This window comes from Streptomyces ficellus (assembly GCF_030406405.1).
GTDB lineage: Bacteria > Actinomycetota > Actinomycetes > Streptomycetales > Streptomycetaceae > Streptomyces > Streptomyces ficellus_B.
This window is the reverse complement of record NZ_JAUEPL010000054.1, coordinates 1-44,066: the sequence shown is the minus strand read 5'-3', so window position 1 is coordinate 44,066 and position 44,066 is coordinate 1. Positions and strand designations below refer to the sequence as shown.

The window sequence follows — 44,066 nt, the reverse complement described above, 5'->3', positions numbered from 1 at the left end:
ACATGATCATCGCGAGGATGCGGAAGACCAGCCGCTGGATGTGCCCGATGCCGCGCAGCACCGGCTCGCCGGCCTTGCCCATCGCCTGGAGCGCGAAGCCGGCCAGGAGCGCGATCAGCAGCGTCTGTCCCCGGACCGTGTCGCCTCCGCCCGTACGACGGTGGTCCTGTCCCGCACCACCTCCCGCTCGTGGCGCACCCGCTCCACGGGACCGGCAGCGGGCCCCGGCGCGGACGGCACCAGAGAGGCGGGCTCGTCCGGCTCGGGCGGCACCGTCCGCAGCGCCTCGACCCGCTCGAACGGGCCCGGCAGCCGCGGCCGTACCCGTGCCAGGCCACCGGCGCCACCGGCCGCGGAGGCCGCCGAGGACGCGGAGGACCCGGAGGCCGCCGCGGCCGGCGAGCACCGGGTGAGCAGCCGGTCGAAGTAGTCAGGCATCCGCGCACAGCTCCAGGTAGTAGCGGCGCCGCAGCGGGCTGAGCGCCAGGATCTCCGGCTCGCTCCACCCGTAGGCGGAGGCGAGCAGATGGACGTCGAGCAGCATGTCCCGCGCCCAGTTGTCCAGTTCCGTCCAGAGGTAGGAGGTGATGTCCAGCTCGGCCGGGGTGGTGGCACCGCACTCGGGGCACACCACGTCCAGCGTCACGGCGGCTGCCGGGTCGGCTTCCTCGGCCACCTCGGCGAGCCGCCGCTCCACCCGCTCGGGCAGCAGGCCGGGCAGCTGTTCGGGAGGAACGGCCACCCCGCCCCGTACCGCCGACACCGTGCAGCGCGCCAGCAGCCGCCGGCGCCCCTCGGCCGGATCCGGCACGGCGCCGGCCGCCGCGAGGTCGGCGACGGTGGGCAGCCGGAACTCGACGGCCCACTCGCCCTCCTCCACCCGCAGCGGCCTGTCCGGTGGCGTCCGGGGCCGGGCGCCCAGCGCCGTCGCGTCGAGCTCGAACTCCATCGGCTCACCGCACGAGGCACACTCGACGCGCACCTGCATGCGCTCGCCGAACAGCGCCCGGCGCAGCGCGAACAGGTCCGCCTCCCGCTCACCGACCGGCATCGCCAGCAGTTCGTCGGTGCCGGCCCCCGGGCGGGCGGCCCGGTGCAGCAGCAGTGACCGCTCCCCGTCGTGCCGCGTCAGCCCGGCCTCCCAGGTGGCGAGCAGCTCACCCGGTCCCGTCGGCGTCATCGCTCAACCCTCCGGTGTACGGGCGCCGTTCAGGCCGGATGGGTGAACGAGGGCTCGACCGGCTCCTCGACCTCGTAGTCGCGCTCCCAGCCCTCGCATTCGAGCTTGACGCTCTGGATGGCGACCGCGTTGGCGTTGGCGTCCAGCTCGCCGAGCACCTGGTACTCGCTTACCCAGGCCCGGTACAGCTTGTGCGAGACGGCCACCTGCCCGGCCTCGTTGAGGACCTGGATGATGATGTCCTTGCGGAAGTCCCGCAGCGAGACCTCCGCACCGAGACCGGCGCCGACCTGCCACACCTTGTTGGCCCAGCGGTCGAACTCCGGATCGTGGGTGACGCCCCGTTCGAGCGTGACGCCCTCGAATTCGGAACGGCCCGGCGATTTGCGCGGCGAGCTGGGGTCACCGCCGTGGCGGTGTTTGACCACCTCGGTGGTCCGCTTGAGAGGACTGATCTTGCTGATGCCCGCGACCGTTCGACCGTCCCACAGGACCAGGAACTTGAAATTCTTGTAGGGGTCGAAGCGATGGGCGTTTACCCGGAACTCAGCCATCGGTTTCCTTCGTGTTCCTTTTCCTCGGACGGGTGTCAGGACAGGTCGAACTGCCCGGCCACCTGCTGGATCCTGACGATGACGAACTCCGCCGGCCGCACCGGAGCGAAGCCGATCACGACGTTCACCACTCCGCGTTCGATATCGGCGTCGGTGGTCGTGTCCTTGTCGCACTTGACGAAGTACGCCTCGCGCGGCGTGCCGCCCTTGAAAGCGCCCTGGCGGAACAGGTCGTTGAGGTACGCCGAGGCGTTCAGCCGGATCTGCTGCCACAGCTGTTCGTCGTTGGGCTCGAAGACCACCCACTGCAGCCCGCGGTGCAGGCTCTCCTCGACGTGGAGCGCGAGCCGGCGCACCGATACGTACTTCCACTCGCTGTTCTGCGCGTCCGCGCCCTTCAGCGTGCGCGCGCCCCACACGAGCGGGCCGACCACGGGGAAGGTGCGCAGGCAGTTGACGCCCAGCGGGCCCAGCAGCCCGTTCTCCCGGTCGGTGAGCGTGACCGTCAGCGAGCGCACCCCGGCCAGCCGCGCCTCGGTCCCGGCCGGCGCCTTCCACACGCCGCGCTCGCCGTCCGTACGGGCGATGACGCCGGCGATGGCGCCGCAGGGCGGGAAGGCCCGGAGCCGGCCCGTCAGCGGGTCGGTGAGCCGCAACTGCGGGAAGTACAGGGCGGCGTGATCGCTGCGTACGGGGTCGAAGGCGCCGATCCCGGCCCGTGCGGCGTCCACGCCGCCCCATGTCGAGGGGGCGTCCACCAGGAGGAAGATCCGCCGCTCCCGGCAGAGCTGTTCGGCCGCGGACAGCACGGTGACCATGTCCTCGGTGGAGTCGTACGCCGCCAGCTCCGGCAGGCAGAGCAGGTTGACGTCGTCGATGTCACGCAGCGCCTGTACGCCGGTCTTGCGGGCCTCGCTGCCGATGAGGTCGCGCGGCCCGGGCGGGTCGCCGTCCTTGCCCCCGGCCAGCGGGAAGACGGGCGGGTTGACCGAGGCCTCCAGGCCCAGGTCATTGGCGCATTCGCCGATGAAGCGCACCACGTCGTCGGGGTCCAGGGATCCGGCGACGACCTGGAGCCGCCGCCCGAAGGCGGTGACCTCGGCGCCGGCGAAGGAGTGCCTGCCCGGTGCGTCGGGCAGCGCGCGCAGCTTGCGCTCCAGCAGCAGGGCGAGTTCGGTGACGTCGGCCGGCGGCTCGCCGTCGTGGTCGGGCTCGTAGAGCGTGAACTCCCGCTCCACGTCGCCGATCTTGACCTTCAACTCGACGCCGAGGTCGGGGAGTCGCGCGGCGAAGGGCTTGGACACCGTGCCGGAGGGGTCGGGCCGGTCCTCCTCCAGCGCTTTGACGCGGATCAGGGCGGACCCGGCGTTCACGACCGTCTCGACGAAGCGGCCGTGACCGGCGTTCATCGACAGCCCGGTGAAGGACTCGCGGGCCCCGCCGCGCGCGTCGAGGACGTGGAGGTTGAACGTCTTGTCCGGGGTGGGGGTGTCGTGGTCGACGGCGACCCGCAGCCCCGAGCCCCAGACGCCGGGCTCCTTGGCGTGCACCTGAAGCACCGGGCAATCGCTGTGCCCCTCGGTGGAGTTGAGCGTGACGCAGGCTTCGTCGCCGGTGCCGGCCTTGGCCACGCGCACGATCACCGCGACCCTGCCGCCGTTGCCGAAGAACTGGTGCACGGCGTAACTGACGGCGCTGCGGGAGGTGAGCCCGCCGAAGCGGCGCTCGAAGTCGGCGAAGCTGGTGACCCGCACCGGCCGGTTGAGCGGACCGCGCCGGGTGTGCCCCACGAACGCGGCCACCGAGGTGGTGACCGAGGCGATGGTACGGACGCTGCTGGGGAGTTCTTCGATGTATACGCCGGGATAGCCCATGTGCGTCGGCATTCCCCCTCCATTCCCTTCGCGCACCAAGAGATGAGGAGGGGAGGCGGAGCGGGCGCGCACACGTACGGAATACGCATGCGCACCCTTCGGTGTTTCCCCCCGTCACACACCCCGTGCGATATCGGTCTCGCAGGGCCATCGGCATGCGTGTGTGCTTGTGGCTCTTGGTACATGAGTGCCTATGGGGAGTGTCGTTCGCGGCTCGACCCAGGGTCAAGAGGCCCTTTCGGTCACGCCGCGTTGAGCATTTCCGGGGAGTGGTGAAGATCAATCAGCGCAGCCAAGAGGCATTACGGCCGAAGATGGAGAGTGATTCACGAGCGCTTCACAAGAGGAGTCGGCCGTCCGGGGAAAACAAGCCGAAAGCATATTTTCCCCGGCGCGCCGCCTTGAGTCCGATTGGTAGGAAAATGCGGCATTCAACGGCGCGGCTCAGGTCTGCCCGCAGCCGCCGGCCCGACGAGGAGGGCGACCAGTCGCTCCACCCGCTCCCGAGGCACCGGCGTGCCGGTCCAGTTGGTCATCAGCAGATGGTGGACGGTTCCGACGAGGGCCAGCGCCACCGTCGCGGTGTCGGTGCCGCTCGCCAGGCGCCCCAGCCGCTGCTCCTCGGTCAGGTACGCCGTGATCGCGGCCTCGATCGAGGCGAACCCCGGCGCTCCGGCCGCCAGGGCCTGCCGGACGCGCGCCGAGGACTCCGCGCGGGTCATGGCCAGGCCGACGACCGTCGGGTGCAGCGAGTTGACGAGGGTGAGTGCGACCGTGACCAGGTTCTCGGCCACGGTGGCGTGCCCCGCCCGCGAACCGAGCTCCTCCGCCTGCCGCGCGGTACGGGCGAACCGGTCGAGGACCAGCTCGGCGACGAACGCGTCCAGGCCGTCGAAATGAGCGTGCAGCAGGCCCTTGGCGCAGCCCGCCTCGGTGGTGATCGCCCGGCTGGTCAGGGCCGCCGGGCCCTCGCGCGCCAGGACCCGCTGCGCGGCGTCGAAGAGCCGCTCGCGGAGGTCGGGAATGGCTACTCCACGCGGTGACATAGGGCCTCTCCTGGTACGGGCGTGCGGCGTACCACCGTACAAGAGGGGGATTGCCAGTATGGGCACACGCCCATACTGTTTGGGCGAGCGCCCATTCTCCACCCGGGGGCGTCTCACCACCGGCCAAGGAGGGGGCATTTTCATGCGACAGGTCGTCAACACCGGGCAGGCGCAGGCCTGGAACGGCTACGAGGGCACGCACTGGGCGCGGCACCAGGACCGCTGGGACGCCGTCAACGAGGGGTTCAACGAGCAGCTGCTCGGCGCGGCCGCCATCGGCCCGTACGACCGCGTCCTGGACATCGGCTGCGGGGCCGGGCGCACCACGCGACTGGCCGCCCGCCGTGCCGTGAACGGGCACGCCCTGGGCGTGGACCTGTCGGCGCCGATGCTGGAGCGCGCACGCGAGAGCGCCCGGCGCGAGCGGGTCGGCAATGTCTCCTACGAGCAGGGGGACGCCCAGGTCCACGCCTTCGAGCCGGGCGCGTTCGACGTCGCCGTGAGCCGCTTCGGGGTGATGTTCTTCGCCGACCCGACCGCCGCGTTCGCCCACATCGGCCGGGCCTTGCGCCCCGGCGGCCGCCTGGCCTTCGTCTGCGCGGCGCAGGCCGAGGGCAACCAGTGGCTGGCCGCGATCGCGGCATTGCGGGACATTCTGCCCATGGGCGGCTTCGGTGCGACCGGAGGCCCCGGGATGTTCTCCCTGGCCGACCCGGACACCGTCCGGGGGGTGCTGCGGGCCGCCGGATTCCAGGACATCGGTACGGAGTACGTGGAGGCGCCGGGCACGTGGGGCCGCGACGCCGAGGATGCGGCCGCCTTCCTGCTGGACTCAGGCCCCGGCCGCCACCTGATGGGCCAGGTCGGGCCGGAAGCACGCGACCGGGCCCGCCGGCGGCTCGTCGCCACCCTGCGGGCGTACGACAGGGGCGACGGCGCGCTGCGACTGCGCGGCAACGCCTGGCTGGTGACCGCCACCCGCCCGCAGTGACACGACCGGGGGCCGGCCGCGCGGTGCGGCCGGCCCCCGGGGTGTGCGTGGGTCAGTACGGTCCGTTCACATTGTCGATGGAGCCGTACCGGTCCGCGGCGTAGTTGCAGGCCGCGGTGATGTTGGCGACCGGGTCATAGGCGTCCATCGGCGTACCGGGCACGTGGTAGGCCAGGAAGGTCGGCTCGATGACCTGGAGAAGGCCCTTGGACGGGGTTCCGGCCGCGGCGTTGGAGTCCCAGTTGTTGATGGCCAGCGGGTTGCCCGAGGACTCGCGCATGATGTTGCGGTAAATGCCGTCGTAACTGCCGGGAATACCGTGCTGGGCCATGATGTCCAGCGACTCCCGGATCCAGCCGTCGAGGTCATTGGTGTACGTGGCGGATTTCACCGGCGCCGCGCTCGTGCGCTCCGAGCGGTCGGCCCGGTCGGAAGCAGTGGACGCACGGGTGGCCGTGGACTTCTCCGGTGTCGCCTTCGCGCCGATTGTCAGCTTCAGGCCGGGGCGAATCAGCGACGGATTGTCACCGACCGCCTTCCGGTTGTCCTCATAGAGCTTCTTCCAGCCACCGCTCAGCCCATGATCTCTTGCGATCTTGGAAAGGGAATCCCCGGCGACCACGGAATAGGTGGCGGGGCCGGCCTTCTTCGCCGCGGCAGGCGAGGCGGCGGCGGTGGTGGCGGCGGAATGTGCCGCGGCCGGCGCCGAGTTCGGCGCGGCCTCGGCTGCCGTCGCGCCGATCAGGGGAAGGGCGAGCGCGGCGCCACCCGTACCCGCGGCGACGAAACGGCGGTTGAGCGGACTGTTCTTGGGACGGCGGTGCTTACCCTTTCCGGGCATGACGCATTCCTCTCCGTCGCCTGCGAGGTGAGCTGTCGGGTTCGGACTGGAGATGCCCGGCCGCAGTGGGACTGCGACTTCACCCCAAGCCGATCCGGCTTTCGGATCGGCGGCTTACCTGGGTCCCCCGCTCCTGCCGTACGAACGTGAGTGGGTGGGTGCGGATTCCGGGCGGCGGCAGGATTCGGCGGTCCGCCCGGATTGACCGTGACCGTAAGCGAGATGGGCCCGGCCTAACAAGGCCCCATTCCCCCCATGTGGCTTCCGTCCGCTACCCGGCCCGGGATTCCCGCGCCGCCCCTGCGGGTGGCGAGGCGTCAACTTTGCTGCTGAAAAGCAGAAATGGGTGAGGTGACAGCACCACCCTCAACTCCGGGACGGTGATGGATATCACGGCCGATGTGCCGTGCGACAAGTCGTCCGAGTTCCCCCGAAAACGCGCGACAGAGGCTATACGGTCCAAACCCATAAACGGGGGAAATCCGGGCGCAAACGCCATGGCGGCGAGCTGGGTGCGCCGGTTACTCGCGAGGAACGCAGGCCGTGAACTATGGTGAGCGACTCGATCGGCGCTCCCCTGCGGATCCCATGGACAAAACGGGCTTCGCCATGCCGATCGAAGGACGCCCCGCCAACCGGGGCGCATATTTCCTCGCAGGGCGACGTGGTGTCGGCAACTCCGCCAGACGTCGGCTCCGTACGTACGGGCCGGCGAGCCCTCGTCCTGTCACCCGGGACGTGAGGCGGCGGCCCCCTCTCTCATTCACCTACCTCGCGAAGGCAAGGCAGAGATGGCACGAGTCCCCCGACAGCGCTCCGGGAAGCAGACGCATCCCGTCGACGAAATGCTGCCCCTCCCCAAGCTCACGCTCTACGGCTTCCAGCACATCCTCGCGTTCTACGCGGCGGCGGTCATCGTCCCCGTCCTCCTCGGGAACGCCCTGGGGCTCTCCGACGAACAGCTGGTCTACCTGATCAACGCCGACCTCCTGACCTGCGGTATCGCCTCGATCATCCAGGCGCTCGGCGTCTGGAAGATCGGCGCCAGACTGCCCCTGGTCCAGGGCGTCACCTTCACCGCCGTGTCGCCCATGGTCGCGATCGGCATCGGCGCGGGCGGCGGCACAGCCGGTCTGCTGGTCGTCTACGGCGCGGTGATAACCGCCGGTATCGCCACATTCCTTTTCGCGCCGTTCTTCGGGAAGCTGGTGAAATACTTCCCGCCCGTGGTCATCGGGACGATCCTCACCATCATCGGCATGACCCTGATCCCGGTCGCCCTCCAGGACGCGGCGGGCGGGGCCCACCTGATCGGCGAGCCCGAGTACGGCTCCGGGAAGAACCTCGCGTACGCCCTCGGCACGCTGCTGCTGATCCTGGCCGTGGCGCGCGTCGGCAAGCCGTTCCTGAGCAGCCTCGCCGTGCTGCTCGGGCTGGTGGCCGGCACCGCCGTCGCCTGGCTCCTCGGTGACGCGCACTTCGGCGCGGTGGGGGAGGCCGACTGGTTCGGCGTCAGCACGCCCTTCCACTACGGCATGCCGAAGTTCGAACTGCTTCCCATCGTCGCCATGGTCGTCGTCATGCTGATCACGATGGTGGAGACGACCGGCGATGTGTACGCGATCGGCGAGATCACCCGCAAGAAGGTCGACAGCGACACCGTCACCCGGGCGCTGCGGGCGGACGGCGTGGCGACCGTACTCGGCGGAGTGCTGAACTCCTTCCCCTACGTGGCGTTCGCCGAGAACATCGGACTTGTCCGGATGTCACGGGTCATGAGCAGGTTCGTGGTGGTCGCGGCCGGGGTCTTCATGATCGTCCTGGGGCTGCTGCCGAAGGCGGGCAGTCTGGTCGCCGCGATCCCGCACCCGGTGCTCGGCGGCGCGGCGATCGCCATGTTCGGCTTGGTGGCGGCGGTCGGCATCCAGATCCTGGGCAAGGTCGATCTGCGCGAGGAGCGCAACGCCCTCATCCTGGCGGTCAGTCTCGGAGCGGCACTGCTGCGGACGACGGTCGCGCCCTTCTTCGACCGCATGCCGGACGACGTCCGGGCGGTCCTCGACAGCGGCATCACGCTCGGCGGCCTCACCGCCATCGCGCTGAACCTCTTCTTCAACGCCTTCACGCGCCGCAAGGCCATGGAGATCGACTGGGAGGACTACGAGGAGGACGCCACCGCGCCGGCCCCGCACATCGCCGCCGCCCCGCGCTGACCGCCCGCACGGCCCGGCCGGGAGGAGGCGCACCCTCCCGGCCGACGCCGCACCCGGCGCGCCGCGCGCCGTGTACCGTACCCGGCGTGCCGGACCTTCGCCGTACCCTGCGCGCCGAGCGCCGTGCCCCGGCGCGCCGTGTGCCATGTGCCGTGAGCTCGTGAGCCCGTAAGCCCGGGTGCGCGAGCCTGCCGCCCGCTGTCTGCCGCCCGCCCTCTGCCGTGTGCCGGATCAGCGGCCGATCGCGTCGTACGGGGGCTCCTCGCCCACCTCGCCGATCAGCTCCCAGAAGTGGTCGACCAGCCGGTGCAGATAGGCGGACCGCTCGGCCGCCACCTCCTTGAGCCGGGCGTCGTCGTTACGGGCCACCAGATGCCCCATGTACCGCTCGGAGAACTCCGCGAACTCGGCGTGCATCGTGCGCAGCGCATCGCCCACCGACGTCTCGTCGACCACCACGATCTCCGCGACCGGAGCCACATGCGCCTTCCAGCGGCCGTCCACGGCCGACCGCAGGTGCCCGGCCAGCTCCTCGCCCCGCCCCATGATCCCGACCAGCTTCCGCAGGGACAGGCCCAGGGCGTCCACCAGGGCCCTGGTCTGCCGGGAGTCACCGTCCCAGCGCCGCGCCGCCTCCGCCGCCCGGTAGGCGGCGGGGTCCATGCCGATCCGGTACGCCAGCCGCTCCGCGCTCAGCTGCCGAGCCAGCCGGTGCTCGGCCAGCGTGCGCGGTTCGACGCCCATCAGTGTCGTCGCGGAGCACCACAGCACATCGGCGAGCGCGAACAGCTGTGGCTCCGTGGGGACATGGGAGCCCTGTTCCCACGCGGTGACCAGGTCGGGGTGGACAGGGACACCGCACGCCGCCATGGAGTGGGCGACCTGGCTGGTGGTCAGGCCCATCCGGGCCCGCGCCGCTCTGGCCTCTGCGGGGGAAAACGGAGCGCTGTACACGAATGAGACACCTCGCTGCACCCGGCGAGCGCAGGGCGCTTGGGGGAGAGGGACCGGTGGACGAACATCCAGGAGCGGGCAGGTTAACAGATCACCAAGTGGTATGAACGGCCACTTTTCCCTTCGATCGAAAGGTGTAGTGGCTCTTGGGCGGTTCAACGGTCGGATGAGTCGGCCTATCCGCTGGCCTATCGAAGGAATCTGTCCGTTAGGCGGATGCTTCCGGCCGGTAGTCGGACGTGGGGCCGCCGGGCCGGCCGGCCGCCTGGGGATCCCTGGACACGCCCTTGCCGCCGCGCCGCTCGCCCTGGACAGTACGTGCATGGCGATCGTCGTACTGGTGGGGACCCTGGACACCAAAGGGCTGGAGTACGGATGGCTGCGCGAGCGGCTGCTGAGGCGAGGAGTCGACGTCCTGGTCGTGGACGCCGGCGTGGCCGGTGAACCGCGGATACCCGCGGACGTCCCGCGCGCCGACGTGGCCAGGGCGGCGGGCGCCGACCTGGAGCGGCTGCGGGCCGAGGGGGACCGTGGCGCTGCCGTCACGGTGATGGCCCGTGGAGCGGCCGAGACGGTGCTGCGGCTGCACCAGGAGGGCCGGCTGCACGCCGTGCTGGCCATCGGCGGCAGCGGCGGTACGTCCATCGCGACACGAGCGATGCGCGCGCTGCCGCTCGGCGTGCCGAAGCTGATGGTCTCCTCGATGGCCTCGGGCGATGTCGCGGCGTACGTGGGCTCCACGGACATCACCATGATGTACAGCGTGGTCGACATCGCCGGGATCAACAGCGTCTCGGCGCCCGTCCTGGCCAACGCCGCCGACGCCGCCGCCGGGATGGCGAAGGGCTTCGCGGCCGCGTCCCGGGCCCTGCTCCCCGCCGACCTCGGCGCGGGCGGCAAGCCGCTGATCGCGGCGAGCATGGCCGGCGTCACCACCCCGGGTGTCGACGCGGCCCGCGAGCGGCTGACCGGGCTCGGCTACGAGGTGCTGGTCTTCCACACCAGTGGCGCCGGCGGGCGGACCCTTGAATCGCTGGCCGGACAGCGGCTGTTCGCCGGCGTCCTGGACCTGACGCTCAGTGAACTCGCCGACGACCACTGCGGTGGCATCCTGACGGCGGGCCCCGACCGGCTCGTCGCCGCCGGACGCCAGGGCATTCCGCAGGTGGTGAGCCTGGGCGCGCTGGACATGGTGAAGTTCGGCCCGCCCGACACCGTTCCCGCCCGGATGCGGGAGCGCCACGTACATGTGCACAACCCCTCCATCACCGTCGTGCGTACGACGGCGCGGGAGTGCGCCGAGCTGGGCCGCCGGGTCGCGGCGAAGCTGCGCGCCGCCACGGGCCCCGCCGCGGTGTGCCTGCCGCTGCGGGGGGTGTCCACGCTGGGGGCGCCGGGTGGGCCGTACCACGATCCGGACGCGGACGGGGCGCTGTTCGACGCGGTGCGGGACGGGCTGCGGGGCAGCGCCGTCGACGTGGTGGAGGTCGACACGCACATCAACGACCCGGCGTTCGGCCGGGCCGCGTCCGACCTGCTGCACGGCATGATCAGCACGGTTCGGACGGCGGCGGACTGCGCGTAGCGTCAGGCCGTGGCGGACCCGGTCACCAGGCCGCGTCGTCCAGCAGCAGCTCCGCCGGCGGCCGGCGCCCGCCGGTGGGGGCCTGCTCGGTCCACATCACCTTGCCGGTCGGGGTGTAGCGGGTGCCCCACCGTTCGGCGAACTGGGAGACGAGGAACAGCCCGCGGCCGCCCTCGTCCGTGGTGGCCGCCCGCCGCAGGTGCGGGGAGGTGCTGCTGCCGTCGGACACCTCGCAGATCAGGCAGCGCTCGTACAGCAGCCGCACATGGATCGGCTCGGAGCCGTAGCGGATGGCGTTGGTGATCAGCTCACTGAGCATCAGCTCGGTGGTGAACCCGACCTCCTCCAGCCCCCACTGCTCCAGCTGCCGGCCGCACGCGGCGCGCACCCGGGCGACGGCCGCCGGATCGGCGGGCACGTCCCAGTCGGCCACGCGGTCGCGGTCCAGCAGGTGGGTGCGGGCCACCAGCAGCGCGATGTCGTCCCGGCGGTGCGGCGGCAGCATGGCGCTGAAGACGGCCTGGCAGGTCTCCTCCGGCGTACGCTCCGGATGGCCGGCCAGTGTGTCGCGCAGCAGGCGCAGGCCGGTCTCCATGTCGCGCTCGCGGTGTTCGACGAGCCCGTCGGTGTAGAGGACCAGCCGGCTGCCCTCGGGCAGGTGCAGTTCGGCCGTCTCGATGGGCAGCCCGCCGAGCCCGAGTGGCGGGTAGACGGGCACCTCGGGGCATTCCACGGTGCCGTCGGGCAGTACGACCGTGGGGGCGAAGTGCCCGGCGGTCGCCACGCTGCACCGGCCGGACACCGGATCGTAGATGGCGTACAGGCAGGTGGCGCCCGTGATCAGGTCCTCGCTGCCGTCGCCGCCCTCCTCCTGGTCGATGCGGGTCACCAGCTCGTCCAGGTGCCCCAGGATCTCGTCCGGCGGCAGGTCCAGGGCGGAGAAGTTGTGCACGGCGGTACGCAGCCGGCCCATGGTCGCGGCGGCGTGCAGCCCGTGGCCCACGACATCGCCCACCACCAGCGCGACCCGGGCGCCGGGCAGCGGGATGACGTCGAACCAGTCACCGCCCACCCCCGCCTGCGCGGGCAGATAGCGGTACGCGATCTCCAGGGCGCCCTGTTCGGGCAGGGTGCGGGGCAGCAGGCTGCGCTGGAGGGTCACGGCCATCGTGTGCTCGCGGGTGAAGCGGCGGGCGTTGTCGATGGCGACGGCCGCGCGCGCGGCCAGCTCCTCCGCGAAGGCGAGATCCTCCTCCTCGAACCGCTCGGGGCGCTCCGAGCGCCAGAAATTCGCCATGCCCAGAACGACACCGCGCGCCTGCAACGGCACCGTGACCAGTGAGTGGATGCCGTACGCCAGGGCCCGGCCCGCCCCCTCGGGGTCCTGCGCCCGCCAGCCGTCAGCCACGTTCAGATCGGGCTCCAGGACCGCGTGACCGCTCTCCAGAGCCGCCGCCATCGGCGTCATCGACACGCCGAACCTGATGAGGTCCCCCACCGGCTGGAGGGGATGGTCCTCGCGGATGCCGCTGACCGCCGTACGGCGCATCTCGGTGTGCAGACCGGTCGGCTCCTCGCCCCGCAGCACGGGGTCCAGCAGCTCCACCGTGACGAAGTCCGCGAACCCCGGAACGGCCACCTCCGACAACTCCTCGGCCGTGCGCACCACGTCCAGCGTCGTCCCGATCCGCACCCCCGCCTCGTACAGCAGCTTCAGCCGCTCCCGGGCCACCTCCGCCACACCCGACAGCGCGCGCAGCTCGGTGGTGTCCCGGAGCGTCACGACGGTGCCGGACGCCCCGCCGTAGGGCGCCGTGGGCCGGGTGTTGAGGGCCAGCAGACGGTCCCCCGCGAGGACCACCTCGTCGGTGACGGCGCGGCCCGAGGCCAGCAGCTCGGCGGCGTTACGGTCCAGGCCCAGGCCGGTGACGGGGCGCCCCTCCGCGTCCGGGGGCAGGTCCAGCAGCCTGCGGGCCTCGTCGTTGGCGAGCGTCAGCCGGCCGTCGTCCCCGATGATGAGCACGCCCTCCCGCGCCGCGTGCAGGACCGCGTCATGGTGTTCGTACATCCGGGTCATCTCGGTGGGGCCGAGGCCGTGCGTCTGCCGGCGCAGCCGCCGGCTCACCAGCGCGGAGCTGCCGACCGCCAGGGCGAGGGCGGCCCCCGCCGAGCCGAGGATGACCGGCAGGTGACGGTTCACCGCCGCCCCGACGTTCTCGATCCCGACCCCGGCGGCCACCATGCCGACCACCGAACCCCGGGCGTCGGTGACGGGGACGACGGCCCGGGCGGCGTCGTTGGGGTGGCCCTCGAAGATCTCCGTGATCGTCGTTCCCCTGGCGGCCGGTTCCACGTCCACGGCGCGCCGGCCGATCAGCGTCGGGTCGTTGTCGGCGACGCGGACGCCGTTCGGCGTCATCACCGAGATGAAGTCCACTCCGGAACCCCGCTGGGCCTTCACCACCGATGGCTGGAGCGCGGCGGTCGGATCGGGCGACGTCAGCGCCGCCACGGTGCCCGGCGCGTCCGCGAAGGACTCCGCGGCGGCCAGCGACCGGTGCTGGGCGTCCTGCTCACCGTCGTACCGCGCCTGGATCGCCAGCCCGATCACGGCGGCGGCGATCAGCAGCACCGCCACGACGATCTGCAGCAGGAGCACCTGGCCGGCGACGGTGCGCACGCCCAGCAGGGAACGCACCGCTTGCCGCGACGGGCGCCGTGGCCCCCCGGGTTCCTTCCCCCCGTGCGGAGTGCTCCCCTCGCGCCCCGGGGACGGGCGGCTCGACGCACGCCTGGTTCGACCGAGACGTCCGCTCATGCCCCATTTCTAGCATTGGTTCCTGTGACCGAGCGACCCGCGGTCGGCCTTGGGCACCGGCACCCGCCGGATCGGCCGAAAGCATGGCGGCGGCGCCACCGCGGCGCTTCTCGGCGCCCTCCTGCTGGTGTTCCGGGGCGAGCCGCGCGTCTCCGTCGCCGCTCCCGGCGAGGGGCTCGCCGAGGGGTTCGGCTCCCTGATCGCCGGGCTCGCCACGGGCGCCCGGGTGGGGGAGCACGACGGGGACACGCTCGCGGAGCTCGCCCTCCACCGGGACGCCGCCGTCACGCGCGGCCGCGCGGTCCTCGGCGAGGCCGATTCCCGGTCCGGGTGAACACAACCGCCGCACCGTCCGTACCAAGCGGTGGACGCGTCCCCCGGTTGCCGTCGGCAGCCGGAGTCCGAACCACCAGCAGGAGCAGTGGAGTTGAGTCACAGGCGCATACCCAAGCGAAAGGCCGTCCTCGCAGGAGCGGGGGCGGTGGGCATTGCCGCGGCGGCGATCCTGCTGCCCAACGCCAATGCTTCGCGGTCCGGACCGCAGCCGGGGCCGGTCACCGCCAGGACCATGAGTGCCGCGTCCGCCGCCCAGGTGGCGGGCCGGCTCGGCGAGTTTCTCGGTGACTCCTACGGCGGGGCGTACTACGACGCGGCCGAGCGGCGGCTCGTGGTCAATGTGGCGGGCGGCGACGAGGCCATGAAGGAGCGGGTGGAGAAGGCGGGCGCGGTCGCCCGCGGCGTACGCAACGGCACCGGTGTGCTGACGTCGGCCGCGCGGACGCTGGCGCGCAAGGCCGGGATTCCCGGCACGGCGTGGGCCGTCGATCCCAGAACGAACCAGGTCCTGGTCACCGCGGATCGTACGGTCACCGGCGAGCGGTGGGACACGCTGGAATCGGCGGTCGAGTCACTGGGCCCGGGCGTGGCCCGCATCCAGAAGTCGAAGGGGGAGTTCACGCCGTTCGTCGACGGCGGAGACGCCATCTTCGGCGGCGGCTCGCGCTGCTCGCTCGGCTTCAACGTGACGACCCGGGACGGGCGGAGCGGGTTCCTCACCGCCGGGCACTGTGCCGCCTCCGCCCGGCAGTGGTCGGACGAGAACGGTACGCCGCTCGGGTCGGTGCGGCAGGCCGTCTTCCCCGGCGCCGGTGACTTCGCCCTCGTCACGTACGACGATCCGGGCGCCGAGGCGCCGAGTGTGGTCGACGTGGGGGGCGGACAGAGGCTGGGGATCCGGCAGGCGGCCGAAGCGGCGGTCGGCCAGCAGGTGTTCCGCATGGGCAGCACCACCGGGCTGCGGGACGGTCAGGTCACCGGCCTGAACGCCACCGTCAACTACCCGGAGGGCACGGTCACCGGGCTCATCCAGACCAACGTCTGCGCCGAGCCCGGTGACAGCGGCGGCTCCCTGTTCACGCGTGAAGGAGACGCGATCGGCCTCACCTCGGGCGGCAGCGGAAACTGCGACGTGGGCGGCGAGACGTTCTTCCAGCCCGTCACCACCGCACTGGCCGAGGTCGGCGCCCGGATCGGCGCCGCCGACCAGGAGGGCGACGCCCAGCCCGCCAACCCCTGACCCGCCCGCCGCCCCCGCCCGGCCCCCCGGCGCCCGGCCCCCACGAACACGGGCGCCGGGAGCCCGGGCGGGGGGGGAGAGACCGGGCAGTGTGAGCCCAGGAGGGGCAAGATCGGCGCCGTGGAACTCGCGCGGGGGACAGAGACCGGGCCGGTGTGAGCCCGGGCGGGGGGAGACCGGCGCCGTGGAGCGAGCTCCGGTTCGGGGAGCCCGGCCCCCCGGCCGGGCTCCCCTAACCGGGCTCCCCGAGCGGGCCCCACCACGCCGGCGCCGGGCCGTCAGACCCGGACCGTGGCCGGTGTCCGCCGGGCCGGCAGCCACCAGTTGGCGCGGCCGAGCAGGGCCATCAGGGCGGGGGCGAGGAGCAGACGGATCACCGTGGCGTCGACGAACACCGCCACGGCCAGGCTCACCCCCACGACCTTCAGCAGCAGCAGACCCGACGCCGCCAGCGCCGCCATGACGACGATGACGACCAGCGCCGACGCCGTGAACAGGCCCGCCGTCTGCTGCACGGCACGTGCCACGGCCTGCCGCGTCGACGCGCCCGCCTCGTGCTCCTCCACGGTCCGCGACAGCAGCAGGACCTCGTAGTCCATCGACAGCCCGAAGGCCACGCACAGCACCAGCACGGGGACGAACGAGTCCGTCACCCCGGTCACCGTGAACCCGCCCAGCCACTCACGCAGGTGGCCCTGCTGGAACACCAGCACCATCACGCCGAACGTGGCGCTCAGGCTCAGCACGTTGAGGGCCAGCGCCTTGATCGGCAGCACGAGGCTGCGCGTGCACCAGCCCAGGACCAGCAGCGTGACCACGGCGATCAGCGACATCGCCGGGACGACCCGCGCACGGATGCTGTCCCGCAGGTCCGCCAGCCACGCCTGGGTGCCGCCGACCAGGGCCGGCACGGGCGAGGACACGGCGCGCACCGCCCGTACCACCTCCACGCCCTCCGAGGTCTCCGGACCGACGTCGGTGATGACGGCCGCCCACACCCCCGCCGCCGAGGCGTACCCGTGGCCCGGCTCCGCCGCCCGCAGGCGCCGGCCGTCCCGGTAGGTGCCCGTCGCCGTCTCCACGCGCGCCACATGCTCCAGCCGGGCGAGGTGCCGGGCGTACCCGTCCAGCGCGCGGGCGCCGCCACGGGCGTCCAGGCCGGGCAGCACCACCTGCACCGGGCTCATCGCGTGGTGGTCGAAGTCCCGGCGCAGCGTGTCCGTGGCGTGGCGCGTCGGCGAGTCGCGCGGCAGCGCCCGGTCGTCGAACGTACCGAACCGGGCACCGCTGAACGGCAGGACCAGCGCGGTCAGCACGACGCCCAGGACCAGCACCACCGGCACCGGGCGCCGCATCACCGCGTACGCGAGCCGGTACCAGCGCCCGCTGTCCGGCGAGGCCCGCAACCCGCGGCGGCGCACCGACAGCGCGTCGATCCGCGGCCCCAGCAGGAGCAGCGCCGCGGGCAGCGCGGTGATCGCGAGCAGCGCGCTGAGCGCCACCACGGCGATGCCGCCGTACGCGATGGACCGCAGCATGCCCAGTGGGAACAGCAGCAGCGCCACCAGGCTGCCGATCACCGTCAGGGCCGAGCACACCACCGTACGGCCCGTGGTGCACACCGTGGCCACCAGCGCCTGGTGAGCGGCCTCGTGCGGGTCCCGCTCCTCGCGGTAGCGCCGCCTCTCCTCCCGGTAGCGGGCCAGTATGAACAGGCTGAAGTCGACGGCCAGCGCGAAACCGAGCGCCGTGGTGAGGTTCAGGGCGATCACCGAGACCGTGGTCAGTCCGGACACGCCGCTGAGCACCGCGGTCGCCCCCACCACGGCAGCCAGCCCCACCAGCAGCGCCAGCCCCGCGGCGACCACGCCGCCGAAGACGACCACGAGGACGCACGCGGTCAGCGGCGCGGCCAGCAGTTCCGTACGCCGCAGATCCAGCCGGCTCTGCCGCTCGATCGCCAGGCCCACCGGCGTGGTGCCGGTCGCGCCCACCCGCAACGGCCCATGACGGCCCGTCAGCTCAGCGAGCAGCGGCTCCACGTCCTTGTGCGCCGTGGCCTGCGTCGTGGCCACCCGCAGTTCCACCAGCGCGGTATGGCCACCACGCCCGCGCAGTGCGGGCGCGCGCCGCGGCCAGTACGAGCGGACGTCCACCACCTTCGGCAGCCGCCGCGCCCGCTCCGCGAGCCGCGTCCCGGCCCGCACCACCGCCGGGTCGTCCACCGAGCCGTCCGTCGTGGCCACCAGCGTGACCGTCGGACTCCCGCCGCCGAACGCCGTGGCCAGCGTGCGTTCGGCGCGCGCCGACTCGGCGCCCGGCGCGGTGGTGCCGCCGTGGTAGAGCTTGTCGCTCACCCCCACGGCCGCGACCCCCGCCGCCAGCAGCACGCACGCGGTCAGCACGAGCGTACGGACGGGGAAGCGCAGCACCAGCCGGGCCAGCGAGTCCAGCGGTTCGGCGGGCAGGAGGCGGCGCCTCATCGCGGCTCCCCGCCCCGGCGGCTGCCCGCACGGGCCACGGTCCGGCCCCCACCGCGCCGGTCGAGCCACTTGTACATGGGTCTCCTCCACGGTCGGCGTCGCCCGGCCCGGGAACGGGTCAACAACCTCGCACACGGCCGCGCGGTGCCGGGCGCGCGGCCCGGCGGGTACGGGCGCGGTGTACTCGTAGGGCGGAAGGAGGGACCGGCGGCGGTTTTCGTTCTCACACTCCGTCGGGCTCCGGGTCGGCCTGGGGGCGGGAGTGGGACAGCGCCCTCGTGTGGATGAACAGGTCCTGCCGCCCGGGTGGCGTGGCGCTGTGCTTGGGCAGCGGCAGCTCGTACTCCACATGGCGGCGGTGGTCCGCCATCTGGCGCTCCACGTTGTAGACGCTGCCGAACTTCCACAGCATGCGGGCGAAGTTCGTCTGCCCGCGCGCGAGGTTGCGGCCCAGCACGCTCATGGCGCCGATGGCGTTGCGCAGACCCAGGTGCTTGCGGTTGAGGACGGCCTGGGTGCGGACCAGCTCCCGGTAGAAGTGCTCCAGGGGAAGCTTGGTGGGCACGACCGCGTGCTGGATGTCGAAGAGCCGGTAGTCACGGGTGGTCAGCTGCCGGGCCTCGGTGTGCCAGATCTCCGTGCCGGGGTACGGCGTCATCACGGTGAGGTGCACGATCTCGGGGACGGACAGGGCGAATTCCCGTACCAGGCGGAACCGGTCCTCGTCCCAGGCCGGGTCGACGATCAGGTTGATCGCCACCATGATGCCCATCCGGCGCGCCCTCTCCAGCGCCTTGAAGTTGTCGTCCGGGCTCACGCGCTTGCGGTAGAGGTCCAGCCCCTCGGCGTCGAGCGCCTCCATCCCCAGGAACATGTAGCGCAGTCCCAGGCGCGCCCAGCGCTCGAAGACCTCCTCGTTGCGCAGCAGGACGTCACTGCGGGTCTCCAGGTAGTACTGCTTGCGAATGCGGCGGCGCTCCAGCTCGGCGGCGATGCCATGGCCGTGCTCGGGCCGGATGAAGGCCACGTCGTCGACGATGAAGACGTTCGGCTCCCGGATCGAGGCCATTTCCTCGGCCGCCGCCTCGGGCGACGCCTTGCGGTAGCTGCGTCCGTAGAACGTCCACGCGGAGCAGAAGGAGCAGTCCCAGGGACAGCCCCGGGTGAACTCGATCGAGGCGCACGGGTCCAGTTCCCCGATGAAGTACCGGTTGCGCTTGCGCATGAGGTCGCGGGCGGGGCGGGGGTGATCGAGGCTGTCCAGCAGCTTGGGGGCCGGTCCCCGGCCGTCCGCGCAGACGACGCCCGGGACGGACGCCAGCCCTCCGTCACGCGCCGCCTCCAGCAGGGGTGCGACGGCCGGTTCGCCTTCCCCTCGGACGATCGCGTCGACCGCGCCGTCGGCCTGTTCCAGTACGTGTTCGGCGATGAACGACACGCTGTGGCCGCCCAGGAAGACGAAGCAGCCCGGGGAGGCGGCCTTGGCCCGCTGGGCGATCTCGATCGCCTCGGGGATGTTGGCCAGGTAGTTCAGCGAGATACCCAGCGCCTCGGGCGCGTACGAGGCCAGCTCCCGGTCGAGCAGGGAGCGCGAGAGGACCTGGAGGTCCACCACGCGTACGTCATGACCGGCGTCCCGCGCCGCGGCGGCCACCCGTTCCAGACCCAGTGGCTCCAGCCGTAGGAAGATCTCCGAGTACATCAGGGCACTCGGGTGAACCAGCATCACGCGCATCTCAGTCTCCAGCCGACGGCGCCACAGGGATCTCTGGGCATCTAGGGGCATCTCAGGGCACTTATGTGAGACATTTCTGCCCCTTTGCCCAGATTTCTTGCTGGAGGCACGCCGCCATGACCCGAAGTAGTGCCCATGGCCGGCTGCCGCGGAGACGGCTTAGGAGGTCACTGCCCCGGTGCGGGGCGTGAGGAGACCAGTACGCCGATCTTGTCGATGCGGTGCTCGGGGTTGCCCCGGTCGTCACGCCAGAAGTTCCCCACCGCGTTGTCCTCGGGCGTGGCGCACGTGGAGAGGGTGATCATCGCCTTGGTGGGCCGCTCACCCGGCTTGCCGGGGACCGCGGCGCGCTGCTCGGCGAGCGAGCGCGCGGAGCGGAAGGAGGTCTTGCGGGTGTCGGTGATCCGGTACTCGTGGACCGTGCCGCCCGCCGTGACGAAGACCGACTCTCCCTCCTTGAGGGAGGGCAGGTCGCGCAGTGGGCCGCCGGAGGAGAGGCGGTGGGCGGTGACGAGGTAATTGCCGGTCGCGCCGGGGCCCACGCCGCCGCGCTCGCCGTAGGGGCTGGCGGCCACGCCCCGGTTCTGGATCCTCGTGCCGGGCCAGTCGTCGGTGGTGCCTTCGTACGGGACGACGCGCAGGTTCGTGACGCCGATGGACGGTATGGCCAGCACGGCGGTCCGCGTGCGGGGCGTTTCGCCGGGGGGCGGCTCGGGGGAGGGGGCGGCGGGCGTGGCCGGCGCGGGCGTGGCGGGAGCCGGCTGGGCGATGACGGCGCCGGTGGCCGTGCCCGACGCGGGCGTGCCCGCGGTGAGTGTGCCCGCGCTGTGTGTGGGCCGCTCGGCCGCGCCGGTGCCGCCGGAGGCGCAGCCGACGAGCACGACGGCGATCACGCCGGCAAGCGCCGCGGAAGCTGCTCGGGTACGGGGCATGGAGGTCCGGATGGGGATGCGGGTGGCCGTTTTCGGTCACAACAGCGTAAACCGGTCAGGTGTTCCCTGGGTACTCTGTTCGACACTCCGTCAACGGCTCAGTACGCCATGTCACATCCCACTCGGGTCGGCGGGACGGGACGGACGCCCGGTGTCCCGCCCCAACGCCGCTCCGGCGACCGCGCGTTGCACGGTACGGCCCTCAACAGCCCGTGCTCCTACCGCCGGGAGGCCGCGCGCCGTGCCGTGCGGCGCTTCAGAGCACGCCGCTCGTCCTCGCTCATCCCGCCCCAGACACCCGCCTCCTGGCCCGACTCCAGCGCCCACTCCAGGCACGCTTCCCGCACGGGGCAGCGGCGGCACACACTTTTGGCTTCCTCCACCTGCAGAAGCGCCGGTCCCGTGCTGCCGATCGGGAAGAAAAGGTCGGGATCCTCGTCCCGGCACAATGCGCGCAGACGCCAGTCACTCATGGAATTCTCCCGGTTCGTCGAATGGTTCGCCCTTCCCGGGTCGCCGCAAGGAGACGGGCTGAAACCGGTTCTCACAAGGCGATCACATCTCCCTGCCCCCGCCCGGCCGCCCCGCCACCCGCAGTCGTACGGGCGCGACGGCCGCCGGTTCCGGCAGGCGCAACCCCTCCCGGCCGGGCGTGAGCGAGCCGAGGACGCTCGCGTGCCGGGCGCCGGTGCAGGCCGCGACCGTGCCGGCGATCCCATGGACGGTCAGGAACCCGAGCACCGCGAACGCGTACGCCTCCTTGGCGGCCGGCGGCAGTCCCAGGTCGTCGGAGCCGTACAGCGGGATGCCGCCGAGTTCCCCCCGGAGCATGGCCATCAGCGCCGGGTTGCGGGTGCCGCCGCCCGAGGCGATGACCTCGGTGGCCCGCACCGAGCGGGCGGCGTCCGCCACGGTGACGGCGGTGAGCCGGGTGACGGTGGCGACCACGTCCTCGGCGGGAAGCGTCTCGTGCCCGGCCAGAGCGGCCAGCAGGTACGGCAGGTGGAACAGCTCCTTGCCCGTCGTCCTGGGCGGCGGCTGGGCGTAGTACGGGTCGTCGAGGAGCCGGCGCAGCAGGGCCTCGTCGACCCGCCCCCGGGCGGCGAGGGCACCGTCCTCGTCGTACGCGAGCCGGCCGCCGGTGAAGTGGCGCACGGCCGCGTCGATCAGGGCGTTCCCGGGCCCGGTGTCGAACGCGGCCGGTGGCCCCGCCCGCCCGGCCGCCGTGATGTTGGCGATGCCGCCGAGGTTCAGCGCGACGGGTCTGCCCGGGCGCCCGCGCAGCCACAGGACGTCCACGAGCGCGACCAGCGGTGCGCCCTGGCCGCCCGCGGCGACATCACGGCCGCGCAAGCCGGACACGACCGCCCGCCCGGTCGCCTCGGCGATCCAGGCCGGGTCGCCGAGCTGGAGGGTTCCGTGCACGCTGCCGTTCTCGGACCAGTGGTAGACGGTCTGCCCGTGGGAGGTGATCAGGTCGGCGCGGCCCTCGCACAGCTCCTCATCGGCCCGGACGGCCAGGGACGCGAACGCCTGGCCGATACGGGTGTCGAGGCGGCACACCTCCCTCATGGTGGTCCGCGCCGGCGGCAGCGCGGCGGCCAGCGCGGCCCGCAGTTCGCCGGGGTAGGGAGCGCTGACCATGCCCAGCGGCGTCAGCACCAGGGTGTCCCCGTCGAGCGTCAGATCGGCCGCGGCGGCGTCGACCGCGTCGTACGACGTGCCCGACATCATCCCGATCACCCGCACCCGCGCCCCACCTCCCGCCTCCTCAGTCCCGCAGGGCGCGGCGGTGGTCGTCGCCGCGCAGTGTGGCCAGGGCCAGCGCGCTGATCACGCAGGTGGCCGCCACGTAGAACGCGGGGATGTCGATACTGCCGGTCCGCCTGGTCATCTCGGTGATGATGAGGCCCGCGCAGCCCGAGAACACCGCGTTCGACAGCGCGTACGCCAGGCCCAGGCCCGTGTAGCGGACCCGGGTGGGGAACATCTCGGCGAGCATCGCGGGGCCCGGGCCCGCCATCAGACCGACGACCGCGCCCGCGCCGCACACCGCGAGGCCCTTGGCGGCCGTCGGGGCGGAGGCGTCCTGCAACAGGTTCAGCAGCGGGAACGCCGACACCGCCGCCACCACCGCACCGGACACCATCACCGCGCGCCGCCCCACCCGGTCGCTCAGCGCGCCCGCGGGCAGGATCGCCGCCGCGAACCCCAGGTTGGCCAGGACGGTCGCGATCAGTGCCTGCTGGAACGTCGCGTCGAGAACGCTCTGGAGGTACGACGGCAGGACGACCAGGAAGGTGTAACCGGCCGCCGACCAGCCCATGAGCCGGCCGGCACCGAGCGCGATCGCCCTGACCACCTCGGGTACGGGAGCGGCGACCGGTTCCCGCCGCCGGCGGCGGAAGGACGGCGTCTCCTCCAGCCGCAGCCGCAGCCACAGGGCGCCGAGCCCCATGGGCAGGGTCAGCAGGAACGGCAGCCGCCAGCCCCACGACCCGAGTTGCGCCTCGGTCAGTACGGTGGCGAGCGCGGCCGCCATCCCGGCGCCGGCCAGCAGGCCGAGCGCCACGGTGAACGACTGCCACGCCCCGTACAGCCCGCGCCTGCCCGGCGGCGCGAACTCGGTCATGAGGGAGACCGCGCCGCCGAACTCCCCTCCCGCCGACAGCCCCTGGACGATCCGCAGCAGCGTCAGCAGCCAGGGCGCGGCGGCGCCCAGCGTGGCGTACGTCGGCAGCAGCCCGATCAGTGTGGTGGCGGCCGTCATGAGCAGGACCACCGCGATCAGCGTGGGGCGCCGCCCGACACGGTCGCCGACCCGGCCGAAGAGCGCCGCGCCGACCGGCCGGAAGAAGAACGCCAGGGCGAACGACGCGTACGTCTTGATGAGCGCCTCGGCGGCGCTTCCGCCCTGCGGGGTGAAGAAGTTGGCGGCGATGACCGTGGCGAAGTATCCGTAGACGCCGAACTCGTACCACTCGATGAAGTTGCCCACCGACCCCGCCACCAGCGCTCTGCGCGAGCGGAGCGGCGCGGGACGCCCGGCCGGTCCGGATGGTCCCGCTGGTCCGGCCGCTTCGTCGGCGGGGCCGTGCACGGAGGTCGTCATGCGGTGCCCTTTCCGATGGCCGCGGGTATCCCTGCGCTTCCCTTCCCCCTTCCCCCTTCCCCCTTCCCTTCGGTGATTCTCACCGCCGTGAGCGGGGGAGCGGCAACGCCAACGGGAGCCGCTCGGGGGAGCGGCTCCCGTTGTGAAGGCGGCCCGCCAGGGCTGGGCCCGTCATGTGCCGTTGGTCGCGTCGGGCTCTCTCTGGCGGCGCAGCAGGGCCGAACCGGCCAGGCCCGCCGCGAGCGCGGCACACGTCACCGCCACGGCGCTCGCCCAGGCGAACGACTCACCGAGGCTGCTCTTCAGCAGGTCGAGGGTGCTGTCACCCACCACCGCGTGCAGCGCGACCACACCGATCGCCGTCGCGCCCGCGGCCGCCCACACCCGTACCGTGTCCCGCGCCCCCAGCCACAGACCCAGCACCAGGCAGAGCAGGGTGACGGCGAGGGCCATGCTGTCCGCGTTCCCGCCGGCCCGCAGGCCCGCGAAGTCCGTGGGCAGGTGGATGAGACCGCAGACGAACAGCGCGACCGCCGCGGGCCACCGCAGAGCCGACCGCAGAGCCGAGGAGGCCGTCTCGGGGGCCGGCTCGTCCACGACGGGCGTCGCGTCGAGTGACGGAGTGACCGAAGCGGACCTCGGCGGGCGGACGTTGGGGTTCTCGGGTACGGCCAGGCCGCTCGTGCCCGGCTTCTTCGCCGGACCGGACGCCGGACCGGGCGCCGGGCCAGCCGCCGGATTGGCCGCCGAGCCGGCCGCCCGGTTGGCCGCCGGGTTGGCCGTCGCCGCTCCCGCCGTCGCCGCCGGGCTGGTTTCGCCGCCGGTACCGAGGATGCTCACCAGCTCGGCGACATCCTCGATCGGCCGGCCGACGGCCGCCGCACGCAGCGCCGTATCGGCCTCGTCGAGCGGATGACCCGCGTCGTTGAGCATGGCGACCAGCTGCCGGACCTCCTCCAGGGGGCGTACGACCGCGGCCGCGCGCAGCGCCTCGTCGGCGGGGCTGGAGACGGCTCCGGTGCGCTTGAGCAGGCTCACCAGCGCGGCGACCTCCTCCAGCGGCCGGTAGGTGGCCGCCGTCCACAGCAGTGTCCGTATGGGCTCGTCGCTCCCGTCGGGATCGCCGGAACCCGCCTTCGCCGACTCGGCCAGGGCGGCTTCGACGGCCGCGAGATCCGCCTGCATGGCGTCGGTGACTTTCGCGGCGCCCTCGGCTCGGGTGGTCTCTGCCGGCTTCGCCGCGTCCGGCGCCTCGGCCGCTTCGGTCGCCTCCGCTGTCTGCGGGGAGGCCTGCGTGGACACCTGCGGGGCCGTCTGCGGGGCGGCGTCGGCGGGGGCTGCGGCGCCGGTGGGCCGGTCGTCCGCGTGCGCGGGCGCGGCGGGTTGGGCCGCACCGAATGGCGTCGCCTCGGCGTGTGCCGCCTCCGCGCGCGCGGCGTCGAAGGGCGTGCCGTTGGCCGGTGTGGCCACCGTGCGCGGGTCCTCGGCGCGCGGCTCGTCCGCGCGCGGGTGACCGGACGCGGGGTGATCCGGGCGCGGTTCGTACACATGTGCGCCGGACGTCCGTGCGTACACCGGATCGGCGGGCGCGGTGGGCGCGGCGGGCGCGGTAGAGGCACTGGTGGCGCCCGCGCGCGGGTCGTCCGCCCGTGCGTACGCGTGGCGCGTGGCGTCGGTGGGCGCGGGCGCCGCTTCGGGGCGCGCCGATTCAGGACGCCCGGCATCCGTGTACGCGCCGCCGGGCGCGGTACTCGCGGAAGCGGTCAGATAAGGCGCCGTCCCGAAGGCCGGGGCCTCGGTGTGCCCGGCATCGACGGGCGGCGTGTCGACGGGCGCCGCGCCGCGACGCGCCGCGTCACGGTAGGCGGCGTCCCGGTACGCGGTAACGCCGTTCTCGGCGTCATCGTAGGGGGTGTCGGGCGGCTTCGACCGTTCAGCGTCCGCCACCGCGGGGGGAGTTGTGGGGTCGTCGGTTGTCATGGCGTGGCTCCGTTCGCCGGACTCCGGTGAGGCACACACCGTGTCGGTCGTCGTGCGCCACTGGGGCGCGCGGTTTGCACCATCTAAGGGGCAAGCCGGGCAATTGCGCCATCCGGGAAGGGCGTACGGGGGACCCGGCGAGCCCACCGGGGTCAGGAAGGCGAGAAAAGGTCAGGAACGGCCAGGAGATTGAAGTTTGTACCGCAATGTTTCATTTTCGCCATTTGCGAGCTGTGTCGGTCTGCGGTCAACTGGAAGAGCAAGAAGGAGTTCCTTCCGCACAAAAGGGGATGGTGGCATGACCTCAACCGAGCCTGTGGTCCAGGACCGGACGAAGGTTCTGGACACCGACATCGAATCAGTCCTCAACCCTGGCGAGGCCGAAGGGTTCTACCGGGACAGCCGCGAGTGCGCGGTCCTGGCTCTGGAGGCGGGTGCCGGCAAGTTGCTGCTGTCGCCTCCGACGCCCCGGCCGAAGAAGGGCTGAGGGAGAACCGAATGGAGCAGCCCGACACCTCAACCCGTTTGACGGGCGCGGTGCGGGACCTCGCTTCCCACGTGGTCTCCGCTCTCACGAGCGGGGACCACGCCGGGGTGTCCGCCCTCACGGCGGGCACCCCGGCGGACGACGACCTCGGCCTCGCCGCGGTACGCGTCCTGGGAGCCGACGTCCTGCTGCCGAGCGTCCTTCTGCGCCGCCCTCCCGCCCCCCAGGAGCTGGCGGTCTTCGAGAAGGCGGTCATCGCCTTCCCACCCGCCCCCGACGCCTCGGTCACCTCGCGCTGGACGCACTGGGCGATGGTCCGCACCCTGCGCGACCTGGGCACGTCCGCCATCACGCCGTCCCCGGACGACGCCGAACCGGACGCGGCCTGGCTGGACGAGGTCCCCTGGCAGGTCCTGACCCACCAACTGGCCCTGCTGGCCGCGCTCGCCGTGCCCAGAGCCGACCACGCGGCCGGCGCCACGGCCGACCACGCCGCCGGCAACACGGCCGACCGCACGGCCGGCAACGCGCCCAGCAGCGTGGCCGACAGCGCCGTCGCCCGGGCCGCGGAACGCCGCACCGTCGACGTCGCCCGCGGTTTCGTACGGGCGGTACGGCGCCGGGGCTGGCTCCAGGCCGCCGGAGCCGGACGCTGGCTCGCCGCGCTCGACGACGTACCCGAGACGCTCGGCCTCGACGCGGGGCTGGAGTTCGTGGCACACATGGGCGGCGACGACCCGCGCGTGGCGCTGCACCTGCACGCGGCACGGCTGTTGCGGACCGGAGCCCCGGCGTGACGGCGACCGACGTCCAGCGGGTGGCCGAGGCGGCGCTGCGCTGGGTGTCCGAGCACCGCGACGGCTTCCGGCTCGGCGACGACGCCCTCGCGCCCGACACGGACGTCAACATGTCCTGGAAGCCCCTGGGCGAACTGGCCCAGACATGCGTCTGCGTCCGCCGCCACACCCGCCCCGGGTCGTTCCTCCACGACACGGCCACCGACCTGCTGGGCCACGCGTGGCACGAGACCCGTGACGGGGCACTCTTCCTCGACCTCCAGCGCCTGGAACCGTCCGCGACGTACCCCTTGGAGGTGTACGCCGCGTTCGCCTCGGACGGTTTGCGGTACGCCCCGTACGAGAAGTTCGTCGCCACCGTCGTACGCACCCGTGGCTGGCGCACCACGGAACAGCAGCCCAACCGGCGGCTCGGCATCCTCAACACCGAGCGGCGTTCCGGCTTCACACCCCACGACGCGACGCCCGTGGCGCTGCGCCGCACGTGGCTGGGGAACCTGCCCGAGCCGTGGACGTTCGAGAAGACGGCCGGGTACACGCTCACCCACGTGGTGTTCCACCTCACCGACTGGGGCCACGACGTGCGCGCCGTACCGGAGGACATCGCGACCTACCTGGACACATGGCTCCCGCCCTGGATCGACAGCTGCGTGGAGGCCCAGCAGTGGGACCTGTGCTGCGAGTTGCTGGCCGTCGCGGCCAGCCTCCCGCAGCCCCCGCCCCCGGTGACCATCGACGACGCCTGGACCGCGCTGGCGCTGGCGCAGGACGCCTCCGGCGCCCTGACGGAGATCGGCCGGGGCCCGCGCGGAGAGGACGTTCCCCTGGTCTTCGTCAACTGCTACCACTCCACGCTGGTCGCGGCCTTCGCCGCCACCCTGACCGCCGCCCGCCGTGGCGACGAGACGCGCCAAGGAGCGCCGGCATGACGAGCACCCGCCTCATCCACACCGTCGGCGTGGGCGCCATCGAGTGGCTGTACGCGCACCGCGACGGGTTCCGGCTGGAGCCGGACGTCGACCCGGAGATCGGGTTCCTGGAGCGCTTCAAGCCGGTCGGCGAACTGGCGGTCATCTGCAAGGTCCTCTTCCGCGAAGGGGTGGCCGGATCCCGCCAGGCCGACCTCGCCCGCAAGCTGCTCGACCACGCGTGGCGCGAGGTGCTGGACGGCGGCCGGATGCTGGTACGCGGCCAGCGCACCGAGCCGACCTCGCCCATCCCCTTCGAGGTGTACGTCCCCTTCAAGGAACTGGGCTACCAGCAGCCCGAGCTGGAGGGGCTGGTCCGGCTCAACCACCGGCTCACCAGCTGGGCGGCCGGAGAGGTGCTGCCCGTCAGGCGGCTGGGCCTCAGCGCGTTCGAGCGCCGCTTCGGGCTGCCGCCCAGCCTGCCCGAGGACGAGGCGGCACGCCGCACCTGGCTAGCCCGGACACCCGAGCCATGGACGGTGGGCACCCACACCGCGTACGACATCACCCACACCGTCTTCCACCTCACCGACTGGGGCGAGAACCCCGGCGGCCTGCCGCCCGCCATCGCCGACCACCTCGCCCTGTGGCTGCCGGCCTGGCTGGACGACTGGCTCGACCTGGAGCGCTGGGACCTGCTCGGTGAACTGCTCGTGGTCGACGCCTGCCTGCCCCGCCCCACGCTCGACGAACGCGCCTGGGTAGGGTTCGCCGCCGCCCAGCAGCCGGACGGCGCGATGCCCGCGCTGGGGCCCATGCCGGAAGGCGACCCCGAGGACGTCTTCGACATCGTGTACCACCCCACCCTGGTGGCCGCCTTCGCCTCCGTACTGGCCACGTCCCGCGCCCTGTCGCAACTGTCCGCCGGGGCGCCCGCGTGACCGCGCGGAGTCAGGAGGCGTCCGCATGACCGCTCAGGACGCGGAGACAACGCGGCTCGACCAGGCCGTACGGGCGGTCGACGCCCCCGACGTCGTCTTCGCCGTCTCGACGCACGGCCGCCGCACCGTCCGCTGCGGCGGTACCGCGCCGCCCCCGCCCGTGCCGCGCGACCGCCTGCGGTACGAGATCGGCTCGGCCACCAAGACCTTCACCGGCCTGCTGCTCGCCGACCTGATCCACCGCGGCACAGTGCGCGGCACCGACCCCGCCGCCTCTCTCCTCGACCCGGCCCGCCCGCCCGGCCGCCGCCCCGCCACGCTCACGCACCTGATCACCCACACCTCCGGATTGCCCCCGCTGCCCGCCGACTTCTACCCCCAGGCGCTGCCCCGCTGGTACACCAACCCCTACGCCCACTACCCGCCCGAGCGGGTCGTGCGCGCCTTCCTCCGCGCCCGTCCGCGCCACCGGCCCGGCACCCGCTGGCGCTACTCCAACTTCGGGGTCGCCGTCCTCGGGCACACCCTGGCGGCGGCCACCGCCACCCCCTGGGAGCGGCTCCTCACCCACCGCGTACTGCACCCCCTCGGGCTGCACGGCACCGCACTGCGCCCCGCCGGGCCCGACCGCGACGCCACCGGTCACCGGGCGGACGGCACCACCCCCACCCCACCGCTGCGCATCGGCGGCTTCCAGGCGGCCGGCGCGGTCCGGGCAACCGTGCACGACCTGCTCACCTTCCTGGAGGCGCATCTGGCCCCGGAGGGCTCACCGCTGGCCGCCGCGCTGCGGGAGGTGCGCCGCCCGGTCCTGCGCCGCGGCCTCGGCCACCGGCACACGCACACCCTGACGTGGTTCCGGCACCCGGCGCAGGACGGAACGATGTACTTCCACACCGGCGCCACCAGCGGCCAGTTGGCCTTCCTCGGGTTCCGCCCCGACACGGGCACCGCCCTCGTGGCCCTCGCCACCCGCCGCTACCGCCGCGACGACGCGCTCATCCCCACCGCTTACGCGCTGCTCAGCTCATCGGAGGACCACCCATGCTGACGACCGATTACGTCCCCGGCACCCCGAACTGGATCGACCTCGGCGCCCCCGACATCGACGCCGCCGTCGCCTTCTACTCCGGCGTCTTCGGCTGGACGTTCCAGTCGGCCGGTCCCGACGCCGGCGGCTACGGCTTCTTCCAGCGTGACGGCGGCACCGTGGCCGCCATCGGCCCGCTGACCGAGGAGGGCGCGAGCCCCGCCTGGACGCCGTACTTCCACACCCGCGACGCCGACGCGACCACCAAGGCGGTGGAACAGGCCGGAGGTTCGGTACGCGTCCCGCCGATGGACGTCTTCACCGCCGGGCGGATGGCCGCCTTCACCGATCCGGCCGGCGCCGACTTCGCCGTGTGGCAGCCCGGCACCACCAAGGGCCTGGACACCGTCATGGAACCGGCCACACTGTGCTGGACGGAGCTGTACACCACCGACGCGGCGGCCGCCAAGGAGTTCTACCGCACCGTCTTCTCCTGGACGTTCGAGGACATGGACATGGGCGGCGGCATGATCTACTCCGTCGTCTCCTCGCCCGGCGGCGGCAAGGGCGACGACACCGGGCAGGGCGGCATCATGGAACTGCCCCAGGAGAACCGCGCGGCCGGCTCCGACTCCGAGTGGCACCCGTACTTCGGCACGAACGACTGCGACGCCACCTTCAACGCCGCCGTCGAAGGCGGCGCCACGACCCTGGTCCCGCCGACCGACGCACCGGGCGTCGGCCGGCTCGCGATGCTGAAGGACCCGGCGGGCGCCACCTTCGCCCTCATCGAGGGCGACCCGTCCCTCACGTGACGACGCGTGGCCCAGCTCCTGCGGAAGACTGGCCCTGGCCGCCCCGCTGCGCCCTCACCAGCACCTGGCCGGCGTCCGAGCGGTAGTAGAGCACCGACCGCCCGGCACGCCGGCGCCGCACCAGCCCGGCGTCCAGCAGCACCCGCAGATGGCGGCCCACCGACCCCAGGCCCTGCCCGGTCAGCGCCACCAGCTGCGTCGTGCTCTTCGGCGTGGCCAGCAGAACCAGCACACCTGCCCGCGCCGGACCCAGCAGGGCGGCCAGCGCCTCGGGCGTGGCCGTCCGGCCGCCGTCCGCCAGCGCGCCCGCGCACGGGTACACCACGGCGTACCGGTGTGGGGCGTCCCAGGAGACCCAGGACTGACGGGGCGTGACGGGCACGAACATCAGCCGTGCCCCGGAGATCTCACGCGGCGGGTAGTCGTACGTGTTGATCTGGAGGCGGTTGCCGCCCAGCCACCGCATACCGGGACGCATGTCGTCCAGGGCGCCCGCCCAGCCGTCCTGGCCCAGCCGCGCCGTCCGCGCCACGACATCGGCCTCGATGATCCGGCGCCGTCGCGGCCAGTGCGGCAGGACCGTGCGTGTCCACACCCACTCCAGCAGCTCCGCCGTCCGCTGCGGCAGGTCGTCGCGGTGCAGCCGGGCCGGCAGCGGCCCGCCCAGCGACACGGTCAGATCCTCGCGGGCGGCGCCGGGTGGCCACGTACGGACGCGCTCCACCTCCTCCTCGAAGACGTCCTCGCCCTCGCCGCCGGGCGTGGGCGTCAGGAAGTCCGCGTTCCAGGTGCGCCCGAGAGCCGCCCGTACGAGCAGCGCGGTGACCGGGTCGCCCGCCAGCCGCTCCCGGTAGGCGGGCACGTGGGCGTCGAGCCAGGCGCGCTCACCGGGGTGGGCGGCCATGCCCCGCTCCAGGACCTTCAGACAGGCGATGGTCTCCGCCAGCGGTGAGACCACGAACCGGCTCCCGGCGAGCGTGTCCGCGTTGACCTGCCACCAGCCCATGCCGTACCCCCCGCCGCGTCACGACGTTTCGCGTCCGCGCGAAACAGTAACGCCCCTGCCCTGCGCCCTTTGAGACTCCGGTCATGCGCACCTACAGCGACCTGTTCCGTACACCGGAGTTCACCCCGCTCTTCCTGCTGTCCACCGGGCAGGTGGCCGCCCAGACCGTGAGCGGGCTCGCCCTGAGCACCCTGGTCCACCGGGCGACCGGCTCCGCCCTGCTGTCCGCCCTCGCCATGTTCGGCCCCGCGCTCGCCCAGGTCGTCGGCGCGACGACGCTGCTGTCGGCGGCCGACCGGCTCCCGCCGCGCGCCGCGACGGCCGCACTGGCGCTCCTCTTCGGGGCGGGCACCGCCTTACAGGCGGTCCCCGGCCTGCCCGTGTGGGCCGTCTTCGCCGTGCTGCTGTTCCTCGGCGTGCCGGCGGCGGTGGGCGGCGGGGTGCGCTACGGGCTGCTCAACGAGATCGTCGCCAAGGACGGGTACCTGCTCGGGCGGTCGCTGCTCAACATGTCCGTGGGCGTCACGCAGATCTGCGGATTCGCCCTGGGCGGTGTGCTGATCAGCCTGCTCTCGCCGCGCGGCGCGCTGCTCGCCGGGGCCGCGCTGTACGCAGCCGCCGCGGCCACCGCCCGGTTCGGGCTGACCCGCCGTCCGCCCCGCGCCAGCGGGCGGGCCTCCGTCGCCACGACCTGGCGCGGCAACGCCCGCCTCTGGTCCGCCGGGCCCCGCCGGTACGTCTACCTCGCCCTGTGGGTGCCCAACGGGCTGATCGTCGGCTGCGAGTCCCTCTTCGTCCCGTACGCCCCCGAGGCCGCAGGACCGCTCTTCGCCTTCGCGGCGCTCGGCATGCTCGGCGGCGACATCCTGGCCGGGCGGTTCCTGCCACGGCGGTGGCGGCCGCGCCTCGCCGTCCCGCTGCTGTGGCTGCTCGCCGCGCCGTACCTGCTCTTCGCGCTGCGGCCCGCGCTGCCGGCGGCGCTGGCGGCCGTCACGCTCGCCTCGCTCGGCTACTCGGCGAGCCTGCTGCTCCAGGAGCGCCTCATGGCCCTGACACCGGACGAGCTGAGCGGGCACGCCCTGGGGCTGCACAGCTCCGGCATGCTCACCATGCAGGGCGTGGGGGCCGCCCTCGCCGGGGCCGTCGCGGAGTTCACCTCGCCGTCGACGGCGATCGCCGTCATGGCCGCCGTCTCCCTGCTCGTCACCTCGGTCCTGGCGCCCGGCCTGCGGCCCGGCGGCCGGCACGCCCCCTGCCCGGAAGTCCGCCGCCCCCAGGCCCGCCGCCCGTGAGCCGGCCGTCCGTCAACCGGCCGTCCGCGAGGCCGCCGGTGGGTGCGCCGGTGGGTGCGCCGGTAGGCGCGTGGACGGATCGCGCGGGGGCCAATGCCGCGCCCGCGCACCTCAGTTGATTGTATGAGTAGTTTTTGTCGTGCTTTCGGACGGCGGCGGCCAGGACATCCACAGGGAGGAAGTGAGGACACCGCTGGAGGAGGCCGCATGGTGGAGGTCGAGCGACTGCTCGCCGATTGCCTTCAGGACGCGCGAGCCGGCTCCCTGGGCGCCCTGCCCATGGTCGCGGAGGGCTCCGCGTACGAGGCCGCCCGCCACACCTTTCTCGCCGCGGGACTGCGTGCGCTGCGGGACGACCTGCCGGAGACCGGCTGGGTACAGCTCAACCTGGCGCCGTGGCAGGGGGCCTGGCCCGCCCTCTACCGCCGGCTCACCGAGGCCGCCCACGAACTCACCGGCTCCGGACTGGCGCGTGACTTCTTCTTCATGCACAAACCGCCCGGCCTGCGCGTCCGGTTCCACGCGGCCCGGCCGGCCGACGCCGGCACCCTGCGCGACGAACTCGTCCGCCGGTTCGACCAGGGGGACGGCGCGTGGACCCGCCCCACGGTGGGCGTGTACGAGCCGGAGACCTACCTCTTCGGCGGACCGCGCTCCATGCCCCTGGTGCACGCCCTGTTCACCGCCGACTCGCTGGCGTGGCTGGACCACCACACCGCCCAGGACCGGGGCACCCTCCCCGCGGACTGGCGGGTCTCCCTCACCCTGCTGCGCGCGCTCCTGGACGGGCTGGGCATCGTGGGCTGGGAGCACCGGGGCGTCTGGCAGGTCGTACGGGAGGACACCGGGCGCCGTCTCGTCGAGGGGCTGCGGGGCCCGTCCAGGCAGCGGGCGGCCACCGGTATCCGCGCGTACTGGGACCTGTCGTGCGAGGAGCAGCTCGACGCCTTGCCGGAGGCGTGGCGCGGCCGGCTGCGGGCGCACCAGGACGCCGTTCACCGGGCCGCGACGCGCTGGCGCACCGGCTACTTCGAGGCGGGCGACGCCGTGGTCGGCCCGCGCCGGGCCGCCGCCCACTACGCGATCTTCCACTGGAACCGCGCCCGGTTCTCCCTGGCCCGGCAGAGCCTGCTGACCGAGGCGCTGGCGGAGGCGCCGGGGGAGGCGCCGGGGGAGGCCCGGGGGGAGGCGTCGGGGGAGAGCCGGGGCGAGGCGGCGGGCCTCGCCCGGGCGGAGGACCGGGCGGAGGACCGGGGCGAGGCGGCGGGCCCGGCCCGGGCGGAGGACCGGGCGGGGGACCGGGCCGGGGCTCGGGCCGACGAGGGGGCGTGCTGACGTGGCGGACGACGTGACCCCCTGCGTGACCGTGCTGCTGCGCGTCGCCGGTATGCCGTGCGACGCCTGGACCGGCGCGGCCGACCCCGCCCTGTTCGACCGGATCGCGGGCCATGCCGGGACGGCGGACGGGCACGCCGCCCGCGCGCGGGCGCTGGCCGAGCGGCTCGGCGAGCGCGTCGTGCCCCACCCCCTGCTGGCCGACACCGACCGCGGAGCCGTACTGGCGCTGCGCAGGCGCCTGCACGCCGGAACGGCGCCGGGGACGGCGGACCTCGCGCTCCTGGACCGGCTGCCCGCCGTCCCCGCGGACCTGGCGGACGACGCCCGGGCACTGTGCCGCGCGGCCGACCGCGCCGCCACCGAAGAGGCCGCGCTGCGGCGCGCGGTCGCGGCCGGACACGAGCGGGCGGCCGCACGCGGCTGGGCGCTGGCCCGCACCAGCCCGGTCCTGCGCGACCTCCTCGACGGTGCCGCCCCCGGGCTCGTCGCGGACGTCGAACAGCGCCTGGCCGGCGGCGAGTCCTGGAGCGGCAGGCGGCTGCGCAAGCGGGCGGCGTACATCTGGCGCGTCGTGGGCCGGGCGGCGGCGAAGACCACGCCCAGGGGATGGGCCGGTCAGCTGGCCCTCGCTCCGCTCCGTACGGACGCGCCCGGCGCGCTGCTGATCACCCCCGGCACCGCGCTCGGCGCCCTCGCGGCCGCCGGCACGGAGAACGTCCACCTCATCCGCACCCGGCCCCCCGGACCTCCCGACCTGCGCACCGCCGACGCCGCCACCCTGCTGGCGACCGCGCCCCTGCACGTCACCGAGCCGGTGCGGGAAGAGCCCGGGGACGCGGCCGGGAAGATCCGCTGCTACGTGGTCGACCCGCGCGCACCCGGCAGGCTCCGCCAGATCGTCCTGCGCCGCACCCGCCCCCTGGAGACCGTCCTCGGCCTGCTCGCCGACGGGCCGTGCCCGCTGGGGCGCCTGGAGAAGACGCTGCTCGGGATGGCGGCGGGCACGGGCGGGACGAAGGCGCCCGACCCCGCCGTCCTGCGCGGCTTCCTCCAGCACCTGCTCACCCTGGGCGTCCTCCAGGTGTGCACGGCACCCAGGCTGCGCCGCAGCACCTGGACGCCGCCCGAGGGCGTCACGGCGCACGGCACCCTGCCGAGCCCGCTGAGCCCGGCGGACGGCGACCCCGGCGGCTGGTTCCTCGACACGTACCGCACCCTGACCGGCGCGGTGTCCACGGCGGCGGCCGATCGCGTACAGCGGGGCCTGCGCGTCGCGGCCAGGATCGCCGCCCTGCGCGACGCCGACGCCGACGACCGCCCCCTGATCCCCGCACAGCTCCCGCCCGAACTCGCCGCCATCACGGCAGAGCCGCGCCCCGTCAGCGAGATCCTCGCCGACCTGCTCCCCGCCGCGGACGGCCGGCCGCGCGCCACCGCCACGCCCCGGCGGTACGGGGGCTGGCCCGAGCCCTCCACTCCCGGTTCCGGCTACGCGCGGCTGCTGGAATGGCTCGCCGCCCGCGCCCGCTCCGGGGACGAACAGGTCGACGTCAACGACGCCCTGCTGGACGCCCTCGGCGCCCCACCGGCTGATGAGGCCCTGCCCGCCTGGCCGTTGGACTGCCTGCTGCGCCCGCTTCCCGGCCCGGGCGGGCCGGTGGCCGTGCTGGAGACCGCGTCGGCCGCGGGCGTGCTCGACGCCCGGTTCGCCGACGGCCTGCGGGCGCTCTACGGGGCCGGCGGCCACGGCAGCGGCCCTGGTTACGGCTACGGTTACGGCTATGGCTATGGCAACGCCGACGCCCACCGCGCCTTCCTGGCGGCCGTCGAGCGGCGTACCGGCGTCCGGTTCGTCGAACTGCTGGTGCCGCCGCTCGCCGAGCGGGCCGCCAACGCCGTACGCCGCCCGGTGACCACCGGCTGGTGGACCGGGGACCCGGACCCCACGCCGTACTACGGGCCGTCGGGCGCGCAGGCGCGCTACCTCCCGCTGGACCGGATCACCGTGCGCCGCAGCGGTGGACGTATCGTCGCCGAGGCCGACGGCCGCCGCGTCATCCCCGTCCACCACGCCACGCGCGCCCCCGCCCCGCCCTACGACCTGCTCGTACGGGTCCTGCTCGCCGCCGGTCACCCCGCCGCCTCCTGCCTCGTACGCCTGGACGGCCTGGACGGCGCGCTGCCCGGCCACACCCGGCTGCCCCGGCTGACCGCCGGAGGGGAACTGGTCATCGCCCCCGCCACCTGGCGGCTCGACCGGGCGCGGCTCTGGCGGTCCGGCGACGACGCCCTGACCAAGGCCCGCACCCTCGCACTGCTGCGGCGCTCGGCAGGACTTCCCCGCCACGCCTTCATGCGCACCGCCGCCGGGGCGAAGCCGGTCCCCGCGGACCTCGACGCGCTGACGGCCGTCCAGGTCGTCGAACGGCTCTGCGCCCAGCAGCCCGGCACCGACCTGCTCGTCGAGGAGATGCTGCCCGCCCCCGGTGACCTCGTGCTGCGCGACCCTCTCCACCACGGCGCGGCCGTCGCCACCCAGTTGCTGCTGAGGCTTCCGTACGACACCGGCGCCTCCGGCGCCGGAGAACTCGCCGCGGCCGCCGCCGCCCTGCTGCGCGCCGCCCCCGCAGACGTCCCCGGCGATCCGCCCGCACCCGGCGGACGGACCACCGGGGCGACCATCGCCCACTAGCGCGAGAAAGGACACGGTTATGCCCGGAACCATGGAGCTCACCGACCTCGACACCCTCATCGACGATCTCGACGAGCGCATCACCGACAGCGAACTGCCCACGGCGGAGGTGCAAACCGGCCACTGCAGCGGTCTGTGCACCATCGTCGTCTGCGCGACCGTCGTCATCTGCGCCTAGCGGGGCCCTCCCCGCCCGGCCGCGCGCCCGCGGCCGGGCGGGCGCCCTCGGCGGGGCGGCGCCTGACCCGGGCGCACCCGCGCGGCGTCGCGCGTGCGCCCGTGGGCCGGCCCGCACCGCACAGGAGCCGTCCGGTACGTCCGGGCGGCTCCGCCCAACGGCACCGTCACCCGCACACGACCCGGACCAGGAGCCCGATGGACACCCGCCACGCCCCGACCGTCGACCTCGCCCTCCGGTTCCTGGACGAGTGGGCCGGCGCTCCCCGTCCCGGGCCGCACGCCTCCGACCCGGGCATCCCCGTCCTCGCCCACCTGGTGGCGGGAATCGCCGGCCCCGCCGCCCCCGCCACGGCGGCCCGCGCGGTCGCCCAGTGGGCCAGGACGGCCGGGCGCGGCCCCTCCCACCCGGGGCTGTACGACGGCGGCCTGGCCGGCACGCTCGCCGGGCTGCGGCTCGGCGCCCGGCTCCACCCGGGGCTGCACCGGGCGGCCGACCGGCTGCGCGACCACCTGGCCGGCGAGGCCACCGCCAAGACCTGGCGCACGGCGGACGTGGCGTTCCCCGACTACGACCTGATCGTCGGCCCAGCGGGCACGCTGCTCGCCCTCTGCGTCGACGCCACCCCCACCGACCGCCACCTCGCCCATCCGGTCCACCACTTGGCGGCTCTCTGCGACGGTGACGAACTGCCCCGCCTGCGTACCGGGCAGTACGCCCGCCACCCGCACCTGTCGTGGGTGCACGGCCGCGTCAACACCGGCATGGGGCACGGCGTGGCCGGCGTCGTCACCGCGCTCACCGCCGCGATCCGCCGCACCGGCCCCGCCCCCGGACCGGTGGCGTCCCTGCGCCGCGCCACGCGCTGGCTGGTCCGGCAGTCCTACGACGACGCCCGCTCCATCCGCACCTGGGCCGGCGCCGGGCTCGACGGCCCCGCGCCGGACGGTGCCCACCCGAACCCGCGCCAGGCGTGGTGTTACGGGACGCCGGGCGTCGCCTGGGCGCTGTGGGACGCCGCCGACGCCCTGGGGGACCGGGACGCCGCCGACTGGGCCGCGGCGGCGTTCACCACGCTCGCCGAGCGGTACGACGAGGAGTTCCACCTGTTCGGCGACGGACCGGGCGACCTCCTCGGGCTGTGCCACGGGGCGGCGGGCGTCCTCGCCGTGGCCGACGCCTTCGACCGCCACGCCCGCCTGCCGGCCGCCGCCGCCCTGAGCGCCCGCCTCACCGTCCACCTGCGGGAGCGGCTCCCCGCCGCCCTTGGTGCGGACTGGCCGCCCGGGCTGCTGACCGGAGCACCGGGCGCGCTGAGCGCCCTGCTCACCGCCCAGGGCGCGTCCCGGGCCTGGCTGCCCTGCCTCGGCCTGCGCTGACCATGCTCGTCAGCCCCCGCGTTCCGCGAGCTCGGCGACCAGGCGGGCCGCGTCGTGCCTGAACAGCGCCGAGCCGGCCGCGACCTGCCGCTCGCGGGCGTGGCCGGGGCGCGCCAGGGCGCCCGCTGCCGACAACAGTTCGCCGAGATCCTCCGCGTACCTGGTGAGACCCTCCGCCGCCATCTCGCGCACCCCCACGGCGCCGTGGCCGGGGATGGGCCGGTAGCCGACGACCGGCAGGGCGGCGGCGAGGGCCTGCACCGCGGTCTGGCCCGCCGCGTTGTCGATCAGGACCCGCGCCGACGCCATCAGCTCCGGCAGGTCGTCGACCCAGCCCAGAGCCAGGACACCGGGCAGCCGGGCGGCACGCCGGCGCAGCCCAACGTCCCGCCCGCACAGCAGCACCGGCAGGAAGCCGTGCCGGGCGAGCGCCCCGGCGGTCCGGAGCAACCCCGCCCCCACGCCCCACGCCCCACCGGACAGCACCACCACCGGACGCCCCCCCGCCCCCGCCCCCGCCCCCGCCACCGCCCCCCGCCAGGCCGACCCCGCGGCCCGGCCCGCGTCACCCGCCCGCGCGTGGTCCGCCTCCGCGTCCCCGGCCCGGCCCTGGTCCGGCCCCGCCTGACCCCAGCCCGCGTCATCTGGCCCCGCCTGGCCCCGAGCCGCGTGGTCCGGCCCCGCGCGATCCGGTCTGCCGAACTCCGGTGGGACCACGGGCCCCGTGGCCACCGCCGTGCGGCCCGTGCCTTCCCGGGCCGTGCGGGCGGCGGTCTGTGTGACGCAGAGGTACAGGTCGTTGCCCGGGTCGAGCCACGCGCGGTGCACGGCGAAGTCCGTGACGAAGACCGCGCAGGGCACCCGCAGCGCGCCCCGGGCGCGCATCCGGCCGGTGATCTGTGCCGCGAGGTGGAAGGTGGACACGATGACGTCCGGGCGCCACCGCTCCACCAGCGCGCCCAGCCGCCGTTCCGCCATCGCCGCCATCGGCGACACGTCCAGCCCGCGGCGGGGCCGGGGCCGGGGTGCCAGGAACAGGGCGTAGATCGCCTCGTACACGGCGGGCAGGCGTCGCACCACGAACCGGTAGAAGCCGCGCGTCGCCCGCCCGATGCTGGGAGGCAGCAGGGTCAGCACGTCCTGGACGAGCACCTCGTGGCCCGCGGCGCGCAGCCGCCGCGCCAGTTCGCGGGCCACCGCGTCATGGCCCGCGCCCATGCTCGCGCTGAGGACCAGGCATCGCCGCCCCATGTGGCGCCTCCGTTCCGTGCCGTTCCATCGTGGTCCGTCCTGCCCCGCCGCGCGGCCCGGAGGGCGGCCGAATCGGACTGTTCGGGTGGATTCGGGGGGTTCGGTGGGCGCGGTGGCGGCTGACGAGAGGCGAACCGGCGGGAAACCGGGACGCTGGAAGGGCACGGTCGACGACAGTCCGGAGGATGCGTCATGCCCCCTACGCCCCCTCGCGAGGCCGGCCCGGGAAAGGCACGGCGGCCGGACGCACGGCCGGACCCTCGCGCGGACACACGGCCGGACGCACGGCCGATTCACCGGCCGGTCGTCCTCATCACGGGCGCGTCGTCCGGGATCGGCGAGGCGCTCGCCGACCGGTTCGCCGCGGACGGCCGCTCCCGGCTGCTGCTGAGCGGGCGGGACGAGCGGCGGCTCGCCTCGGTGGCGCGGCGGACCGGCGGCGGCGCGCTGATGGCGGACCTGGGCGAGCGCGCGGGGGTGGAGCGGCTGGCCGCCGAGGCCCTGGAGCGAGAGGGCCGGGTCGACGCGCTCGTCGCGGCGGCGGGCATCGGCTGGGCGGGGCCGTTCACGGACATGCCGGCCGACGCCGTCGACCGGCTGATCTCGGTGAACCTCTCCGCCGTCGTGCACCTGGTGCGCCACGTACTGCCCGGGATGGTGCAGCGGGGAGTGGGGCACGTGGTGATGATCGGTTCCATGGCCGGGCGGGTCGGGGTCGCCAACGAGGCCGTCTACGCCGCCACCAAGGGCGGGCTGCTCGCCTTCGCCGACAGCCTGCGGTACGAACTCGCCGGTACGCGCGTGAGGGTGACGGTTGTCCTGCCCGGCGCGGTGGACACCCCGTTCTTCGGCCGGCGAGGCGTCCCGTACCACCGCGAACGCCCCAGGCCCGTGCCCGCCGATCGGGTGGCCGAGACCGTGTGGCGGGCCGTCGTACGGGGCCGCGACGAGGTGTTCGTACCGGCCTGGCTCGCCATGCCCGCCCGGCTGCACGGGGCTGTGCCGGGGTTCTTCCGTGCCATGGCCAAGCGGTTCGGCTGAGCCCCGTGCTGGCCCTGTCGATCTGTCTGGCGCTGCTCGCCGCCCTCGGCAACGCCACGGCGTCCGTACTGCAACGGCAGGGGGCGGCCGGCGCGGGCCCCGGCCGGTCCGCCGCGCGGGGGTCGTGGATGGCGGGCCTGGTGCACCGGCGGGTGTGGGTGTGGGGGGCCGCGCTGCTGGCGGTGTCGGGCATCCTCCAGGCGCTGGCGCTGGCCACGGGCCCGCTCGCCGTGGTGCAGCCGGTGATGAGTACGGAACTGATGTTCACCCTGGTGGTCGGCGGCATCGTGTTCCGGCGGCGGCCCGACACGCGCACCCGGTGGGCCTTCGCCGCCATGGCCGTGGGACTGGCCGCGTTCCTGGCGCTGGCCGACCCTTCGGGCGGCCGGGCCACGGTGCCCGTGGCCGACTGGGTGTGGACGGCCATCGGCGCGGGCGCGTTCGTGGCCGTGCTGGGCGTGGTGTCGCTGCGGCTGGCGCCGGCCCCGCGCGCCGCGGTGCTCGGCACGGCGACCGCGACCGGCTTCTCCTGCACCGCCGCGCTGATGAAGGACGCGCTGGGGCGGCTGCCGGACGGCATCGGCGCGGTGTTCACGACGTGGCAGCCGTACGCGGCGGTGAGCGTGGGGCTGGGAAGCTTCGTGCTGCTCCAGGTGACGCTGCGGGCGGGCACCCTGGTCGCCTCGCAGCCGGCGCTGACCCTCGGCGACGCGCTGCTCAGCGTGGTGCTGGGGGTGACGCTGTTCGCGGAACGGGTGCACCTGGGCTGGCGGATAGTGCCCGAGGCGCTGGCGCTGGCGGTGCTGGTCGCCGGATGCGTACAACTGGCCAAGTCCCCACTGGTCACCGACGAGTCGGAGAACCCGGAGGAGAGATGGTGACCCCCCGCCCCACCCCCCGCCCCACCCCCCGCCCCGGCCCCCGCCGCATCCCCCACCTCGGCCCCCACCCGGCCCTGCCCCTGTCCCTGGCCCTCGGCGCGGTCGCCGGCTGGCACATCGGCCCGGGCGTCACCTGGCTGCCGGGCGTACGCGGCGCCCTGTGGCCGGGTCTCGACGGACGCGGCGACCCCTCCCGCGTGGCGCTGACGTTCGACGACGGCCCGGACCCCGCCAGCACGCCGCACTTCCTGCGCGCCCTGGACGCGCTGTCCGTACGGGCGACCTTCTTCGTGCTCGGGTCCCGTCTGGAGCGGCACCGCGCCCTCGGGCGGCTGATCGCGGCGGAGGGCCATGAACTCGCCGTCCACGGCTGGCGCCACGACCGGCCCTGGTGCCCCCGGCCGCTGCGCGATGTGCGGGACCTGGCGCGCGCGGCGGACCTGGTGGCCGACGTGGCCGGGCGGCGGCCGCTGTGGTACCGGCCCGCGTACGGCATCCTCACCGGCGGGCGCTGGGCCGCCGCGCGCGCCGCCGGTCTGCGGACGGTGCTGTGGTCCGCGTGGGGGCGGGACTGGACGGCCACGGCGACGCCGGAAGGCGTACGGGAGGAGGTGACGCGGTCGCTGCGCGGCGGGGCGACCGTGCTGCTGCACGACTCGGACGTGGCGAGCGCGCCGGGGGCGTGGCGAGCGGCGCTGGGCGCACTGCCCGGGCTCGTGGCGGAGTGCCGGGCGCGCGGCCTTCAGGCGGGACCGCTCGCTGACCACGGAGTTCTCCGCCGCCATTGATCGAATAGCTCATACATTCGATTCGCTCGTACGCTGGAGGCATGGCAGCGCATCTGCAGGGCTCGCTCTTCGACCAGACGGACGAGATCCGCCTCGGACCACTGACCGGCGTCCGGCGGACCGTGCTCGGCGACGGGGCCTGGATCGATCTGCTCCCCGGCTGGCTGAGCGGGGCCGGCGCCCTCTTCGAGGAGCTGGTCGTTGGAGTGCCGTGGCGGGCGGAGCGGCGCCGCATGTACGACAACGAGGTCGCCGTGCCACGCCTGCTCGCCTACTACGGGGAGGGCGACCGGCTGCCGCACCCGGTGCTCGACGAGGCACGCGCCGCCCTGTCCGCCCACTACGCCGCCGAGCTGGGCGAGCCGTTCACCACGGCCGGGCTCTGCTACTACCGGGACGGCCGGGACAGCGTCGCCTGGCACGGGGACCGCATCGGGCGCGGCTCCAAGGAGGACACCATGGTCGCCATCCTCTCGGTCGGCGAACCGCGCGACCTGGCGCTGCGGCCGCGCGGCGGCGGCAGCGCGAGGCGGGTGCCGCTGGGGCACGGCGACCTCATCGTGATGGGCGGCTCGTGCCAGCGGACCTGGGAACACGCGATCCCCAAGACCGCCAAACCGGTGGGCCCCCGGATCAGCATCCAGTTCCGGCCGCACGGCGTGGGCTGAACCGAGCCGCCCGCCCCGGCGCCTCAGCGCACGCGGTGGACCACCTGGCTGCCCAGCTCGTAGCGCGCCCCGACGATGGCGAGCCGGCCCGCGTCCACCCGGGCGGCGAGCTCGGGTTCGCCGGCGAGCAGCGCACGCACGTGCCGCACGTTCGCCGTGATCGTCGCGTCGACGCGCGCGGGACCGGTCCGCTCACGGTCGATGGCGGGCCGGATCCGCTCGGCGAGGTAGCCGATGTGGGCCGGCAGCTCCTCGCCGGTCTCGTCCGCGCGCACCGCCGCCGACACGGCACCGCACGACTGGTGCCCCAGCACCATGACCAGCGGTATGCCGAGTTCGATGACGCCGAAGGCGATGCTGCCGAGCACCGCCTCGTCCAGCACCTCGCCTCCCGAGCGGACGGTCATCAGGTCCCCGATGCCCTGGTCGAAAATCAGCTCGGGCGCGACGCGGGAGTCGACGCAGCCCAGGATCAGGGCGAAGGGATGCTGTCCGGAGACGGCGGCCGTCCGGTCCGCCACGTCCTCGTGCGGATGGCTCTGGTGCCGGGAGCGCCAGCGCCGGTTGCCACGGGGTGGACCTGGCGGCCTCGCTGCTGGGTTCCGGGTCCGGGCCGCGCCCACAGGTCGTCAACACGTACAACGACGGGACGCTGCCCTTCCTGCCGGACGACGCGGTGATCGAGGCGCAGGCGGCGGTG

General features: G+C 74.0%; 36 protein-coding genes, 3 pseudogenes and 1 riboswitch. Of the genes and pseudogenes, 22 read left to right on the top strand and 17 right to left on the bottom strand.

Going from position 1 to position 44,066, the window contains the following annotated elements; translation table 11 throughout:
* Window positions 1-430, top strand: a pseudogene (locus QWM81_RS26800) (hypothetical protein); the annotation flags it as partial.
* Here QWM81_RS26800 and QWM81_RS26795 read toward each other — a convergent pair.
* The 4 genes from QWM81_RS26795 to QWM81_RS26780 all read right to left on the bottom strand — a co-directional run bounded on the left by QWM81_RS26795 (window position 431) and on the right by QWM81_RS26780 (window position 4,654).
* Window positions 431-1,180, bottom strand: coding sequence for a T4 family baseplate hub assembly chaperone (locus QWM81_RS26795; RefSeq protein ID WP_290114948.1), 750 nt, complete (start codon window positions 1,178-1,180; stop codon window positions 431-433).
* Between the two features lie 29 nt (window positions 1,181-1,209).
* Window positions 1,210-1,734, bottom strand: coding sequence for a phage tail protein (locus QWM81_RS26790; RefSeq protein ID WP_290114947.1), 525 nt, complete (start codon window positions 1,732-1,734; stop codon window positions 1,210-1,212).
* A 35-nt stretch (window positions 1,735-1,769) separates the two neighbouring features.
* Window positions 1,770-3,620 (bottom strand): phage tail sheath C-terminal domain-containing protein, encoded by a 1,851-nt coding sequence (locus QWM81_RS26785; RefSeq protein WP_290114945.1) that lies wholly within the window; start codon window positions 3,618-3,620, stop codon window positions 1,770-1,772.
* A 419-nt stretch (window positions 3,621-4,039) separates the two neighbouring features.
* On the bottom strand, window positions 4,040-4,654 hold the full coding sequence (locus tag QWM81_RS26780) for a TetR/AcrR family transcriptional regulator (protein ID WP_290114944.1): 615 nt from the start codon (window positions 4,652-4,654) through the stop codon (window positions 4,040-4,042).
* Between the two features lie 142 nt (window positions 4,655-4,796).
* On the opposite strand from QWM81_RS26780, the gene QWM81_RS26775 reads away from it, so the two are divergent.
* Window positions 4,797-5,645: a class I SAM-dependent methyltransferase gene (locus tag QWM81_RS26775; RefSeq protein ID WP_290114943.1), complete on the top strand. Its 849-nt coding sequence runs from the start codon at window positions 4,797-4,799 to the stop codon at window positions 5,643-5,645.
* A 52-nt stretch (window positions 5,646-5,697) separates the two neighbouring features.
* On the opposite strand, the gene QWM81_RS26770 is transcribed toward QWM81_RS26775, so the two are convergent.
* Window positions 5,698-6,486, bottom strand: a complete 789-nt coding sequence (locus QWM81_RS26770) for a transglycosylase SLT domain-containing protein (RefSeq protein WP_290114942.1) — start codon at window positions 6,484-6,486, stop codon at window positions 5,698-5,700.
* Window positions 6,487-6,488: 2 nt separating this feature from the next.
* Window positions 6,489-6,653, bottom strand: a riboswitch (cyclic di-AMP (ydaO/yuaA leader).
* A gap of 624 nt (window positions 6,654-7,277) precedes the next feature.
* Here QWM81_RS26770 and QWM81_RS26765 point away from each other — a divergent pair.
* The gene (locus tag QWM81_RS26765; RefSeq protein WP_290114941.1) at window positions 7,278-8,699 is read left to right on the top strand and encodes a nucleobase:cation symporter-2 family protein; all 1,422 of its coding nucleotides are present in this window, start codon (window positions 7,278-7,280) and stop codon (window positions 8,697-8,699) included.
* Window positions 8,700-8,930: 231 nt separating this feature from the next.
* Here the strand turns inward: QWM81_RS26765 and QWM81_RS26760 are convergent, their stop codons facing one another.
* Window positions 8,931-9,653, bottom strand: coding sequence for a transcriptional regulator (locus tag QWM81_RS26760; protein ID WP_290114940.1), 723 nt, complete (start codon window positions 9,651-9,653; stop codon window positions 8,931-8,933).
* 322 nt (window positions 9,654-9,975) lie between these two features.
* On the opposite strand from QWM81_RS26760, the gene QWM81_RS26755 reads away from it, so the two are divergent.
* Window positions 9,976-11,238, top strand: coding sequence for a Tm-1-like ATP-binding domain-containing protein (locus QWM81_RS26755; RefSeq protein WP_290114939.1), 1,263 nt, complete (start codon window positions 9,976-9,978; stop codon window positions 11,236-11,238).
* Window positions 11,239-11,260: 22 nt separating this feature from the next.
* Here QWM81_RS26755 and QWM81_RS26750 read toward each other — a convergent pair whose 3' ends face one another.
* A complete protein-coding gene (locus QWM81_RS26750; RefSeq protein ID WP_290114935.1) occupies window positions 11,261-14,056 on the bottom strand; it encodes a SpoIIE family protein phosphatase/ATP-binding protein in 2,796 nt (931 codons plus the stop codon).
* A gap of 49 nt (window positions 14,057-14,105) precedes the next feature.
* On the opposite strand from QWM81_RS26750, the gene QWM81_RS26745 reads away from it, so the two are divergent.
* Both QWM81_RS26745 and QWM81_RS26740 read left to right on the top strand, forming a co-directional pair.
* Complete coding sequence (locus QWM81_RS26745) at window positions 14,106-14,390, top strand: hypothetical protein (protein ID WP_290114934.1); 285 nt, start codon at window positions 14,106-14,108, stop codon at window positions 14,388-14,390.
* Window positions 14,391-14,537: 147 nt separating this feature from the next.
* Window positions 14,538-15,632, top strand: a complete 1,095-nt coding sequence (locus tag QWM81_RS26740) for a S1 family peptidase (protein WP_290114933.1) — start codon at window positions 14,538-14,540, stop codon at window positions 15,630-15,632.
* Between the two features lie 278 nt (window positions 15,633-15,910).
* Here the strand turns inward: QWM81_RS26740 and QWM81_RS26735 are convergent, their stop codons facing one another.
* The 7 genes from QWM81_RS26735 to QWM81_RS26705 form a co-directional block, all read right to left on the bottom strand.
* Complete coding sequence (locus tag QWM81_RS26735) at window positions 15,911-18,115, bottom strand: MMPL family transporter (protein WP_290114932.1); 2,205 nt, start codon at window positions 18,113-18,115, stop codon at window positions 15,911-15,913.
* Window positions 18,116-18,338: 223 nt separating this feature from the next.
* A complete protein-coding gene (hpnR, locus tag QWM81_RS26730; protein ID WP_290114931.1) occupies window positions 18,339-19,850 on the bottom strand; it encodes a hopanoid C-3 methylase HpnR in 1,512 nt (503 codons plus the stop codon).
* 167 nt (window positions 19,851-20,017) lie between these two features.
* The gene (locus QWM81_RS26725; RefSeq protein WP_290114930.1) at window positions 20,018-20,782 is read right to left on the bottom strand and encodes a class E sortase; all 765 of its coding nucleotides are present in this window, start codon (window positions 20,780-20,782) and stop codon (window positions 20,018-20,020) included.
* 218 nt (window positions 20,783-21,000) lie between these two features.
* Complete coding sequence (locus tag QWM81_RS26720) at window positions 21,001-21,255, bottom strand: WhiB family transcriptional regulator (protein WP_290114929.1); 255 nt, start codon at window positions 21,253-21,255, stop codon at window positions 21,001-21,003.
* Window positions 21,256-21,337: 82 nt separating this feature from the next.
* Complete coding sequence (locus QWM81_RS26715) at window positions 21,338-22,531, bottom strand: anhydro-N-acetylmuramic acid kinase (RefSeq protein ID WP_290114928.1); 1,194 nt, start codon at window positions 22,529-22,531, stop codon at window positions 21,338-21,340.
* Window positions 22,532-22,553: 22 nt separating this feature from the next.
* Window positions 22,554-23,894 (bottom strand): MFS transporter, encoded by a 1,341-nt coding sequence (locus QWM81_RS26710; protein ID WP_290114927.1) that lies wholly within the window; start codon window positions 23,892-23,894, stop codon window positions 22,554-22,556.
* Window positions 23,895-24,065: 171 nt separating this feature from the next.
* Complete coding sequence (locus QWM81_RS26705) at window positions 24,066-25,874, bottom strand: hypothetical protein (RefSeq protein WP_290114926.1); 1,809 nt, start codon at window positions 25,872-25,874, stop codon at window positions 24,066-24,068.
* Between the two features lie 298 nt (window positions 25,875-26,172).
* On the opposite strand from QWM81_RS26705, the gene QWM81_RS26700 reads away from it, so the two are divergent.
* Genes QWM81_RS26700 through QWM81_RS26675 form a run of 6 tightly spaced genes read left to right on the top strand, consistent with a single transcriptional unit; the run spans window position 26,173 to window position 30,852 of the window.
* Window positions 26,173-26,361: a hypothetical protein gene (locus QWM81_RS26700; RefSeq protein WP_290114925.1), complete on the top strand. Its 189-nt coding sequence runs from the start codon at window positions 26,173-26,175 to the stop codon at window positions 26,359-26,361.
* Window positions 26,362-26,372: 11 nt separating this feature from the next.
* A complete protein-coding gene (locus tag QWM81_RS26695; RefSeq protein WP_290114924.1) occupies window positions 26,373-27,158 on the top strand; it encodes a hypothetical protein in 786 nt (261 codons plus the stop codon).
* Window positions 27,155-28,087 carry a DUF6895 family protein gene (locus QWM81_RS26690; RefSeq protein WP_290114923.1) on the top strand — a complete coding sequence of 311 codons (933 nt, stop codon included), beginning with the start codon at window positions 27,155-27,157 and terminating at the stop codon, window positions 28,085-28,087. The genes QWM81_RS26695 and QWM81_RS26690 overlap by 4 nt, the downstream gene beginning before the upstream one ends.
* The gene (locus QWM81_RS26685; protein WP_290114922.1) at window positions 28,084-29,007 is read left to right on the top strand and encodes a DUF6895 family protein; all 924 of its coding nucleotides are present in this window, start codon (window positions 28,084-28,086) and stop codon (window positions 29,005-29,007) included. The genes QWM81_RS26690 and QWM81_RS26685 overlap by 4 nt, the downstream gene beginning before the upstream one ends.
* Window positions 29,008-29,032: 25 nt before the next feature.
* Window positions 29,033-30,058 carry a serine hydrolase domain-containing protein gene (locus tag QWM81_RS26680; protein WP_290114921.1) on the top strand — a complete coding sequence of 342 codons (1,026 nt, stop codon included), beginning with the start codon at window positions 29,033-29,035 and terminating at the stop codon, window positions 30,056-30,058.
* On the top strand, window positions 30,052-30,852 hold the full coding sequence (locus tag QWM81_RS26675; protein ID WP_290114920.1) for a VOC family protein: 801 nt from the start codon (window positions 30,052-30,054) through the stop codon (window positions 30,850-30,852). The genes QWM81_RS26680 and QWM81_RS26675 overlap by 7 nt, the downstream gene beginning before the upstream one ends.
* On the opposite strand, the gene QWM81_RS26670 is transcribed toward QWM81_RS26675, so the two are convergent.
* A complete protein-coding gene (locus tag QWM81_RS26670) occupies window positions 30,845-31,858 on the bottom strand; it encodes an ArsR/SmtB family transcription factor (RefSeq protein ID WP_290114919.1) in 1,014 nt (337 codons plus the stop codon). The genes QWM81_RS26675 and QWM81_RS26670 overlap by 8 nt on opposite strands.
* A gap of 83 nt (window positions 31,859-31,941) precedes the next feature.
* Here QWM81_RS26670 and QWM81_RS26665 point away from each other — a divergent pair, with 83 nt between their 5' ends.
* The 5 genes from QWM81_RS26665 (at window position 31,942) to QWM81_RS26645 (ending at window position 38,737) form a co-directional block, all read left to right on the top strand.
* Entirely contained in the window at window positions 31,942-33,150 is a 1,209-nt protein-coding gene (locus QWM81_RS26665) for an MFS transporter (RefSeq protein WP_290114918.1), read from the top strand.
* Window positions 33,151-33,357: 207 nt separating this feature from the next.
* Window positions 33,358-34,485, top strand: a complete 1,128-nt coding sequence (locus QWM81_RS26660) for a thiopeptide-type bacteriocin biosynthesis protein (protein ID WP_290114917.1) — start codon at window positions 33,358-33,360, stop codon at window positions 34,483-34,485.
* Window position 34,486: 1 nt separating this feature from the next.
* Window positions 34,487-37,180, top strand: a complete 2,694-nt coding sequence (locus QWM81_RS26655) for a lantibiotic dehydratase (RefSeq protein WP_290114916.1) — start codon at window positions 34,487-34,489, stop codon at window positions 37,178-37,180.
* Between the two features lie 19 nt (window positions 37,181-37,199).
* The gene (locus QWM81_RS26650) at window positions 37,200-37,358 is read left to right on the top strand and encodes a hypothetical protein (protein ID WP_290114915.1); all 159 of its coding nucleotides are present in this window, start codon (window positions 37,200-37,202) and stop codon (window positions 37,356-37,358) included.
* A gap of 197 nt (window positions 37,359-37,555) precedes the next feature.
* On the top strand, window positions 37,556-38,737 hold the full coding sequence (locus tag QWM81_RS26645) for a lanthionine synthetase LanC family protein (protein WP_290114914.1): 1,182 nt from the start codon (window positions 37,556-37,558) through the stop codon (window positions 38,735-38,737).
* A 9-nt stretch (window positions 38,738-38,746) separates the two neighbouring features.
* On the opposite strand, the gene QWM81_RS26640 is transcribed toward QWM81_RS26645, so the two are convergent.
* A complete protein-coding gene (locus QWM81_RS26640; protein WP_290114913.1) occupies window positions 38,747-39,988 on the bottom strand; it encodes an MGDG synthase family glycosyltransferase in 1,242 nt (413 codons plus the stop codon).
* 192 nt (window positions 39,989-40,180) lie between these two features.
* Here QWM81_RS26640 and QWM81_RS26635 point away from each other — a divergent pair, with 192 nt between their 5' ends.
* Genes QWM81_RS26635 through QWM81_RS26620 form a run of 4 tightly spaced genes read left to right on the top strand, consistent with a single transcriptional unit; the run spans window position 40,181 to window position 43,366 of the window.
* Entirely contained in the window at window positions 40,181-41,029 is an 849-nt protein-coding gene (locus QWM81_RS26635) for an SDR family NAD(P)-dependent oxidoreductase (RefSeq protein WP_290114912.1), read from the top strand.
* A 5-nt stretch (window positions 41,030-41,034) separates the two neighbouring features.
* A complete protein-coding gene (locus QWM81_RS26630) occupies window positions 41,035-41,910 on the top strand; it encodes a DMT family transporter (RefSeq protein WP_290114911.1) in 876 nt (291 codons plus the stop codon).
* Window positions 41,904-42,698 (top strand): polysaccharide deacetylase family protein, encoded by a 795-nt coding sequence (locus QWM81_RS26625; protein WP_290114910.1) that lies wholly within the window; start codon window positions 41,904-41,906, stop codon window positions 42,696-42,698. The genes QWM81_RS26630 and QWM81_RS26625 overlap by 7 nt, the downstream gene beginning before the upstream one ends.
* Window positions 42,699-42,739: 41 nt before the next feature.
* Window positions 42,740-43,366, top strand: coding sequence for an alpha-ketoglutarate-dependent dioxygenase AlkB (locus QWM81_RS26620; protein ID WP_290114909.1), 627 nt, complete (start codon window positions 42,740-42,742; stop codon window positions 43,364-43,366).
* 23 nt (window positions 43,367-43,389) lie between these two features.
* Here QWM81_RS26620 and QWM81_RS26615 read toward each other — a convergent pair.
* Window positions 43,390-43,992 (bottom strand): annotated as a pseudogene (locus tag QWM81_RS26615) (carbonic anhydrase); the annotation flags it as partial.
* Here QWM81_RS26615 and QWM81_RS29225 point away from each other — a divergent pair.
* Window positions 43,941-44,066, top strand: a pseudogene (locus tag QWM81_RS29225) (family 4 glycosyl hydrolase); the annotation flags it as partial. The pseudogenes QWM81_RS26615 and QWM81_RS29225 sit on opposite strands and share 52 nt — an antisense overlap.

Coding starts and splice junctions, on each gene's coding strand:
- QWM81_RS26795 (WP_290114948.1), bottom strand. CDS start 1,180: ATGACGCCGACGGGACCGGGTGAGCTGCTCGCCACCTGGGAGGCCGGG.
- QWM81_RS26720 (WP_290114929.1), bottom strand. CDS start 21,255: ATGAGTGACTGGCGTCTGCGCGCATTGTGCCGGGACGAGGATCCCGAC.
- QWM81_RS26755 (WP_290114939.1), top strand. CDS start 9,976: ATGGCGATCGTCGTACTGGTGGGGACCCTGGACACCAAAGGGCTGGAG.
- QWM81_RS26750 (WP_290114935.1), bottom strand. CDS start 14,056: ATGAGCGGACGTCTCGGTCGAACCAGGCGTGCGTCGAGCCGCCCGTCC.
- QWM81_RS26680 (WP_290114921.1), top strand. CDS start 29,033: ATGACCGCTCAGGACGCGGAGACAACGCGGCTCGACCAGGCCGTACGG.
- QWM81_RS26660 (WP_290114917.1), top strand. CDS start 33,358: ATGGTGGAGGTCGAGCGACTGCTCGCCGATTGCCTTCAGGACGCGCGA.
- QWM81_RS26735 (WP_290114932.1), bottom strand. CDS start 18,115: ATGAGGCGCCGCCTCCTGCCCGCCGAACCGCTGGACTCGCTGGCCCGG.
- QWM81_RS26645 (WP_290114914.1), top strand. CDS start 37,556: ATGGACACCCGCCACGCCCCGACCGTCGACCTCGCCCTCCGGTTCCTG.
- QWM81_RS26625 (WP_290114910.1), top strand. CDS start 41,904: ATGGTGACCCCCCGCCCCACCCCCCGCCCCACCCCCCGCCCCGGCCCC.
- QWM81_RS26710 (WP_290114927.1), bottom strand. CDS start 23,894: ATGACGACCTCCGTGCACGGCCCCGCCGACGAAGCGGCCGGACCAGCG.
- hpnR (WP_290114931.1), bottom strand. CDS start 19,850: ATGCGCGTGATGCTGGTTCACCCGAGTGCCCTGATGTACTCGGAGATC.
- QWM81_RS26725 (WP_290114930.1), bottom strand. CDS start 20,782: ATGCCCCGTACCCGAGCAGCTTCCGCGGCGCTTGCCGGCGTGATCGCC.
- QWM81_RS26650 (WP_290114915.1), top strand. CDS start 37,200: ATGCCCGGAACCATGGAGCTCACCGACCTCGACACCCTCATCGACGAT.
- QWM81_RS26780 (WP_290114944.1), bottom strand. CDS start 4,654: ATGTCACCGCGTGGAGTAGCCATTCCCGACCTCCGCGAGCGGCTCTTC.
- QWM81_RS26770 (WP_290114942.1), bottom strand. CDS start 6,486: ATGCCCGGAAAGGGTAAGCACCGCCGTCCCAAGAACAGTCCGCTCAAC.
- QWM81_RS26790 (WP_290114947.1), bottom strand. CDS start 1,734: ATGGCTGAGTTCCGGGTAAACGCCCATCGCTTCGACCCCTACAAGAAT.
- QWM81_RS26700 (WP_290114925.1), top strand. CDS start 26,173: ATGACCTCAACCGAGCCTGTGGTCCAGGACCGGACGAAGGTTCTGGAC.
- QWM81_RS26775 (WP_290114943.1), top strand. CDS start 4,797: ATGCGACAGGTCGTCAACACCGGGCAGGCGCAGGCCTGGAACGGCTAC.
- QWM81_RS26670 (WP_290114919.1), bottom strand. CDS start 31,858: ATGGGCTGGTGGCAGGTCAACGCGGACACGCTCGCCGGGAGCCGGTTC.
- QWM81_RS26665 (WP_290114918.1), top strand. CDS start 31,942: ATGCGCACCTACAGCGACCTGTTCCGTACACCGGAGTTCACCCCGCTC.
- QWM81_RS26765 (WP_290114941.1), top strand. CDS start 7,278: ATGGCACGAGTCCCCCGACAGCGCTCCGGGAAGCAGACGCATCCCGTC.
- QWM81_RS26685 (WP_290114922.1), top strand. CDS start 28,084: ATGACGAGCACCCGCCTCATCCACACCGTCGGCGTGGGCGCCATCGAG.
- QWM81_RS26695 (WP_290114924.1), top strand. CDS start 26,373: ATGGAGCAGCCCGACACCTCAACCCGTTTGACGGGCGCGGTGCGGGAC.
- QWM81_RS26640 (WP_290114913.1), bottom strand. CDS start 39,988: ATGGGGCGGCGATGCCTGGTCCTCAGCGCGAGCATGGGCGCGGGCCAT.
- QWM81_RS26635 (WP_290114912.1), top strand. CDS start 40,181: ATGCCCCCTACGCCCCCTCGCGAGGCCGGCCCGGGAAAGGCACGGCGG.
- QWM81_RS26705 (WP_290114926.1), bottom strand. CDS start 25,874: ATGACAACCGACGACCCCACAACTCCCCCCGCGGTGGCGGACGCTGAA.
- QWM81_RS26785 (WP_290114945.1), bottom strand. CDS start 3,620: ATGCCGACGCACATGGGCTATCCCGGCGTATACATCGAAGAACTCCCC.
- QWM81_RS26620 (WP_290114909.1), top strand. CDS start 42,740: ATGGCAGCGCATCTGCAGGGCTCGCTCTTCGACCAGACGGACGAGATC.
- QWM81_RS26675 (WP_290114920.1), top strand. CDS start 30,052: ATGCTGACGACCGATTACGTCCCCGGCACCCCGAACTGGATCGACCTC.